This window comes from Streptomyces niphimycinicus (assembly GCF_018883605.1).
Taxonomy (GTDB): Bacteria; Actinomycetota; Actinomycetes; order Streptomycetales; family Streptomycetaceae; genus Streptomyces; species Streptomyces niphimycinicus.
In genome coordinates this window covers 1-57,671 of the sequence record NZ_JAHLEM010000001.1, presented here as the reverse complement: position 1 = coordinate 57,671, position 57,671 = coordinate 1, and the positions used below count along the sequence as shown (strand labels likewise).

Below are 57,671 nucleotides of genomic sequence, written 5' to 3'. Positions count from 1 at the left end.
GGAGGCCGCGGAGGCCGTCGAGGCAGCGGAATCCGCTCCGGTCGGCGCCCCGGCACCGGTGCTGCCCTGGGTGCTCTCCGCGAAGAGCGAAGCGGCGCTGAGCGCGCAGGCATCGCGGCTGCGCGAATCGGTCGCGGCCCGGCCGCACCTCGGCCTGAACGATGTCGGGGCGTCGCTGGTCACGACCCGCTCGTCGTTCGAGCATCGCGCCGCCGTGGTCGCCGGGGACCGGGACGGCTTCCTGCGCGGGCTGACGGCTCTGGGGTCCGGTGACGACACGGCGGCCGGTGTGGTCCGGGGCGTGGCCAGGAGCGGAAAGCTGGCGTTCCTCTTCTCCGGCCAGGGCTCCCAGCGGGTCGGTATGGGCCGGGAGCTGGCGGCGGGGTTCCCGGTGTTCGAGTCCGCGTTCGCCGAGGTGTGCGCCCGGTTCGACCGGTATCTGGAGCGGCCGCTGCGGGAGGCGATGTCGGACGCCGCTTCGCTGGATCAGACCGTCTGCGCCCAGGCGTCGCTGTTCGCGGTGGAGGTCGCGCTGTTCCGGCTGGCGCGGTCGTGGGGTCTGCGCCCCCACGCCCTGGCCGGGCACTCGATCGGCGAACTGGTCGCGGCCCATGTGTCCGGAGCGATGTCGTTGGACGACGCCGCCGCGCTGGTCGCGGCACGCGGGCGGCTGATGCAGGCACTGCCGGCCGGCGGGGCGATGGTCGCGATCGTCGCCCCGGAGGCCGACGTTACGCCGCTGCTGACCGAGCGCGTGTCGATCGCGGCGGTGAACGGCCGCTCGTCGGTGGTGATTTCGGGCGACGAGGAAGCCGTACTCGCCATCGCCTCGCGGTTCAAGCGGACGCGGCGGCTACCGGTGAGCCATGCGTTCCACTCGCCCCTGATGGAACCCATGCTCGACGAATTCCGCCGGGTGGCCCGGGCGTTGTCGTACGGCCCCCCGCGGATCCCGGTCGTCTCCAACGTAACCGGCGAGCTGGTAACGGAGTTCACGGCCGACCACTGGGTACGGCACGTGCGGGAGACGGTGCGCTTCGCCGACGGGCTGCGCACCTTGGAGGCGCGGGGCGTGACGACGTTCCTCGAACTCGGGCCCGACGCCGTGCTGACGGCGACGGCCGACGACGCCGCGACGATCCCGCTCCTGCGGAAGGACCGTCCGGAACCGGAGGCCGCGCTGACGGCACTGGCGCGACTGCACGTCCGCGGCGTCGACGTGGACTGGCCGGGCTTCTTCGCCGGGTCCGGCGCCCGGCGCGTCGACCTTCCCACCTACGCCTTCCAGCGCGAACGGTACTGGCTGCCCGCCGGCCTCGGCCGCTCCTCCGCAGAGCATCCGCTGCTGGAGACGTCGGTCGAACTCGCCGGGAGCGGCGGCGCGGTGTTCACCGGACGGCTCTCCACCGCCACCCATCCGTGGCTCGCCGACCACCAGGTGCTCGGCAGCGTCGTACTGCCGGGAGCCGCCATGGTGGAGTTCGCGCTGCACGCGGCCGACCGCACGGGCGGCGACGGAGTGGCGGACCTCACGCTCGAAGTGCCGCTCGTGCTGCCGGAGAAGGGGGGTGTGGAGCTGCAAGTGACCGCCGACGACGGTGCGTTCGTCATTCACTCACGCCCCGCCGGAGCGAGCGAATGGACACGGCACGCCAGTGGCGCCTTCGCCGAGGACCGGCCGGAACCAGAACCCGCCCTGGCCGAGTGGCCGCCGAAGGACGCCGAACCGGCCGACGTGTCCGAACTCTACGACCGCCTGCGCACGGCCGGTCTCGCCTACGGCAGGACGTTCCAGGGCGTGCGGGCGGTGTGGCGGCACGGCGACGACGTCCTCGCCGAAGTGGCCCTGCCCGACGACGTGACCGCGGACGCCGGCCGGTACGGGATGCATCCCGCGCTGCTGGACGCCGCCCTGCACGCGGCCGGGCTGACCCTCGCCGACGACGGCACACGGCTGCCCTTCTCCTGGCGGGGAGTGCGCCTGCACGCCGTACGGGCGACGTCCTTGCGGGTTCGCCTCTCGCCCGTCGGCCCGCAGGAGTTCACCGTGTCCGCGGCGGACGAGTCCGGGGCGGCAGTGCTCTCGATCGGCACCCTGGCCCTGCGGCCCGCGTCGGCGGGCCTGCTTCAGGCGGCCCGCGCCAAGGCGACGCTGTTCCGGGTGAGCTGGGAGAACACACCGGCGACCGGCGCGGCGTTCGCGGGAACACGCGTGGTGCTCGGCCCGGACGAACTGGGTCTCGCGGACGCGCTCGGCGCCCCACAGGTCGCCGAGCTCGCCTCGGCCGACGGCTCGGTGTCCGACCTGGTGGTGTCCTGCGCGACCGGCGGCTCGGACGTTCGCGCCCGGCTCGACCGGGTGCTGCGGCTGACACAGGCATGGCTGGCCGACGACCGGCCGGCGGCGTCGCGCCTGGTGGTGGTGACCCGGGAGGCCATGGGACCGGACGCCATGGACCCGGCCGGCGCGGCGGTGTGGGGCATGCTGCGCTCGGCACAGTTGGAGCACCCGGGCCGTATCGTCCTGGTGGACCTGGACGGCCAGGACGCGTCACTGCGCGCGCTGCCCGCGATCCTGTCCCGCGCCGAGCCCCAGGTGGCCGTCCGCGCCGGCCGGGCGTCGGTGCCGAGGCTGGAGCGGATGAGACAGTCCGAACCGGGCCCTTCACCCTTCCGCCCCGGCGGCACGGTACTCATCACCGGTGGGACCGGTGTGCTGGGCAAGGCGGTGGCGCGCCACCTGGCCACGGCACACGGGGTACGTCATCTGCTGCTGCTGAGCCGGGGCGGGCCGGCGGGCGCCCTCGACCTGTCCGACCTCTCCGGCCTCGGCGCCGAGGTCTCGGTCGTCGCGTGTGACGTGGGCGATCGTGCATCACTGGCAGGGGTTCTCGCGTCGATCCCGGCCGACCGTCCGCTGACCGGCGTGGTACACGCCGCCGGTGTCGTCGACGACGGCGTGGTGTCGTCGCTGTCGCCGGGGCAGGTGGACACGGTGCTGCGGGCCAAGGCGGACGGGGCGCGGCATCTGCACGAGCTGACCGGGGACCTGGACGCCTTCGTGCTGTTCTCGTCGGCGGCGGGAACGCTGGGCTCGGCCGGCCAGGCCAACTACGCGGCGGCCAACGCCTACGTGGACGCCCTGGCACAGCACCGGCGCGCCTCGGGACTGCCGGCGACCTCTGTGGCCTGGGGCCCGTGGGAGGAACTCAGCGGGATGACGCGGGGTATGAGGGCGGCGGACCGTGCGCGGCTGACGCGGTCGGGTATCGCCGCACTGCCCACGGAGGACGCCCTGTCGTCCTTCGACGCGGCGGTGACGGCGGACGAGGCGGTGGTCGTGGCCATGCGGCTGGACACCTCGGCGCTGGGGGATCACGTGCCCGCTGTGCTGAGCGGGTTGGCCTCGCGGCGGCCCCGGCGCGAGGCGGCGACGGTCGGGTTGCTGGAGCAGCTCGCCCCGCTCCCCGCGGACGAACAGGACCGGAGGGTGATCACAGCGGTCCGCACGCAGGTGGCCGCGGTCCTCGGATTCCCGGGCCCCGAGCGAGTGGACACCGAACAGGGCCTGGTGGACATGGGTTTCGACTCCCTGACGGCGGTCGAGCTGCGGAACCGGCTGAACACCGCCACGGGCCTGCGGCTGCCCGCCACCCTGGTCTTCGATTACCCGACCCCCACAGCGCTGGGCCGCCATGTCGCGGCGGAACTACGGCGCGGCCGCGGCGGCGACGATCCGGGCGAGCCGGCCGCGGCGCTCGCGGTCCTGAGCGAAGTGGACCGGCTGGAGGGGCTGCTGTCCGCATGCTCACCGGGCGAGGACGGATACGCGCGGATCAGCGGCCGACTGCGTGAACTGATGGCGACATGGGACGGCCTCGCGCACCGGGCGCACACGACGCAGGAGCCCGGCAGGGAGCCGGAGAAGGAGCCGGAGAGGGAGCCGGACCGGAGCACGGTCACGGCGAAGTTGCAGTCGGCGTCGGCGGACGAAGTCCTCGCCTTCATCCAGAAAGAGTTCGGCAGGTAATGGGCGCGATGAACGAAGACACCCTCCTCGATCACCTGAAATGGGTGACGGCCGAGCTGCACGAGAGCCGGGAGCGGCTGCGCGCGGCGGAGTCCGTCGAGCGGGAGCCGGTCGCGATCGTCGGGATGGCATGCCGCTATCCGGGCGGTGTGCGCACCCCGGAGCAGATGTGGAGACTCCTCGCAGGCGGCGAGGACGCCGTCTCCGGCTTCCCCGTCAATCGCGGGTGGGACCTCACCCGCCTGTACCACCCGGACCCGGACCACCGCGGCGCGTCGTACGCGCGGGAAGGCGGGTTCCTGCACGACGCCGACCTGTTCGACGCCGAGTTCTTCGGGATCTCGCCGCGCGAGGCGCTGGCGATGGATCCGCAGCAGCGGTTGCTGCTGGAGACCGCGTGGGAGGCATTCGAAGATGCCGGTATCGATCCCGCCGCGGTACGCGGCAGCCGGACCGGCGTGTTCGCGGGTGTGATGTACCACGACTACGGCGCCCTCCTCGAACAGTCGGCCCAGGATTTCGAGGGCCACGTGGGAAGCGCGAACGCCGGCAGCGTGGCGTCCGGCCGGATCGCCTACGAACTGGGCCTGGAGGGGCCCGCCGTCACCATCGACACCGCCTGCTCGTCGTCGCTGGTGGCCCTGCACCTGGCCTGCCAGGCCCTGCGGCGCGAGGAGTGCACGCTCGCCCTGGCCGGCGGCGTGACGGTCATGGCCGACCCCCGGCCGTTCATCGAGTTCAGCCGACAGCGTGGCTTGGCGGCGGACGGCCGGTGCAAGTCGTTCGCCGACGCGGCGGACGGCACGGGGTGGTCCGAAGGCGTCGGTCTCCTCCTGGTCGAACGGCTCTCGGACGCGCGCCGCAACCGGCACCCCGTGCTCGCGGTGGTACGCGGCAGCGCGGTCAATCAGGACGGTGCGAGCAGCGGCTTCTCCGCGCCCAACGGCCCTTCCCAGCAGCGGGTCATCCAGCAGGCCCTGGCCGACGCCGGGCTGGAACCGTCCGAGGTGGACGCCGTGGAGGCCCATGGCACGGGCACGCGGCTCGGTGATCCCATCGAGGCACAGGCGCTGCTGGCGACCTATGGCCGGCGCCGTGACCGGCCGCTGTTCCTGGGCTCGGTCAAGTCCAACATCGGTCACGCGCAGGCCGCCGCGGGTGTGGCCGGGGTGATCAAGATGGTGCTGGCGATGCGGCACGGAGTGCTGCCCACCACCCTGCACGTCGACCGGCCGAGCCATCTGGTCGACTGGTCGGCAGGAGCCGTGGAACTGCTGACCGAGGCCAGGGACTGGCCCCGGGGCGGGCGGCCGCGGCGGGCAGGGGTCTCCGGGTTCGGCGTGAGTGGCACCAATGCCCATGTGATCGTCGAAGAGCCGGAGGCCGTGCCCGGGTCCGAGTCCGGACCGGACGCCGGGTCCGGGGCCGGACCGGACGCATCGTCAACCGCCCATCCCGCGGTCGTCCCCTGGCCGCTGTCCGGGCACACCCCACAGGCCCTGCGCGCACAGGCCGGCCGCCTCCTGTCGCACCTCCAGGACGGCGACGGCCTCGGCCCGCGCCCCGTCGACGTGGCCCTCTCCCTCACCACCACCCGCTCGGTGTTCAACCACCGCGCGGTGGTGACCGGCGAGGACCGCGCGGAACTGCTGTCCGGCCTCGCCGCGCTCGCCGCGGGCGACACCACCCCGGGTACGAGCGTCGCGGCGGCCGCGTCCGATGGGCCCACGGCGTTCGCTTTCACCGGCCAGGGCTCGCAGCGCCTGGGCATGGGCCGGGAACTGTACGAGACCTTCCCGGTGTTCGCCGCGGCGTTCGACGAGGTGAGCGCCGAACTGGACCGGTATCTGTCCCGTCCGCTGCGCGAGGTGATCTGGGGCGACACCGCGCATCTGCTGGAGCAGACCGAGTTCGCCCAGACCGGACTGTTCGCCGTGGAGACGGCGCTGACCGCGCTGCTGCGGTCCCTGGGAGTACGGCCGGACGTGGTCCTCGGCCACTCCGTCGGCGAAGTCGCCGCCGCGCACACGGCCGGGGTGCTGTCCCTGCCCGACGCCGCCCGGCTGGTCGCCGCCAGGGCCCGGCTGATGCAGACGCTGCCCGCCGGCGGGGCGATGGTGTCGGTAAGGGCCGGGGAATCGGCGGTGCTGCCCTTCCTTAACGAGCAGGTCGCCCTCGCCGCGGTGAACGGACCGGACGCCGTGGTCCTCTCCGGCCCCGAGGAACCCGTCCTCGCGGCCGCCGCCCGACTGGCCGCCGACGGCATCCGCACGAGGCGCCTGGCGGTGAGCCACGCCTTCCACTCGCCCCTGGTCGCCGGAATGCTCACCCAGTTCCGGGCCGTGGCGCAGACCGTGGCCTTCGCCCCGCCGGCCATCCCGTTCGTGTCCGCCGTCACCGGCACACCCGTGACGGCGGCCGAGCTGTGCTCACCCGACTACTGGACCGCGAACATCCGTGAAACGGTCAGATTCGGCGACTGCGTGGACAGCCTCACCACCCAGGGAGTCGCACGCTGTGTGGAGATCGGGCCCGACGCCGTCCTCGCGCCCATGGCGCGGTCGGCCGTGCCATGGGTGCCCGTACTGCGGGGGCGCCTCGCCGAGCCGACGGCGTTGCTCACCGCGCTGAGCAGCCTGTACGTGCGGGGGGCGACGGTGGACTGGCCGGCCTGGCTGGCCGGTGCCGGACACCGCGTACCACTGCCCACGTACGCCTTCCAGCCCAAGCGGTACTGGCCCGCCGCGGCCGTACGCGACCGGCATACGCACCGCACCGCCGACGCTCTCGACCACGGCATCCTGCACCACATGGTCGAGTCGCCGGACTCCGGCCGACTGGTGGTGACCGGCCGGCTGGACCGGCACGCCCAGCCGTGGCTGGCCGATCACGCCTTCGGCGGCGTGGTCCTGTTCCCCGGCGCAGGCTTCGTGGACCTCGCGGTCACCGCCGGGGCGCTGGCCGGCTGCCCGGTGCTGGCGGAGCTGACCGTCCGGGCACCCTTGCCCGTGCCCGAGGAAGGCGAGGTCGACCTCCAGGTCGTCCTGGACCCGGCCGATACGCAGGGCGCCCGCCAGGTGTTGGTGTACGCCCGCACACCGACCCGCCCCGACTGGACCTGCCACGCGACAGGCGCCCTGTCGGCCCGGGAAACCACACCGAACCCGGGCCCGGCCCACTGGCCGCCGCCGGGCGCCACCGAGATCCCCCTCGCCGGCACCTACGAGAGCCTGTACGAGCAGGGCTACGACTACGGCCCGGCCTTCCAGGGGCTGCGCTCGGCATGGCGGACGGACGACGCCGTGTACGCCGAGGTGAGCGTCGACGACGGCGCTTCACACAGCCTGCACCCCGCGCTCCTGGACGTGGCCCTGCACGCGTCGGTGTTCCTGCGGGCGGCCGGCGACCGGGGCGGGCTGCCGTTCGCGTGGAGCGGGGTCTCGGTGCACGCCACCGGCTCCTCGGTGCTGCGCGTGCGGCTGGCCCGGGCGGGCCAGGACGCGCTGACCCTGGAGGCGAGCGATGAGACGGGCAGCCCGGTCGTCCGCGTCGAATCGCTGGCCGTACGGCCCGTGGCGCCCGGCGCGCTGGCCGCCGTACCACTGGCGGACCAGGCGATGTTCACGCTCGACTGGCGCCCGGCGACGACCTCCGGCGCCACCTCCGGCGACGCTCTCGTCGTACGCCGTTGCGGCGGGGGCCCGGAGCCGGCCGAGGCCGGCCGGGTGCTGGGGCTGCTGAAGGAGTGGCTGGCCGGCGATCGGCCCGCGCACGAGCGGCTGGTGATCATGACCGGCGCGGCGGTGGCGGTGACCCCGGGCGAGGACGTCACCGATCTGGCGGGCGCGGGAGTGTGGGGCCTGGTGCGCTCGGCGCAGTCCGAACACCCCGGCCGTTTCCTGCTCGTGGACACCGATGGCACGCACGACGACACGGCGCTGCTGGCCGCGGCCGCCGCCGGTGAGACCCAGATCGCGGTCCGCGCGGGCCGGATGCTGGCGCCGAGGCTGGTCCGGGCCGCGGCCGCCGCACCGCTCACCCCGCCCGAACCCCTGGCGGACCCGGACACGACGGTGGTGATCACCGGCGGCACGGGCGGACTCGGCGCTCTTGTGGCCCGCCACCTGGCGACCGCATGCGGTGTCCGGAACCTTCTGCTGCTCAGCCGCCGGGGAATGGCCGCCGAGGGAGCCGCGGACCTGGCCGCCGAACTGGGGGCGCGGGTGGCCGCCGTGGACGTCTCGGACCGTGACGCCCTGGCCCGGGCGCTGGCCGGCATCCGCGTCGGCGGTGTGATCCACGCGGCGGGCGTACTCGACGACGCGGTGCTCGAGTCGCTGACCCCGCAGCGTGTCGAGCGGGTGATGCGCTCCAAGTCGACCGCCGCGCTGGCCCTGCACGAGCTGACCGAGGACCAGCCCGTGTCCTTCTTCGTGATGTTCTCCTCGGCGGCCGGGATCCTGGGCAGCCCCGGCCAGGGCGCCTACGCCGCGGCGAACGCGGTGCTCGACGGCCTGGCGGCGCGACGCCGGGCGCAGGGCCTGCCGGGCCAGTCACTGGCCTGGGGCCCGTGGGGCGGTGCCGCCGGGATGACCGCCGCGATGAGCGAGACCGACCGGACCAGACTGGCCAGGGCGGGCGCCGCGGCCCTGTCGCCGCAGGAGGGGCTCGCGCTGTTTGACGCCGCGCTCAGCAGGGACGACGTACTGCTGGTGCCGGCACGTTTCGACCTGGCCGCCGCCGGAACCGTGCCCCCGCTGATGCGCGAGCTGGTCGTCCGGCGGGCAGCGCACCGTACGTCCGAACCGCAAAACGTGCTGCACCGGTTGACCGGGCTGTCGCAGGAGGAGCGCCGGCGCGCGCTGCTGGACGTGGTGCGCTCTCACGCGGCCGCGGTGCTGGGGCATCCCGAGCCGGAGTCGGTGAGCGCCGAACGGGCCTTCAGCGACCTGGGCTTCGACTCGCTGATGGCGATCGACCTGCGCAACCGGCTGAACGCCGCGACCGGGCTGCGGCTTTCGCCGACGCTGGTCTTCGACCAGCCCACCGCGGCCGAACTCGCCGCGCACCTCGACTCGCTGACCGAGCCCCCGACCCCCGTTCAGCCGGTCCTGGAGGCGCTGGACCGCCTGGAGTCCCTGATGCCCACGCTGGCACCGGACGACGAGACCACGGCGCAGGTCGGCGGCCGTCTGCGCCGTCTCCTGTCGAACCTGGGGCAACGCCCGGCGTCCGGCCTGGACCTCGCCGATGCGTCGGCGCAGGAGGTGCTCGACCTCATCGACAGCAAGTTCGCACTGCCCGACCGGCCATGATCCGAAGACTCTTCGTGCCGTCCGACGGTCCGCCGCCTGCCAAGCGGGGGCGTGGTCCGCGCGGCCGTGTCATGCTGGAGGTGGAGGGGAGACGGGGTGCTCGCCCTCCGCCAAGGTTTCTTGATCTTGAAGGGACCAGCCATGCCGAACATCACCCCGTACCTGGAGCGCAACCGCGCTTTCGCGGCCTCCGGCGCCCAGGCCGACGTCCCCGAGGTTCCCTTCGTCCCGTTCGGACAGCTATACCTGATCACCTGCATCGACCCGCGCGTGGAGCCCGCGGCCATCCTCGGCGTCCGGCTCGGGGAAGCGATCGTCGCGCGCAACGTCGGCGGCCGCGTGACCCCCGCGGTCATCAAGGACCTCGCCTGGATCGTGCACCTGCACGAGAACAAGACCCCCGACGCGGACTGGTTCGAGATCGCCGTCATCCACCACACCGACTGCGGCTCGGGCCTGCTCGCCGACGACGACCTGCGCGCCGGCTACGCCGCACGTGGCGGCTGGGACGAGCGGACGTCCCTGCGGATGGCCGTCCTGGAGCCGGCCGAAACGGTCCAGGAGGACGTCGCCAAGCTGCGCTCGGCACCCGAGCTCGCGCCGGGCATCGGCGACCTCGCGGTCGGCGGCTACGCCTACGATCTCGCCACGGGGGAGGTCACCACGGTCGTCCGGTGAGTGATCGCGGCAGCAGCGGCCCTCCGTAGGTCCAGCAGGGGCCGCCGCCGGACGCGGCGGCCCCGCCGACGGCGAGAACCGTGTTGGCAGCGGGCTACCCGGCCGGGGCCTCGTCTCCGGTCAGCATCGGCAGCAGCGACGCCGCCGACCAACTGAAGTGGGGCGAGTTGAGCGGCGCGCCGCTGACCGGGTCGTAGTTCTCCATGATCGGACCGTTGCCGGAGAGCCCGGACGCATGCGCGAGGAGCCGGTCGGTGAGGGCATCGGCGTCCTTGCCGTAGCCGTAGCGGCGCAGGCCGCCGAGGGCGAAGTACGCCTGGTCGAGCCAGACGGGGCCGCGCCAGTACGCGGTCGGCGAGAAGTACGGGGAGCTCTTGGCGACCGTGGGGAACGGCACCCCGGTCGCGAACTCGCCGGGGTCCGTCAGCCGGGCGCGCACCGTCCGGGCCTGCGCCGCGGACGCCGTGCCGGTCCACAGCGGGATGGCGCCCTCGATGCCGCGCCCGCGCGCGGTGAGCGGCTTGCCGGTGCCGAGCGCGGTGTCGTGGAACCAGCCGTCGGCCGGGTCGTACATCGTCTTCCGTACCAGGGCGTGGGTGGCGGCCGACTTCTCCTTCCACCGCCGGGCGTCGCGGCCGTGCCCCACGACGGCCGCGATCCGCGCCAAGTAGCCCTGGTCCGCAGCGAGATACGCGTTCAGGTCGACGGACTCCTGGGCGAGGGAGTAGCCGAGGAGGGTGCCGTCCGCGGCCCGGTTGGCGACGACGGACGTGCCGAGCGCGGCGTCGTAGCGGGGCGCGTTGTCCATGCCGCTCTCCCAGGCCGCGGCCAGGCGCCGCTGTTCGGGCGAGTCATTGGCGGGGTCGACGGTGGCGCCGTACTCGGCGAGGCCGTTGTGGTCGTGGTCCCGGTTGCGGTACCACCAGTCCTGGTAGGCGGCGAGTTTCGGGTACATCTCGCGCAGGAACGCCGTGTCGCCGCTTCTGCGGTAGACCTCCCATACGGCCCAGGCGGCCAGCGGGGGCTTGGAGTTGCGCTCGTTCCAGTTGCCGCCGCCGCGCGCGGGGTCGTTGTAGAAGATGGCGTCCGGGATCATTCCGGCGTCCTGCGGCCGGGTCCGGGAGTCCGGCCGGATCTGCCAGTCGAACATGGAGCGGATCTGGGACTGGGCGAGCCGGGGGTCGAAGCGGGCGGTGCCGACCGCCTGCTTCCAGGTGTCCCAGGCCCAGAGGCCGCCGGTGAACCACTTGTACGAGATCGACGGTGTGATGCCGTCGTGCTTGATCTTCCCGGCCGCACTGCGCCGGTTGGTGACGAGTGTCTCCAGCGACTTCACGGCCATCCGCCGCCGGTCCGCCGGCACCCCGCGGGTCACGTCGCGGACATAGCGGCGCCAGCGCTCGTCGGCGGCGGCGGCCTCGGCCGAGGGGGCGGCGAGGACCTGCCGCGCCCGGTGCGCCTCGCGGGTGCGTTCGGCGGCGGTGAAGGTGTAGGACTCGGTCCAGTCGAAGCGGTGGGAGCGCCCGGGGGCGAGGGTGACCGGGGCCGTGGCCGCCGTCCGGTAGGTGTCGCCGTCGAGGGTGGTGCGGACGGGTTCCTTGTGGGTGATCTCGAAGCGTTCGGTGCCGTCCGTGAGGTAGTCCCACTCCTTGCGGACTCTTGCGAAGTCGACGCCGACGCCGGTGGGTGTGGCGGTGAGCGAGGGCGCGTCGCGCATCGGCGCGTCCTTGGGGCGCAGCAGGCTGCCGGTCCAGCCGGCGTGCAGGGTGCGCGTCGCGGTACCGGTGTTGCGCAACTCGGCTCGTACGAGTGCGCTGCGGTCGGTGGCGAACCGCAGCTCCAGCGTGAGGCGCAGGCCGCGTCCGAGGTCGTAGGACTGGCGCAGCAGCCCGGGCAGCGAGGTGAACCGGGGTGTGCCGCCCGCGGCGAGGTCCAGGGTGTGCCCGCCCTCACTGAGGCGGATGCGGCTGAAGGAGGTGCTGAGCCACCACGGGTATTCCTGGGCTATGTAGAGCGGCCCGGTGAAGCCTCCGTACGCGGCGCGGTCGCCCTTCTCGGGCAGGGCGTAGGCGTGCCAGGCGCCGCGGTCGGCGAAGACGGTGACGGGGTTGTTGTCCTTGTCGTCGCCGGGCAGGGCGGCGGTCGGGGTGCCGTGCAGATCGAGGACGTCCGCGTAGCGGGACGGCGGCCGCGGATGGTCCGCGGCGGAGGCGGGGTGCGAGGCGGCTTGCGAGGCGGCCTGCGGGGCGGCGAGCGCGCCCGCGGCGAGCAGGAGCGCCGTCAGGGCGTACAGGGGCCGGTGTCCGGTCACTGGTCGGTTCCTCCGGGGGAGTCGGGGGTGGGGGAGTCGGGGGCGGTGGAGCCGGGGGCGGAGGCGACGCGGATGACCGCGGCGCCGAGCGGTTCGAGAGCTATGTGGCCGTGAACGGCCCCTCCGGTGAGCAGATCGGTGCCACCCGCGGCGTACGCACCGGTCAGCGCGGTCCGCGCCGGCCGGTCGCCGTGGTTGAGGAGGAAGAGATACGTGTCCCGCGCACCGGCGCGGACCGTCACCTCCACGCCTTCGGGAGCGTCCAGGACGGGCCGTACGCCCGCCGCGGTCAGGGCCCGGTCGAGTATGTCGCCGATGTCCTCGCCGAGATGGCAGCTCACATACCAGGCGGTTCCGGAGCCGTACGGGTGCCGGGTGACGGCGGGCCGGCCGGCGAGCGGGCCCGAGGCGTACCCGTCGGCGGTCTCGGCGCCCTCGGTCACGATCCACTCGGTCCACAGCGTGGCCTCGGCTCCGGAGGCCAGGGTGACCGTCTCCCCGTCGGGGACCGGCCAGAACTCGTCCACCGACAGACCCAGTACCTCCCGCAGCGGACCGGGCGCTCCTCCGTCGTGGATGTGGTCGTGTCCGTCGACGACGCCACTGAACGGTCCGCAGACGAGGTGGCCGCCGCCGCGTACGTAGTCGGCGATCCGGCGGGCGTGCTCCGGGCGCAGCAGGTGCAGGTTGGGCGCGAGGACGGCCCGGTAGCCGTCGAGGGCGGCATCCGGCGGGACGAAGGTGATCGTGATGGAGCGGGCGTGGAGAGCCGTGTACCAGGGACGCAGCAGATCGGGCCAGCGCATCCGGGCCGAGGGGTGGTCGTCGCCCTCCAGCGCCCACCAGGAGTCCCAGTCCAGGACGATCGCGACGTCGGCGGCGAGCCGGCTGCCCGCGATGTCGCCGAGGCGGGCGAGTTCGGCGCCGAAGCGCACCGTCTCGCGCCAGCCGCGCGAGGCGGTGCCGCGGTGCGGCAGCAGGGCGCTGTGGTACTTCTCCGCTCCGGCGCGGGAGGCCCGCCACTGGAAGTACATGATGCCGTCGGCGCCGCGGGCCAGGGCCTGGAGCGACCACAGCCGCTGGAGGCCCGGCTTTTTGGGGACGTTCACCGGGCGCCAGCTCACCGCCGAGGGGGCCTGTTCGAGGAGCAGCCAGGGGGTACCGCCGTTGAGGGAGCGCATCAGGTCGTAGTTGAGGGACGCGGTGATGTGGGCGTGCGGATCGGCGGGGTCCGGGTAGGCGTCGTCGGAGACGAAGTCCTCGGCCTGCGCCCACTTCCAGTAGTCGAGCGCCTTGAACATCGACATGAAGTTGGTCGTCGCGGGAGTGTCCGGGCCGAGTTCCGTCAGAATCTCGCGTTCGGCGCGGTGCAGGGCCAGGAGCGCGTCGGAGCAGAACCGCCGCCAGTCGAGAAGCTGGGTCGGGTTGACCGGTCCGGGCGCGGTGCGCGGCGGTTCGATCTCGTCGTACGTGGTGTAGCGCTGCGACCAGAAGGCCGTTCCCCAGGCGTGGTTGAGGGCGTCGATGGTGCCGTAGCGCTCGCCGAGCCAGGCCCTGAAGTGGGCGGCCGAGCGGGGGCAGAAACACTCCGTGACGTGGTCGCCGTACTCGTTGTGGATATGCCACAGGGCGAGCGCGGGATGGTTCGCGTACCGCTCGGCGAGGGCGCGCGTCAGCCGCAGTGCGGCGGCCCGGTACTGGGGCGAGGACGGGCAGTAGTGCTGGCGCGAGCCGAATTCGAGGCGTACGCCGTCCGCGGTGACGGGCAGGATCTCCGGGTGGGCGCGGACCAGCCACGCGGGCGGTGAGGCGGTGGCGGTGGCCAGGTCGACGGCGACGCCGTGGGCGTGCAGCAGGTCCAGGAGCCGGTCGAACCAGGCGAAGTCCCAGGTGTCCGGGCCCGGCTGGAGCCGGGCCCAGGAGAACACGCCGACGGTCACCATGGTGACCCCGGCCTCCCGCATCAGCCTGGCGTCCTCGGCCCAGACCTCCTCGGGCCACTGCTCGGGGTTGTAGTCGCCGCCGTACAGCAGGCCGGGGACGCGGGTGAGACGGGTCCGGCCGGGGCGGCTCATCCCTTCACCGCCCCGCCGAGCAGTCCGGCCACGAACTGCCGCTGGAAGAACAGGAAGAGCGCCATGAGCGGCAGCGTCGCGAGCAGCGAGCCGAGCATCAGTCCCGAGTAGTCGACCCGGGAGAGACCGGTGAGGGTGTTGAGTGCGACGGGCACGGTGTATTTGTCCTCCGTGTTGAGCATGAGCAGCGGCCAGATGAAGCTGTTCCACTGGGTCATGAAGGTGAAGATCACCAGGGCGCCCAGTTGGGGGCGTACACACGGCAGCACGACCTGGTAGAAGGTGCGCAGTTCCCCGGAGCCGTCGACCCGGGCCGATTCGAGGAGTTCGTCGGGGAAGTCGACGAAGCCCTGCCGCATCAGCAGGATGCCGAACGAGTTCGCGAGGAACGGCAGGATCACGGCCTGGTAGGAGTCGATCCAGCCGACGCTCGCCATCATCTGGAACAGCGGCACCAGCAGCACCTGGAACGGGATCATCATCGTCATGAGCACCGCGCCGAGCAGCAGACCGCGGCCGCGGAAACGGTACTTGGCGAGCCCGTAACCGCACATCGCGGAGATCAGCGAGCTGAGTGCCGTGTGCACGACGGCGATCCCGACGCTGTTGAGGAGCACCCGGCCGAATCCGATGGTGTCCTGGAGGCGTACGAGATTGTCGAGCAGCCGCCCGCCGGGCAGGAACGGCGGCGGCGAGCGGAAGAGTTCCGGTGTGGAGTGCGTGGCGGCGATCGCCATCCACAAGAACGGCACCAGGCTGACCACGGCCCCGAGGGCGAGCAGCAGCCGTACCAGACAGCGGCCGGCCCGGCGGGCCGGATGGACCCGTGCCGGGGCGGGGGTAAGGGGGGTCACCGGCGGCGCTCCCTTCCGAACACCAGGTACTGGAGGGCGGAGATCGCGGCGATGAGCGCGACGACGACCCAGGCGATCGCGGCGGCGTAGCCGAAGTCGAGCTGCTGGAAGCCGACCTTGTAGAGGTAGACGACGGGGGTGAGGGTCGCGTCGTCGGGGCCGCCGCGGGTGAGGACGTAGTTCTCGTCGAAGAGCTGGAGGGTGCCGATGGTGGAGGTGATGACGCAGAAGAGCACCACGGGCCGCAACTGCGGCAGGATCACCCGGAGGTAGGTGGTCACCGTCCCGGCACCGTCGATCGAGGCGGCCTCGTACTGTTCCTTGCCGATCGCCTGGAGTCCGGCGAGCAGGATGACGGCGTTGTATCCGGTCCAGCGCCAGGTGAGGGACGCGATGAGGGAGACGCGGGCCCAGGTGGGGCTGTTGAGCCAGTCGACCGGGCCGGCGCCGAGCGCGCCGAGGATCTGGTTCACCAGGCCGCCGTCCGTCTTGAGCAGGACCTGGAAGACGACTGCGTACGCGACGAGGGTGGTGACGGCGGGCAGGAAGTAGACCGCGCGCCAGGTGCCGCGGAAGCGGAGCCATGACTGGTTGAGCAGGACGGCGAGGGCCAGTCCGAGGCCGATCATCACCGGGACCTGTATGGCGAGGATGACGCCGGTGTTGAACAGCGACTTCAGGAACGCCGGGTCGTCGAACATCCGCCGGTACTGGTCGAGCCCGACCCAGCGGGTGGTGCCCGCGTCCTCGGAGGTGAAGCTCTGGAGCAGGCTGGCACCCAGCGGATAGGCGAAGAAGAGGGCGAAGAGGGCGGCCGCGGGGCCCGCGAAGATCCAGGCGGCCAGGCGCGGGCGCCGTCGTCCGCCGCGGGCCGCGGCGGGTTTGCGTACCGGGGCGGGGCCCCGGTCGAGGGCGGTGGGGGCGGTGGGGGCGGCCATCGCGCTACTCCGCCCTCTTGCGGCCGGTGGCCCTGGCGAGTTGCCCGGCGGCCGAGCCCAGGGCGCGGCGCGGGTCCCGGCCGTGCAGCATCACGCCGGTGACGGCGGAGATCATGATGTCCGCGGCCTTGGCGTCGTCCTTGTCGTACTCGACCGGAGGGATGTTGCGGGCGAGGCGGGCGAAGACATCGAGGGTGCGCTGACCGTCGAAGTAGTCCTGCCTTTCGCTCAGATGGGGGTCGTCGAGCGCGGGCAGATAGGCGGGGAAGAGACCTTCGCGTTTGAGCATGGAGATCTGGTTGTCCTTGCGGGTGAGCAGGAACTCGATGAAGGCCCAGGCCAGCCGCGGATTCTTGCTCTGCGCGGGCACAGCGAGGGTGGATCCGCCGACGTTGGAGGTGCGGATGGAGTCGGCGGTGAAGCCGGGCAGCGGCACCACCCCGAACCTGCCCTTCAGCTCGGGCATTTCGGAGGTGAGGGTGCCCGTCCACCAGGCGGCGGTGGGTGTCGTTGCGGCCTTGCCCTCCTTGGTGCCGGTGACCAGTCCGTCCCAGCCCCTCTCGTAGGCCACCAGGCCCTCGTCGCCGAGGGCCTTCATCAAGGTCAGGGCCTTGACGGCGGCCGGGGTGTCGACGGCGACGCGGCCGCCCTTGAAGTAGTGCTGGCCCTGCTGTTGCAGCAGCATCGGGAAGATCCCGGCGTCCTTGTCCGCGGGGTCCTGGATGATCAGCTTGTGGCCGGTGGCCTTCTTGATGCGGATACCGGCCTTGACGTAGTCGTCCCAGGTGAGCAGGGAGCGGGGGTCGACACCCGCGGCGCGGAAGTGGTCGGTGCGGTAGTAGAGAGCGCATGGGCCGATGTCCCAGGGCAGGGCGAACAGCTTGCCGCCGGGGCCGGTGACCGTGTGCCATGCCGCGCGCTCGAAGTCGCCGCCGTAGCGACCGCCGAGGCTCATCAGATCGTAGAAGCCGGCCGGGAAGTTGGCTATGTAACGCGGCATGTGGGTGCCCTCGACCGTGAGGACGTCCGCGAGGCCCGTGCCTCCGCGCAGCCCAATGGTGATCTTGTCGTAGGCGTTGTCGTAGCCGATGTCGACGACGTCGACGGTGGTGCCGGGGTGGCGCTGTTCGAAGTCGCCGGCGAGGCGCTTCATGGCCTTGGCGGCCACATCCCACGACCAGACGGTGATCTTGCCGCTGACCTTTCCTCCCTTGTCGTCCGCTTTCCCGTCGATCTCGGGAGCCCGTCCGCCGCCGCCCACGCCACCCATGGCACAGCCGCTGAGCAGGGGTGACGCCGTGGCCGCGAGGCCCGTGGCCAGAACGGCCCGCCGGGTGGGTCTCGTTGACACTCTTGCCTCCTGGTGCCTGAATGCATAATGCTGTATTCAGAACACTGAATGACGGAGTCCGCCGTCAAGAGGTGTACAAGCAAAGACTTTTGAGACCGGCCGCCCCCGGCCGGGCCAAGCTGCTTGCCTACGCGAAAGGCACGGCATGACGTCGTCCGAGAACTTTGTCCACCCCTACATCCCGAACTCCGTGCCGTCAGTGCGGCAGGCGATGCTCGAAGAGATCGGTGCGGCGAGCATCGAGGACTTCTACGCCGACATCCCGGCCGGGATCCGGCTGCACCGCCCCCTCGACCTGCCGGCCGCGCTGCGTTCGGAAGTCGAACTCACCCGGCATATGGAGGAACTGCTCGCCCGCAACACCTCAACACGGCAGGTCCTCAGCTTCCTCGGCTCGGGCTGCTACCCGCACCATGTGCCCGCGGTCGTGGACGAGGTGGTCAACCGCAGCGAGTTCCTCACCGCGTACGCGGGCGAGCCGTATGAGGACCACGGCCGCTTCCAGGCGCTGTGGGAGTACCAGTCGATGATGGCCGAGCTGCTCGACGTCGAGGTCGTCAACGTCCCGGTGTACGACGGCTTCCAGGCCGCCGGGACCGCCCTGCGCATGGCGGGCCGCGTCACCGGGCGCCGCCGCGTGCTCGTCGCCACCGCGATCGACGCGGACAAGCTGTCCCGCATACGGGACTACGTCCGTCCCGACCATGACATCACCGTGGTCCCGGTCGACCCCGAGACGGGCTCCGCCGACCTCGACGCGCTGCACCGGGAGCTGGCCGCCGGTGACACCGCGGCCGTCTACGCGGACGCCCCCTCGGCCCTCGGCATCGTCGACTCTGCACTGCCGCGCCTCGCCGAACTCGCCCACGACGCGGGCGCCTTGTACGTCGTCGGCTGCAATCCGCTCACCCTCGGCGTGCTCGCACCCCCCTCCGCGTACGGCGCGGACATCGCCTGTGGCGACATCCAGCCGCTCGGCATCCACCAGAGCTTCGGCGGCGGCAACGCCGGCTTCATCGCCACCCGCGACGAGGAGCGGCTGGTCGCCGAGTACCCCTCGCGCCTGTTCGGGCTCGCGCCCACCTCGGTCGAGGGCGAGTACGGCTTCGGCGACGTGGCACACGAGCGGACCTCCTTCGCCCTGCGCGAGGAGGGCAAGGAGTGGGTCGGCACGGCGGCCGCGCTGCACGGCATCGGCGCCGGTGTCTATCTCGCCCTGATGGGACCGCAGGGCATGCGCGAGATCGGCGACACGATCCTCGCCCACACCGCGTACGCCCGGCAGCGCCTGGCCCAGGTGCCCGGCATCGAGGTCCCGTACGGCGACGCCCTGCACTTCGCCGACTTCACCGTGCGCTACACCGGCGGCAGGACCGCCGCCGAGATCCGGGCCGACCTCAAGGAGCGCGGCATCTACGGCTCCGTGCCCACCGGCGAGCACGAGGCCGCCTTCTGCGTCACCGAAGTCCACTCCAAGGCCGACATCGACCGGCTCGCCGCCGCCCTCGAGGAGATCGTCAAGTGACCGCCCACCACGCCCCCGCACCCGTCTCGCCCGAGGACGCGCGGATCGCGCCCAAGCCGCGTCTGCGCCGCTTCCAGCAGGCATCCTGGGACGAGAAGCTGATCTTCGAACTCGGTTCGCCGGGCGAACGCGGTGTCCTTGTCCCGGCGCCGGACCCCGCCATCGCCCCGGTGGAGATTCCCCCGGCGCTGCGCCGCGCCGAGCCGCCCGCCCTGCCCGAGATGTCACAGCAGCAGGTCCTGCGCCACTATCTGCGTCTGTCGCAGGAGAACCTGGGCGCCGACCTCAACATCGACGTCGGCCAGGGCACCTGCACCATGAAGTACAGCCCCAAGGTCAACGACCAGTTCGTCCGTGACCCGCGCATCGCCGCGCTGCATCCGCTCCAGGACGAGGACACCGTCCAGGGCGTCCTCGGCATCATCCACAGCCTGGAACTGCTCCTGAAGGAGATCTCCGGCATGGACCGGGTCTCCCTCCAGCCGGCGGCCGGTTCGGCCGCGATCTACACCAACGTGGCCATGATCCGCGCGTACTTCGCCGCCCGCGGCGAGCTGGAGCAGCGCGACGAGGTCATCACGACGATCTTCTCCCACCCGTCCAACGCGGCCTGCGCGAAGACGGCCGGATTCAAGGTCATCACCCTCCACCCGGACGCGGACGGCTACCCGGACATCGAGGCGCTCAAGGCCGCGGTCGGACCGCGCACGGCCGCGCTGCTGATCACCAACCCCGAGGACACGGGCATCTACAACCCGCGCATCGAGGAGTTCGTACGGATCGTGCACGAGGCGGGCGGCCTGTGCTCGTACGACCAGGCCAACGCCAACGGCATCCTCGGCATCACCCGCGCCCGCGAGGCCGGGTTCGACCTGTGCCACTTCAATCTGCACAAGACGTTCTCGACACCGCACGCCTGCGGCGGACCGGCGGCCGGCGCGTCCGCGGTGACGGAGGAGCTGGCGCCGTATCTGCCGCGCCCCACCGTCGAGTTCGACGGCGAGCGCTACCGTCTGGACGACGACCGGCCCGAGTCCATCGGAAAGATGCGGCCGTTCTACGGGGTGGTGCCGAACCTCGTGCGCGCGTACGCATGGATCATGTCGCTCGGCGCGGAGGGGCTGCGCTCCGCCGCGGAGACCGCCGTCCTCAACAACAACTACCTGCTCCACAAGGTCCGCCGGATCCCGGGGGTCTCGGTGCCGTACGCCCAGGGGCGGCCGCGCGTCGAACAGGTCCGCTATAGCTGGCAGAAGCTGCACGAGGACACCGGGCTGCACTCCGAGGACATCGGGCTGCGCGCCGCGGACTTCGGCACCCACTACTGGACGAGCCACCACCCGTACCTCGTCCCCGAGCCGATGACGCTCGAACCGACCGAGTCGTACACCCGCGCCGACCTCGACGAGTACGTGGCGATCCTCACCGAGATCGCCCGCGAGGCGTACGAGTCGCCGGAGACGGTCCGCACGGCCCCGCACCGTTCGACCATCCACCGGATCCGCCCGGAGACCCTGGAGGACCCGGCCACCTGGGCGGTCTCCTGGCGCGCCTACCGCCGCAAGATCCTTGGTGAGGCCACCCGTTGACCAGGATCGGCCTGGTGGTCAACCCGGTCGCCGGACTCGGCGGCCGGGTGGGCCTGGGCGGCACCGACGGCCGGGAGCGCCGCCACCGCGCCCTCGCCCTGGGCGCGAGGGCCCTGGCGGGGGAACGGGCGGCCGCGGCACTGCGTGAGCTGCGTGAGCTGCGGGCGGGATCGGGCGTCGGTGCTGGTGCTGGTGCTGGTGCCGGTGCCGGTGCTGGTGCCGGTGCGCTGGGTGGCGCGGTCGCGGAACCGGAAGTCGTCACCGCCGCCGGAGCCATGGGGGCCGACTCCGTCGCCGCGGCCGGGCTGACAGCGCGGGTCGTGTACGTCCCGGGGGCCGGGGACGAGACCTCGGCCGAGGACACCCTCGCCGCCGTGCGCGCCGTCGTCGCCGAGGGAGTCGACCTGCTGCTCCTGGCCGGCGGCGACGGTACCGCCCGGGATGTGCTCACCGCGCTCGACGGGGTGCACTGCCCGGTGCTCGGGGTGCCGACCGGCGTCAAGATGCACTCGGCCGTGTTCGGCGTCAGCCCGCGCGCGGCGGGCCAGGTCGCCGCCGCGTGGCTCGCCCGCTCCGGCTCCGTACGCCTGCGCGACGCCGAAGTGATGGACCGGGACGAGGATGAACTGCGTGCCGGACGCGTCGCCTCCCGACTCTACGGCTGGCTCCCCGTGCCCGACGTGCCCGTGCGCGTCCAGCAGCGCAAGACCGGCAGCACGGCCGGTGCGCCGGAGGCGGTCGGCGGCATCGCGGCCGAGGTCGCCGAGCGTGTCGGCGACGGACTGCTGGCACTCGGCCCGGGCAGTACCACCCGCGCCGTCGCCGCCGCGCTGGGGGCCGATGTCTCCCTCACCGGCGTCGACGTGCTCGCGCTGCGGCCCGGTCACCCCACGGAGGTCGTTCTGCGCGACGGGGGAGAGGACGCCCTCCTCGCGGCGGGGCCGTGCTGGATCGGCCTCTCTCCCATCGGCGGCCAGGGCTTTCTCCTCGGCCGCGGCAACCAGCAGATCTCGCCGCGGGTCCTGCGCGCGGCGGGCGGCCGGGAACGGCTGCTCGTGCTGTGCACCGAACAGAAGCTGGCGTCCTTGGGCGGCCGCCCTCTCCTCCTCGACACGGGCGACGAGGCGCTGGATGCCGAACTGGCGGGCCATCTGCCCGTCATCACCGGCCGCCGCCGCACGTCGCTGTACCGCCTGACCACCTGAACCGCCCGAACCGCCCGACCCCCTGAAGTGCCCGACCGTCCGAGCGCCTGAACCGCGCCCCAACCCGGTAAAGGAACCCTCATGATCACTCTCAACGGCAAACGTGCCATCGTCACCGGCGGAGCCACCGGTATCGGCCGGGCCACCGCTCATGTCCTCGCCGAACTGGGCGCCCGCGTCGTCATCGCCGACATCGACACGGACGGCGGCGAGCAGACCGCCAAGGACACCGGCGGCGTCTTCGTCCGCTGCGACGTCTCGCGACGCGAGGACTGCGAGTCCGTGGCCGCCGCCGCGCGGGAGTACTTCGGCGACGCCGACGTGCTGTTCAACAACGCCGGCATCATCCGCCGCTCCACCGTCTGCGAGATCACCGAGGACGACTGGGACCTGGTGATGGCCGTGAACGTCCGCTCCATCATGCTGATGAGCCGCCTGGTGATACCGGGCATGGCCGCGCAGGGCGGCGGCTCGATCATCAACACCGGCTCCGGATGGGGCATTTCGGGCGGCCGACGCGCCGTCTCGTACTGCGCCTCCAAGAGCGCCGTCGTCAATATGACCCGCGCCATGGCCATCGACCACGGTCCCGACAACATCCGCGTCAACTGCGTGTGCCCCGGCGACACGGCCACCGGCATGCTCGCCGAGGAGGCCCGGCAGCTCGGCGAGAGTTCCGACGCGTTCTACGCCGACGCCGCCGACCGGCCCCTCGGCCGGATCGGGCAGCCGAGGGACATCGCACAGACCGTGGCCTTCCTCGCGTCCGACGCGTCGTCGTTCACGAGCGGGGCGATCATCCCGGTCGACGGAGCCGGTACCGCGTGACTCGCCGGTAACGGATAATCGACCGGACGGAAGAGGAGGGCTCCCCCACATGCCAATCGAGAACCGCCCGCTGCGCGAACAGGTCAAGGAGGAACTGATCAAGCGCCTCGGGCGCGGCACCATCGCGACCAACGAGCCGATCAACGAGGGACAGCTCGCCACCGAACTCGGAGTCAGCCGCACTCCGCTGCGCGAGGCACTGATCACGCTTGAGCGCGAGGGCGTCATCACCAGCGACCGTGGCAAGGGCTTCCGGTTCACGCCGCTGAGCGCGCAGGAGTTCCGCGATCTGACCGCGATCGTGGCGGCGCTGGAGGCACTGGCCCTGGAGTCCAGCGATCCGGAGCGGCTGCGGGCGACGGCTCCCCGTCTCCTCGAGGAGGCACGGGCCTTCTCCGCGCCGCAGGCGCCGCACGACGTCATAGAGCGTTACGACGACGCGTGGCACGACCTGCTCCTGTCGGGCTGCACCAACGACCGGCTGATGAAGCTGATCACCTCGATGAAGGTGACGATGCACCGCTACGAGCGGGTGGCCCTCGGCGACACGGACACCCTGGAGCGCTCCGCCGTGGAGCATGAGCGGATCGCGGAGTGCCTACAGCGCGGCGACATCGACGCGGCCGTGGCGGCGCTCAAGGAGAACTGGAACAGCGGGATGCACCGGATCCTGGAGCACTTCAAGGACTGAGAGCTACCCCGGGGGCGGCCCGTCGTCAGCCTGTGCGGTCCCCTCCCGGCCGGTGCTGGCCGAGTCTCGGCCAGCACCGTTTGCTAATACTGCGCGGGGCGCAAGCGGATCGCGGTGCCGCCGCCCGCGACGAGTCGCAGTGTGAGCACCGTGGACGATCGCACCGTTGTGGTCCGGACATCGATCGGCAGCGGGTTGTCGTGGTCGTCGAGGACCCGGACGACCAGGTCCAGCCGTATCCCACTCGCCGACTGCACGGTCCGCACCACGCACTCCCTGGCATGGTTGCGGACGAGCGCGTCCGGACCCCACACCGGACGCCACGACTCCTCGATCGTCCTGCGCTTGAAGGATTCCACCACCAGCCCACTGGTGAGCGACGGCCGCCCGCCCAGGTCGAGCCGGAGCCCGGAGGGCCCGACCAGCACCCGGCCATCACGCACGACCTGATACCGAAGACCCCCGCTCGCCGTCAGAACGGTCACCCGCAACCGGCCATTCGGCGAGTGGACCGTGACGTGCCCGGACGCCTCGGCGAATGAGGCGGCGCCGGCGGGGGCGCTGAACACCCCGGTGAGTGCGGCGCCGGCGGTGGCGCCAAGAACCGTACGACGGCCTGGCTTGCTGACCACTTCACCCTCCATCAAGGCTGACCGGGTCGTGCACAACAGACGGGATACGTCCTGTCGGATGCGGGGGCTTGTTCCATGGTGCGGGGTGCGATGACGACAGTGCCGTCGTCACCCTTCCCCGAGCCACCGCCGCGAACCGGATGTGCGTGCCTCGGGTGTCCGGCTCCGCGCCCCGCCAGTGCCAGCACGATCCGAACGGGACGTGCGCACTCCTCAGGCCGGCAGCGAGGCAGGCATGACCATGCGTGCGCGGTCGTTCAGGTCGCGGGCAGCATGATTCTTCAGATGCGGTTTGATCAGTTGCAGCATGCTCTGCATGTTCTGCATCCGCTGATCAGCCCTCCCTGATTGGACCAGCGGGTAATCGTCGAGTGCGCTGTGCCAGGTAGCGCATGCTGCTTCCAGATGCCCTACTGCGATTTTCGCCTCCACGGTACCCGGGCGTGGCTCGGCAATCCCATCAAAGCGGCAAGCGAATGGGAGGCCCAGGAGTGGACTGCCCTGGCCCCCGGCCGACAACGCGGCGAGGTGCCGTGCCAGGCGTCGCGGGCCCGCGAAGATCCGCCGGACAGGGCCTAGCGCCGGCGCGGCCAGCGGCGTGGTTCGGGGCGTCTGCCCGGTGGCTGGGCGGGTTCGGGCAGGGCGGTCGGTGGCTCGACGGGGCGGGTCTGGGGTGTGCCCTTGGACAGGGTGATGACCTCGCCGCCGTGGCTGATCCGGAGCGGCTCGCCGTCCCGCAAGGTGTAGGTGACCTGCGAGCCCGTGATGTCGACCCGCAGACAGCGCTGCCGGATCAGCACGGAGAACGCCAGCCGGTTGAGGCTTTCGGGAAGCCTGGGCGCGAAGTACAGGACGTCCCCGTGGTCGCGCATACCGCCGAAGCCGGCGACCAGCCCTACCCAGGTGCCTGCCAGGGAGGCGATGTGCAGGCCGTCGCGGGTGTTCTTCTCCAGATCCGCGAGGTCCATCAGCGCGGCCTCGCCCAGGTAGTCGAAGGCGAGCCGCACATGGCCCACTTCGGCGGCCATCACACACTGGACACAGGCCGACAGCGAGGAGTCCCGGACGGTCAGCGGCTCGTAGTAGGCGAAGTTGCGCGCCTTCTGGTCGGCTTCGAAGGCATCGCCGCACAGATACATCGCCAGTACCAGGTCCGCCTGTTTGACCACCTGCTTCCGGTACAAGTCGAAGTACGGGAAGTGCAGCATCAGCGGGTACAGCTCGGGCGGCGTGTTCTTGAAATCCCATACGTCGAGGGCGGTGTAGCCCGCCGACTGCTCGTGCAGGCCCAGCGCACTCACATACGGCACGGACATCGCCTTGGCCGCGTCACGCCATCCGGCGGTCTCCTCCTTGTCGACACCGAGCGCCGCGGCCCGCTCCGTATGGCGCTCGGCCACATCGGCGGCGGCCAGCAGATTCGCCCGGGCCATGAGGTTGGTGTAGGCGTTGTCGTGTCCGAGCGCGCTGTACTCGTCGGGGCCGGTGACACCATCGATGTGAAAGCGGCCCCCGGAGTCGTGATGGCCGAGGGAACGCCATAGCCGGGCCGTCTCCACCAGCAGTTCCACACCGGTGCGCCGTTCGAAGTCGGTGTCGCCGCTGGCCCAGATGTAGCGCACGACGGCGGCGGCGATATCCGCGTTGATATGGAAGGCCGCGGTTCCGGCCGGCCAGTACCCGGAGCATTCCGCACCGTCGATCGTGCGCCACGGGAAGACCGCACCCCGCAGTCCTAGCTGCTGGGCACGCACCCGCGCCGCGGGCAGGGTGTTCTGCCGCCAGTGCAGGGCCTCGGCGACGCAGTTCGGCGAGGCGTAGGTGAGCAGTGGCAGAACGAATGTCTCGGTGTCCCAGAAGGCGTGTCCGTCGTATCCGGAGCCGGTCAGGCCCTTGGCCGGGATCGACCGCTGTTCGGCCCGGCTGCCCGCCTGAAGCACATGGAAGAGGGCGAAGCGGACGGCCTGCTGGATTTCCGCGTCGCCGTCGACCTCGATATCGGCATGGCGCCAGAAGCCGTCGAGATACTCGCGCTGCTGGTCGACCAGGCCCTGCCAGCCGGTGTCGCGCGCACCGGTGAGCGCGGCCTCGACCTGGTCCCGGATGGCCGGCAGCGAGCGGATCCCGGACCAGCCGTAGGAGACGAACTTCTCGATGCGCAGCGTCTCGCCGGGGTCCAGGACCGCGGTGACGGTGAAGCGGCTCACGTCATTCGCGCTCTCGCTGGAACTGCGGGTGGAGCCGGGGCCCCGCACCACATGGTCGGCCGCGGCCCCGATCCGCTGATCGCTCGCCGCCGTGTGGTGCACCAGGCGCAACCGCGTATCGACCGCGGCGTGCTCCTCGGGCCGAAGGCACGACTTCAGGGCTGCGGCGACCCGGGGATCGCCGCTGAGCGCGGGCAGTTGCTCATTGGCGACCAGCTCCGACTGGACGACCACGTTCGTCCGGGCGTCCACCGGCTCCACTTCGTAGGCGACCGCGGCGATGGCGCGCTGGGTGAAGGAGACCAGCCGGGTGGAGCGCACCCGTACCGTCCTGCCGACCGGCGATGTCCACTCGCAGACGCGGTGGAGCAGGCCGGTGCGCAGATCGAGCACGCGCTCATGCGAACGCAACCGCCCGTAGCGCAAGTCGAACGGTTCGTCGTCGACCAGCAGCCGGATGAGCTTGCCGTTGGTCACGTTGATCACGGTCTGGCCGGACTCGGGGAACCCGTAGCCGCCTTCCGCGTACGGCAGCGGATGCTGCTCGTGCACACCGTTGAGATAGCTGCCGGGGAGGGCGTGCGGCTCGCCCTCGTCGAGGTTGCCGCGCCAGCCGACATGCCCGTTGGACACGGAGAACACGGATTCACTCTGCGCGAGGACGTCCAGGTTGAGCTCGGTCTCGCGCAGACACCACGGCTCGACGGCGTAGGCATGGTGGCTGATCACTTTCGACCCTCCAACAGCTCAGCTCGTAGAGGTCCGACGCCACGACGCTCAATTTGTCCGGGAGGCCCAACTTCGCCGTATTCACGATTCTACCGGCGACATCACTGGCGTCCACCGGCGACATCCGCCGCGTCCACCGGCGACCTCACCCGCGCGCGGCGGCAGGCTCGCCTATGCCACCGAGTTCATCCCTGCTCCGGTCGACACACTGGGCGAGGCAACGCGTATGGGACAGCCCGAAAATTCCGTACAGCAGCACACTCAGCCCCAGCAGTGCCGGTACGAGCCAGAATCCGGCGCGCGGCTGCTCCCCGTAGAGCGTCACACCGAGAAAGAAGCTCACCGTGGCATCGCCGAGCGTCAAGGCGGGCTGCGAGCCGATCAGCGGGCCCCCTTGCATGGCGACCCCCAGCAGGAACAGGGAAAACGCGCCGACGGCCGCGAAGCTGTACGTCTGCCACGCGGCGAAGAAGGCGACCGCGCCCTGATCGGTGAGAATGTTCATGGCCGACTTGACCAGCGCCGCGGTGACGGCGTTTCCGATGGCCGCCGCTGCCGCGAGGAAGGCCGCTCGCATCAGACCGGTGGGGCGCCGCAGACCGGCCAGAACGAGGGTGGCGCCGATCCCTCCGGTGACCGCGAGCCCCGGCACCCACCAGATCCCGGGCACCTGGTCGCGCCCTCCGGTGGGGGCCAGCGAGAAGAGCACCAGCGCCAGCCCACCGACGATGCAGGCCACGCAGATCCATGCCTTGCGCGACACACCGACACGGAAGACCAGCCCTCCGATCACCAGAGCCAGCGGAAGTTCGAGAATGAAGATGGGCTGGACGGTGGCGAGCGATCCGGTGGCCAGCGCGAGGGCCTGAAAAAGGGCGGCGAAGACGACGCCGAGCATCCCGCCGAACCAGACCGGAGTGTGCAGCAGGTCGCGGATCAGCCCGAGGCGCAATGATCGTGACGCGGGAACAGTGAGCGCGGCGCGGCGCTGCAACACCGTCCCGAGCGCATTGCTGCCGGCCGCGAGCAGGGCGAACACGACGGACAGCACGATCGTCGTCGTCACCATGGGCACCACTCCCGGGCTCGCGTCCTTCTCTCCTGGTTCTCCTGATGCGCTCCCCGGGCCCTTCCGCCAGGCTACACAGCTCGGGCGCGGCGATGGCCTCCGCCGATCGCGGGCGGAGGCCATCGGAAGCCGGTACGGGCGGTGCCGCGGCTTCCCGTCCTCATGCGTCGGCCGGCACCGCCCCGATGCCGTGGAGCCGCCGGTGGTCGGCGAGGGCCGGGAGCGAGGTGAGTACCGGGGGAGCGGGGGACTCGACTTCCAGGTCGGAGACGTAGTCGAGGAGGACGCCCTCGCGCAGGCCCCAGGGGCAGGTGGTGAGCCGTTCCACCGCCATGACCTCCATGGCGGCCTCCGCGACGATCGCACCGGCGAGGGACTGATGCGCCCTGGAGGCGGAGATGCCGCGCAGCCTCGCCCGCTGCTCGTCCGTTTTGGCCGCGAGTTGGGGCACCCAGGGCCCCAGGTCCTTGCGGCTGAGACTGTGGAGCGCGGGCAGGCCATTGCGGGGGTGTGGCTTTCCGGCGAGGCGGGCCAGTTGTGTGAAGGTCCGGGAGGTGGCGACGCAGGAGAGGGGCGCCGGCTGGGCGCGCAGTTCGGCCGTGCACTGGCCGAGCACGGAGCGTACATGCCGGCGCAGCGCACTGACGTCCCGCTTCTTCACCGGTGTGGCATCGGGCAGATGGTGGCGGGTGAGCCGGTCGGCGCCCAGGGGCAGGGAGACGGCGAAGTCGGGGTATCTGCCGCTGCCACAGGCGATTTCCAGCGAGCCACCGCCGATGTCGAGGAGCAGGATCCGCCCCGCCGACCAGCCGAGCCAGCCGCGCGCCGCCCTGAACGTCAGCCGTGCCTCCTCCTCGCCGGTCATGAACCCCACGCGGATCCCGGTGGCGGCCTCGATCTCGCCGAGCACGGCGTCCCGGTTGGTCGCGTCCCGCACCGCCGAGGTGACGAAGGGGATCAGCCGGTCGACATGGTGGGCGAGCGCGGCCGCGGCACTCGCCGTGACGGCGCGGACCAGGGACCGGATCGTGTCAGGCCGGATCACCCCCTGGCGATCGGTCGCCTCGGCCACGCGGACCGGCTGTTTCCACGATGCCACCGGCTCCGGGGGCCTGTCCGGACCCAGGTCGGCGATCATGAGGTGGACCGTACGGGATCCGATGTCGATCACTCCACAGCGCATATGCCCTGAGTGCCCCACTCACCACAGGTTCAGACCTCCGTTGATCGCACTTCACCTGGAGAACACCTGGACAGGGGGTGCGCGGGGCTCGGGCGGGGGCGGCGACGACTTTGCGGCGACGACCTTGCGGCGACGGCTGTCTGCCGGGACGGCGGGGCGGGGGCCGGGGAGAGCTGTTACGGGGTGGTGGGCTCGTTTACGCTGTCGCTCGCTCGAGCGGTGAGAGACGGGGTGACGGGGAGCATGTCCCGATCGGAGCATGGTCGACCGGCGATACCGCCTGTTGACGCGGGGGGACGACCGGGGTGGCCGGCAGCTCCGCCACCCAACAGCCCACTGGGGCATGCCGATCCTGCCCAGGCCGGTCCGTACCGGCTGGAGGCGATATTGGGCGCGGGCGGGATGGGCCGCGGCTGCCTGGGGCGTACGCCGGCCGGCAGCGCGGTTGCGGTCAAGGTCGTACACCGCGAATACGCGGGCGACGCGACGTTCCGTAAGCGCTTCGAGCCGGAGGTGGCGGCGGCCCGGCGGGTCCAGGGGCTGTACACCGTGCCGGGCTGTTGCTGTGGAACGTGGCCACCCGCAAACCACGCGCCATCCTGCTGACCGGCGCGAAGGGGCCGGAGAGCACGGTCCGGGACGTGGCCTTCAGCCCGGACGGCCGCCTCGTCGCGGGCAACGACACCAAGCACCACAAGGTGTACCTGTGGAAGAACCCCGAATAGAGCGCGGTGAGAGTTCGCTGATGCGGGTTGCCCCTGACGCAGGGGCAACCTCGCAGCATGGGCGGCATGACGACGACGCGCCACTTCACAGTCCACCACGACGGCGTCACCATCCCGGTGTCCCGCGGCGGCCGGGGACAGCCACTTGTCCTGTGCCCCGGCCTCAGCTCCACCCAGGCCGATCTGCGCGAGCTGACCGAACTCCTCCGACGCGACCACGACGTGGTGACCTTCGACCTCAGGGGCCATGGCCTCGCCTCGGCCGCCGACCGGTATTCCTTCGACGCGTTCCTGAGCGATCTCTTCGCCACGCTGGCGGAACCAGAACGCCTCGACGTGCCCTCGCCGCCCGTCCTCGTGGGCTACTCGCTGGGCGCGGACCTGGCCGTGCACTACGCGGCCGAGCGTCCTGACGCCGTGGCCGGGCTCGTCCTCATCGACGGGGCGAACCCGCTGCCCGAACCGTTCATCACCGACGCCGACCTGCCGGAGTTCCGCGCCATGGCGGAGGATCCGGCGACCCGGCGGGAGATCGAGCAGGCCATGGGCACGGCCCGGCAGGTGCTGCTCACCGCCCGGGAGGTCCTCGACCTCCAGCTCGAGATGGATGTGGTGCGGTCCGGAATCCTCGACCGGTACCGAAAGATCGACTGCCCCATCCATATGATCATGTCGACGTCGATCGCCGGTGACAGCACGGAAGGGCGTGCGCCGCGGCACAACCGGCTCTGGCGCGCCGGTATCGATCGCCTCGTCCGCGAGCGCCCGCATATCTCCACGTCCTGGCTCGACGCCGACCACCGGCTGGTCTTCACCCACACCCCCGAGATCGCGGAGATCATCCGAGGCGCACACCCTCGTCCGACAGGCTGACTTCGCGAGCGACTCCGAGGAGACTGGGACCGATGCTGACCATCGGCGAGCTGGCGTCGTACGCCGGAGTGACGGTGCGCGCGGTGCGGCACTACCACGCCAAGGGGCTGCTGCCGGAGCCGGAGCGGGACCACTCCGGCTATCGGAGGTACGGCGCCGACGCCGTCGTCGATCTGATCAGGATCCGGATCCTCGCCGAGGCCGGGGTACCGCTGGCGCGCGTACGGGACTTGCTAGGGGCCGACGAGGAGGAGTTCGCCACGGCGGTCGCGGACATCGACAAGCGGCTACGGGCGGAGATCCGGGAGCGGCAGCGGCACCGCGAGCGCGTCGCCCGCCTCACCTCCGGGGACAGCCTGGCGCTGCCCCCGGAGGTGGTCGAGTTCCTCGACCGGCTGCGGGCCCTCGGGGTCGACGAGCGGATCGTCCAGGTCGAACGCGACGGCTGGATCCCGCTGGCCGCGCACGCACCCGAGCGGGTCCCGGAGTGGATGGCACGCAAGCGGGAGCAGATCGCCGACCCGCGGTTCATCGCCTTCTATCTCACCCTGGGCCAGGCACTCGACCGCACGGACGACGACCCACGGCTGGTCGAACTGGCCGACCAACTGGCCGCCTACCTCACGCAGATGGCCGAGGAACGGGGCGAGGACTACATCGACGACGCCGACATCGCGCCACCGCTCGCCAAGGTGATGGACACCCTCGCCTTCGACACCATGCCATCGGCCCGTCGGCTGAACGAGCTGCTGAAGCAGCGGGGCTGGACCGGCTGGACCAAGCTCGAGCGCGTGGCCGCGACCCGCGACCGCGGTCAGGCAGCAAGCGGCCCGCCACGAATATCCGGTGGCGGGCTCGGCCGCCGATGATGAGGATCGCGGGATGCATGTGTTTCTGGAGACCGAACGGCTTGTGCTGCGCCCGCTCGCCGAGGCCGACGCCGACCACCTCTTCGCGCTGGACAACGACCCCGACGTCATGCGCTTCCTCACCGGCGGCAAGCCGACGAGCCGCGAGACGCTCCACGCCCGGATCCTGCCGCGTCTTCTCCACGACCATCCGTGCTTCGGCACCCGCGGCTACTGGGCCGCCGAGGAGAAGGCCACCGGCACCTTCCTGGGCTGGTTCGAGTTCCGCCCCCTGGACGACCACAGCCCCGCCGTGGTGGAACTCGGCTACCGGCTGAACAAGGCCGCCTGGGGCAAGGGTTACGCCTCGGAAGGAGCGCGGGCCCTGATCGACAAGGGCTTCACGGACCTCGGGGTGGAGCGGGTCACCGCGGACACCATGGCGGTGAACACCCGCTCGCGACGGGTGATGGAGAAGGCGGGCCTGTCGTTCCTCCGGAACTTCACCGGGGACTGGCCGGACGCGATCGAGGGATCCGAGCACGGCGAAGTGGAGTACGAACTCACCCGGGCCGCCTGGGAGCAACGCCGATAGCCGCACCCGCGGTCGGCCGATCGGCGCGTGGGCCGGATCAGCCGTGCGTGGTGGCCGGTGGGCCGACGACGGTGGTGAGCTGGAGTTTGGTCTCGTCCTCACTGCCCGGCGCGGCGGTCATGATGACAATCTTGAGCTCCGTGTCGCCGTCGGTCAGGACATCGCAGTCCACCGTGACCGGGCCCACCGACGGGTGATCGACCCTCTTGTGGACCTCGCGGTTCGCGGTCACCTCTCCCGTCGCCCACAGCTCGGCGAACCTCTCGTTGCCTGCGTTCAGGTCGCGGACCAGCGCGGCCAGGCGGCTGTCCCGGGGGAAGCGGCCGGTGGCGCGGCGCAGATCGGAGACGAGGGCGGCGTCGGCGGTGTCGGGGTCCGTCTCGGTGACCGGCCACAGCGCGAGGGGGGTGTGATCGACGTCCACCGGGAACCTGTCGCGGGCGAAGTTGCGCATCCGCGGCGGCGCGGCCAAGGGGTCTCCCAGCAGGGCGGCCCACCCGTGGTTCCACCACACCAGTTGCCAGTCCGCCGCGAACACGGCCACCGGTACGTCTCCGAGGCGGACGAGTACCCGTTGCATACCGGGCGGGAGATGGTCGCAGATCGTGCCGTCCGCCGGCGGCACGATCCGGGCCAGCCGGTAGAGATGGTCCCGCTCGGCGGTGGACAGTTGGAGAGCGCGCGCCAGGGACGCCACCACCGACGCCGAGGGTGTCGTGGCCCGCCCCTGCTCCAGGCGCACGACGTAGTCGACCGACACTCCGGCCAGGTCGGCCAGTTCCTCGCGGCGCAGCCCGACAGCCCGGCGCTTGCGGACGACCGGCAGCCCAGCGGCTGACGGGGGCAGCCGGTTCCGCCACGTGCGGATCATCGCGCCCAGTCCAGCTCCGGGGGGTGTCGTCGTCATGCTCTCCATCCTCCCGCGTCCCCGATCACATGCGGGGGCGCGAGGGTGGTACTGGTCTTCCCACCGTCGAAGCGCCCCTGGTCCGGCTCCCTCGTCAAGGCAACTATCGAAGGCATGACGATCACTTTCATCACCGGAGCCAACAAGGGCATCGGCCGCGAGACCGCCCGCCGCCTCATCGCGTGCGGTCACACCGTTCTCCTGGGGGCCCGCGACCGTGAGCGGGGTGAGGAGGCAGCCGCCGCGCTGGGCGCACGCTTCGTCCCCGTCGACGTGACCGACGACGCGTCCGTGGCCGCCGCCGCCGCGGACGTCGCCGAGCACGAGGGCAGGATCGATGTCCTGATCAACAACGCGGGGGTCCAGGGTCCCTTCGGTGATCCCGGCGACCTCACCGCCGCCGACGCCCGCGCCGTCCTCGACGTCAACGTCATCGGCGTGGTCCGCACCACCACCGCGTTCCTGCCGCTGCTGCGCCGTTCGGACGACCCCGTGATCATCAACGTCAGCAGCGGCATGGGCTCCCTCGCCTTCACCCACGACCCCGGCCGGTCCGAGTCGCACGTCGTCGTGCCGCTGTACGCCTCCTCGAAGGCGGCGCTGACGATGTTGACCACGCAGTACGCCAAGGGGCTCACGGGCATCCGGGTCAACGCCGCCGACCCCGGCTACACCGCGACCGACATAAACGGTCACAGCGGCTCCCAGACCGTCACCGAGGGCACGGACGCGATCGTCGCCCTCGCCACCGAGGGGCCCGGCGCCGGCACCGGACGCTTCATCGACCGCCACGGCGAGATCGCCTGGTCCTGAAACAGCCATAACCGTGTGCCCGACCGCCGGGTGGCGACGGAATTCGTTGTGGATGCCCCCGTCCACGGGTCATATCCGCAGTGCCGAGCGGCTGGTGCTTACGTGTTTAATCACCGAGGCTGGCGGGTCATTACCTCATCACACTCAGGGAGTGAGCATGGGCTTTGACCTGGCCCGCCGTCGTTTTCTGTCGGCCGCGGGGGCAGCGGGTGTCGCGGGTGCCCTCGGACTGGGCGGCTCCGACGCGTTCGCGGCCTCCGGCCGTGGCTCGTCCGGACCCCGCGGCTCGTCGGGATCCCGCCGTTCGGCCGCGACGATCATCCACGGTGGGCGGGTGCTGACCGGTCTGCCGCATGTGCCGCAGCAGGAGGCCATCGCCGTGGGGAGGGACGGGAAGATCCTGGCGGTCGGCCCGGCGGCCCTGGTGCGGCGGCTGGCCGGGAGGGACACGGACTTCGTCGACGCGCGCGGTGGCACCGTCATGGCGGGGATCATCGATGCGCACGCACACTGCCTGGACGCCGGGTCGCGCTCCCTGAACCCCTCGCTCGGCGATGAGACGTACACCGTTGCCAAGCTCCAGGCGAAGCTCACCGAGTTCCTGAACGCGAGCAAGGACCAGGAGCCGGACGGCTGGCTGGTGGTGGAGGACTGGAACCCGGTCGGCCTGCCCGCCGGGACCGAGACCCACCACCGCATCCTGGACGCGCTGCCGACCCACCGGCCGATCGTGCTCAGGGGCTCGGACGCCCACAACACCTGGATCAACAAGCGCGCCCTGGAGCTGGCGAAGATCACGTCGAGTACCCCGGACCCGGCCGGTGGCCGCATCGTCCACGACTCGGCCGGAGCGCCGTCCGGACTGCTGAAGGACACCGCGCAGGACATCGTCGAGGCGGTGATTCCGCCGCCGGACAAGGACAAGCTGCTCGCCGCCGAGGCGAAGGCCCTCCGCCACGCGGCGTCCAGCGGCATCACCACGTACATGGACGCGGCCACCGAGGCCGAAGGACTCGGCACCTATGCGGGCCTGGCCGACTCGGGCCGGCTGCTCCAGCGGGTCATCCCGGCGCTGCGCCTGGACCTCGACCTCATCCGCGACCCGAAGGCCGCGCTGGCCTACGTCGAGGAGCAGCGCAAGAAGTACGCGGAGGTGCCGGGCCTGTGCTTCGGGACCGCGAAGGTCTTCCTCGACGGAGTGATCGAGTACCCCGCGCAGTCCGCCGCGCTGCTGGAGCCGTACCTCGACGGCCACGGCAAGCCCACCGACAACCGCGGCGATCTGTACGTCAGCTCCACCGAGTACGGGCGCCTGTCGGCCGTACTGGACCGGGCCGGCTGGCAGATGCACGCGCACGCCATCGGTGACCGCGCGGTGCGCACCGCGCTGGACGGCTACGAGGCGGCGATACGGGCCAACGGCCGCCGTGGCAACCGGCACACCATCGCCCATCTCCAGTTGGTACACCCGGACGACTTCCGGCGCTTCGCGCCGCTGGGCGTGGTCGCCTGCATGCAGTTGCAGTGGGCGATTCGCGATGTGTGGACGGTGGATTCCCTCCTGCCCTACATCGGCCCGGAGCGCCACCGGCTGATGTATCCGGCGCGCAGCCTGGAGCGGCACGGCGCGGCGCTGTCCGGGGGATCGGACTGGCCGGTGGACCCGCTCGACTCCTTCAACCAGATCCGCACCGCCATCGACCGGAAGGGCGACGACGGGGCGCTGTACCCGGAGCGGGAGAGCATCAGCCGGACCACCAGCCTGCGCATGCACACGGCGGGCTCGGCCCATCAGCTCCGTATCGACGGCGAGACCGGTGTGCTCACCCCGGGCCGGGCCGCCGATGTGATCGTGCTGGACCGGGATGTGACCCGGGTGCCGGTCAAGGACATCACCGGTACGAAGGTGCGGCTGACACTGGCGGGCGGCAGGCGGATCTGGGACGCGGATCAGCCGGACGCGCGGACCTCCGCCACCTCGTTCGGGGCCCGGCCCGCCTCCCTCGCCTCCGTGCACGGCCGCCATGCCGCCTGCGGCTGCCAGGGCTGACGGCCTGGCCACCTGACCACCCGCCGTACCCGCCCTGGCCACGCCGCGCCTCATGGCCGACGGTGAAGTGTTCGTCCTCGCTCGGGCTCTCGAGCTCGTCGAGGACGGCCACGGCGGGTGCGCGGCGGAAGCTGTCCCGCGACGATCGCGGCCGGTGAGAGCGCGAAGCCCACGAGTTGGACCGGGCCGAGTGTCTGGCCGAGCAGGACGGCGCCGGGAACGGCGGCGACCAGCGGCGAGAGCAGGGCGAGAACCACGACCGAGGAGACGGGCAGGGCGGCGACGCCCTGGACCCACAGGGCGTAGGTGATGCCCTGGAACCACAGGGTGTAGGTGATCAGGCCGCCGACCAGCCCCAGCCACAGGCAGCCGAGGGCGGCGGCCGGGTCGATCGCGGGCGGCGATCCCTCGACGAGGAAGGCGAGCGGCAGCAGAAACAGCCCTCCCGCGGTGAGTTGCCAGCCCGCGAACAGTGGGTGGCCGTGTCGTCGGCTTCGAAGTGACCAGCGCGGACTTCATCGCCCGGCTCGTCCGGCCGGGCTTCGGCGTGGCCATGCTGCCCGCCGCCTACGTGCCCCATCTCGCCGGTGTCGTCACCATCGAGGTGGCCGACGCCCCGGCCCGCGTCGAGTACGTCATCTGGAGCCGCTTCGGCCGCACCCCGGCGGCGACCGCCTCCTCGCCGCGCTCGACATCCCGGCAGCGGATGGCTGACCCGCGTGGCGCGGCGCATCCGTCATGACGCGTCCCGGCGGGACCGGCGCATCGAGGAGGACCGGACCTCCAGACGGGTCTCGATCACCACGGGCGGCGGTGTGTGCGGCGGGTTCTCCACCAGGCTCACCAGTGCGTCGACGGCCGCCGCACCGGCCTGCTCCGGGGCCAGCGACACCGTGGACACGGGCGGGTCGGTGCGCCCGTAGGCCGGGTCCTCGCTGCTGCACACCACCATCAGGTCGTCCGGCACCGCGAGACCGCACCGCGCGGCCGCCGCCAGGACCTGGCGGCCACAGGGGTCGTACAGGGCGAACACCGCGTCCGGCCTGCCGACCCGCCCGCCGTCCCCGGTCAGCAGGGCGTCCAGCAGCGGTTCCTCGGAACCGTCCTCGGCGAACGGGACCACACACGGCCGCACACCGGTGCCCGAGCACCACCGCCGGTAGGCCGTCACGCTCGCGCGGGTGTAGTACTCCTGGGTGGGCCCGGCGATCAGTGCGATCCGCTCCGCGCCCTGTCCGGCCAGATGTTCCAGGACACGGCGGGTCATGGCCTCGTGGTCGGTGTCGACCCAGGTCTCCCGCGCCCGCAGCTCGCCGGGACGGCCGTCGAACACCAACGGCAGGCCGCGAGCGCGCAGCAGCCGCACCACGGGGTCGCTGGGCGGACTGTCCACCAGCACCACCCCGGCGGCCGGCAGGGTGCGCCACATGTGCTCGGCGGGCCCCGAGGGCATCGCCATCAGCGCGTAGCCATGGCGATGGGCGGCGATGGTGGCCGCGCTGATGGCCTGGGCGAAGTACGGCACGCTCGCGAAGTCCCACGCACTCTCACCATGAGCGGTCACCGCGAGCCCCAGGGTGCGCCCGCCGCCGCCCGCCGGGCCGTAGCCGAGCGCACCGGCCACCGCCTTCACCCGGGCCCGCGTCGGCTCCGAGACCCGGCCCGTGCCGTTGAGCACGTTGGACACCGTCGCGGTCGACACCTCCGCCGCCCGTGCCACATCCGCGATCGTCACCTTGGACACGCCCGGCAGAATACGCTCCCGCGCCACCCCCGACCGACCCCGGCGCAAGGGGACCGCCGACCTGCGGGTGGGTGCGGCGCACCCACTTACGGTTCCCTTGTCCTGATCAGCCTGGCCGTCGTGGAAAGCGAACCCCAGCTCACCCATGGCGAACCGGCCCAGGCGGCGGACCCGCTGGACCAGGACCCGGCCGCGCTGCGCACCCTCGGCGTCCCGGCCGTGGTGGGCGTCGGCGAGCGCGACATGCCCGACTTCTTCGAGGGCGGCGGGAGTCTGGCGCATGAGCTGGGCGCGGATGGCGTGGTGGTCATCCCGGGCGCGGGAGATCTGGCACCGCTGGAACAGCCCGCGGCCTTCTGCGACCTGGTCGTGAACGTCATGAAGGGTGAGTAGCCCCGCGGCCCAGACCGGGACCGCGCCCGGTGTCCCGGCGGCTCACACCTGGGTTTCGGAGGTCGGCGCGAGCTGGTGACGGCCGGTCAGCCAGTCGCGGCGCAGGAGCAGCAGGGTGCTCTCCACGTCCCGGACATCGGTGGCCGGCAGCCGTACCTCGAAGCGGGTGCCGGGCCGCCCGTCGGGCCGGTCCAGTACGGCGATCCGGCCGCGGTGCAGGTCGATCTGCTGGGCGACCAGCGTCAGGCCGAGGCCCGAGCCGGGGCTGTCCGAGCCCCGCCGGAACCGCTGGAAGACCTCCTCGCGGCGCTCGGGAGGGATGCCGGGGCCGTGGTCGTCCACCGTGAGCACCGCGACCGGCTCACGCGGGTCGCGGGACGCGCGCAGGGTGACCTCGATACGGGCCGTGCCGTCGGCGGCGCGGCCATGGGTCCAGGCGTTGGTCAGCAGGTTGTCCACCGCCGAGCGCAACCCCTCCTCCCAGCCGTGCACCAGCAGCCCCGTGGTGGTGCCTACGGACACCTCGGCGCCCGCGTGGGTGCGCCGCAGATCGGAGACCGACGCGTCCACCACCTCCGCCAGGTCCAGCGACGCGAACGCGTCCGCCTCGACCAGATCGCCCTGCGCGAGGGCCCTGAGCATCACCAGCAACCCGAGCAGCCGGGCATGCTCGCGCCCCAGGTCCTCCAGCACCTCCGCCCGGTCGCCGGGATCCAGACCGGGGTGGTCGGTGAGGATGTCGATGCTGGTGCGCATGCTCATCAGCGGGGTGCGCAGCTCATGGGACGCGGTCGCGGCGAACGCGCGGGCGGTGGCCAGCGCCTCCCCGGTGCGTCCGACCTGCTCGTCGTAGCGGGCGAGCACCGTCTGCACGGTGTACGCAAGGTCGTCGACCTCGGCGATCCGGGTCGCGGTGTGCTCCAGGCGCGCGGCGCTGGTCCTGGGGTCCAGGCCGCTGGTACGCCGCTGCAACCGCCGCAGCGGCAGGACCGCCCGGGTGGCGATGGCCCAGGTGGTGGCCCCGGCCAGGGGCGCGGCCAGCAGCGCCCCGAGCACCACCCGCCGGCGCACCAGCGCCAGTTCCTCCTCGGCGGTGTCCGGCGAGAACAGCCACAGATTCGGCGGCGCGTTGCCCTTCTTCGCGGCACCGACCCGCAGCGACAGGGCCAGCCAGTCCGTGTCGCCCGAGGTCACGGTGACCGGCTTCGGCGCGCTGCGGGGCAGCGAGGGAAACGGATCGGGCTGCGCACCGGCCGTGATCACGCCCCCGGGGCCCCGGGCACGGTCAGCCGGACGCCCACGTCCCGCGCGGAGTTGACCAGCCGCCGCTGCCGGGCCTGCTCCATGACCGGGCGGTCGGCCCCGGCCACCTCCAGGTACGCCTTGGCGTTCTTGGCCAGGACCGTCGCGCGGGCGCGCAACTGGGAGTCCTGGCGCGCCCGCAGATCATCGGTGACCAGACGCAGCAGCAGCCAGCCGGAGGCCAGCACCAGCAGGGGCACGCTCAGGCCGACCGCGAGGGCGATACGGGTGGACAGCTTCACGGCGCCTCCCCGGCAGGCAGACGCTCGCCGTCCGTGTGCCGCGGCCACCGCCGTATGGCCGCGTCGTCGTCCACCCTGGGCACTCGCCCGTCCCTGCCCGCCATGCTCACCCCTGTCTCGCGGCGTCCCTGTCTCGCGGCGTCCCTGTCTCGCGGCGTCCGAACGAGTCCGTCCGAGGAGACCGATCAAATCATCGTCATGACCCGTGTCTCCATACCGAGCGGACCGCCCGGAGGGACGTAGGCGGAGCACCCGCCCGCGCGACCATCCGCCCGCGCGACCACCACGCCGCGCCCTCACCCGGGCGCGGCCATCCCCGTCCGATCGGCGGAGCAGCGGCTGAGCCGGGGGCGAGGGTCGGCGGTCGGCCCGCTCGTTCCCGGCTCAGATGTGCGGGAACGGTTCGGTCAGCGAGGTGAGCACATGGTCGGCCTCGGCGGCCCGTAGCTCCTCGGCGGTGTAGTGGCCGCTGGCGACCCCGACCGCGGTCGCGTTCGCCGCCCGCGCGGCCTCGATGTCACGAGGGGTGTCCCCGATCACGTAGACGTCGGAACGGGCCAGATCGTGTCCGTGCAGCCGGGCGGCCTTGGCCATCGCCAGCCGGGTGATCTCGGCCCGGTCCGGGGAGTCCGAGCCGTAGGCGCCGAAGACGAAATAGCGGCCCAGTTGACCCGGTTCCATCTTGATCCTGGCCGCACCCTCCATCGCGCCGGAGATCAGCCCGAGGATGATCCCCGCGTCCGTGATCCGCCGCAGGGTGTCCTCGACGCCGTCCAGGACGCGATACCCCTCCGACATCCGGATGTCCTCCGACAGATGCCAGAGATACGCGGCGTAGAGGCGGGCCATCTCATCGTGACTGGGCTCGCGGCCGAGCACGGCCCGGAAGGTCTTCCGGCCGACCTGTGGATCGGTCTCCCCGGCCGAGGTGTGGTCCCCGATATCGGCGGCCACACCGTGCAGCCGGTCGAACGCCCAGGCCCAACTCCGTTTTCCCGAGCCTCCGGTGTGCACCAGCGTTTCATCGATGTCGAAGAGCGCTGCTATCGGTCCGGCCATGGCATTCTCCTCCGGCTCCGCCTGCTTCCAGGGTGCGTGATGGCGCCGGGGGCGGCCAGTTGCGTCGCCGCGGTGTTGGTGGTGCGGTTGACGTGACGGAGGTAGCGCCCCCGAACCGATTCCAGCTCCATGGCGAGGAGATTCCGCCTCGAGATTCCATCTCCATGGCGAGCTCCATGGCGAGAAGGGGAGCGAACATGGGCACCACGAACCGAAACCTGCGAGCCGACGTGCTCGTGCTCGGTTTTGGCAAGGGCGGCAAGACGGTGGCCGCGACGCTGGGCAAGCTCGGCCGGCGCGTGGTGATGGTCGAGCGGTCGGCGAGGATGTACGGCGGCACCTGCCCGAATGTCGGCTGTGTGCCGAGCAAGGCACTGGTCCACCACTCCCACAAGCGCCGTCCGCAGGACGTGCCACAGGAGTGGTACGAGCGCTCCGTCGCCGAGGTACAGGCCCTGACCAAGTTGTTCCGCGGCGAGAACTACGACGCGCTGGACGGCCTGGACACCGTCACGGTGCTCACCGGAGCCGCGGCGTTCACCGATCCGCACACCGTGCGGGTCGGATGCGCCGACGGACCCCTCACGATCACCGCCGAGACGATCCTGATCAACACCGGATCGGAGCCGATCGTCCTCGACATCCCCGGCCTGCGGTCCAGCCAGTACACCGTGACCAGCACCGATCTGATCGACACCACCATCCTTCCGGGACGGCTGGCGATCATCGGCGGAGGCTATCTCGGCATGGAATTCGCCTCCATCTACCGGCGGTTCGGATCCCAGGTCACCGTCATCGAGGCGGCCCCGAAGGTCTTCGGCCTGGTGGACGACGACGTTGCCGCCGTCGCCGAGGGCATCCTGGTGGACGAGGGCATCGAGATCGTCACCGGTGCGCACACCACGGAAGTCCGGGACGGCGAAAGCTCGGCGACCGTCGGCTACGAAAAGGACGGCCGACAGCACACGGTGGAGGCCGACGCGGTCCTGGCCGCCACCGGCCGCGCACCGGTCATCGGCGATCTGGCGCTGGAGGCCGCCGGTGTGCGCGTCACCGAGCGCGGGGCGGTCGAGGTCGATGAGCATCTGCGCACCAGCAGGCCGCATATCTTCGCCCTCGGCGACGTCAACGGGGGGCCGGAGTTCACCTATGTCTCCCTCGACGACAGCCGTATCGTCCTCGATCAGCTTCTCGGCGAGGGCAAGCGCTCCACCGACGACCGGGTCGCCATCCCGCACACCGTGTTCATCACCCCGCCACTGGCCTCCGTCGGGCTCACCGAGAAACAGGCCCGGGCCGCGGGGCACCAGGTGAGGATCGCGAGCCAGCCGGTCGCCGAGATCGCAGCGATGCCGCGTGCGTACATCGTCGAGGACACCCGGGGGATGATGAAGTTCGTGCTCGACGCCGAGACCGACGAGATCCTGGGCGCCGCCCTGCTCAGCGTGGACGCACAGGAGATGATCAACACCGTCGCGCTCGCCATGCGGCACGGCATCAGGGCGGCCGAACTCCGCAACGCCGTCTACACCCACCCCAGCTCCACCGAAGCCTTCAACGACGTCCTCGCGACCATCGTCCGATCCGACATCTGACCAGGCTGCCGACGCCTACCGGCGTGCGGCCGTCCCGGGGACGTGAGCGTGCGCGGCCGCTGGTGGAGGGGGCGCGACGGCGGCCATGCGGCACTGCGGCGAGCGGGCCGGACGGCGGTCGTGGTGGCCGCCCGCAGGCGCGGCTGGTGGCAACGTCTCCTGGGCCACCACCCGGGCACGATGGGGCCACCGCTCGCCGCCGCGCGGGCACGCCTCGGCGCACACGCCGAGCGGCATTCGGTATGGACTGGTACGAGCGGACGGCGCGAGCGCTCGCGGGGGACGCGGATGGCATCGCGGCGGACGCGAGCGGAGCCGCGGCGGACCCAGGCGGAGCCTCGGCGGCGCTCGGAATGTGCTGAACCTCCGACCACATCGACGCCGTCCAGCGCCGCCAAGCCGTGCTCCCGGAGCCCGCACGAGCGGCCGTGGAGCAGCACCGCCCCGGTCGTGGCGCACCGGACACGTCTCCGGACACGTCTCCGGACACGTCTCCGGACGTGCCTCCGGACACACGGGAGCCCCGGCGGCCGAAGTTGAGGGTGGATACGGGCGAGCCTACGCTGGTGGAAGCGGGCGAACGAGATGGCCCACACTCGGCCGAACGCCCCACCATCGTGTCTGGCACGGCGGTCCCTCCCCAACCGGACCCGCCCCATCACACGGCCGCCGCTCAGCTCCGGCCCTTATGGCCAGGCCCGTGGACGCAGTGCACAAGCGCAGAGAGCCATCGAGCGCGCAGACATCCATCGAGCGCACGGAGGGCGGCGTAGCCATGACCGACCTGGACACGCTGTCGGTGAACACGATCCGCGGACTGTGCATGGACGCGGTGCAGAAGGCGAATTCGGGGCACCCGGGCACGCCGATGGGGATGGCGCCCCTCGCGTACACCCTGTGGCAGCGGTTCCTTCGCTTCGACCCCGCCGATCCGATCTGGCCGAACCGCGACCGTTTCGTGCTCTCCGAGGGCCACGCCTCCGCCCTGCTCTGGTCGCTCCTCTATCTGACCGGCGTGCGTACGGTCGACCCCGAGTACGAGGTGCTGGGCCGTCCGGCGGTGACCCTCGACGATCTCAAGTCCTTCCGGCAGCTCGACTCGCGCTGCCCCGGCCACCCCGAGTACCGGTGGACGAGCGGCGTCGAGACCACCACCGGCCCGCTCGGCCAGGGAGTCGCCACCTCCGTGGGCATGGCCATCGCAGGCCGGTGGCTGGCGGCGCGGTTCAACCGCCCGGACTTCCCGCTCTTCGACTTCGATGTGTACGCCCTCGCCGGGGACGGCTGCATGATGGAGGGCGTCTCCTCCGAGGCGGCCTCGCTGGCCGGACATCTGCGGCTGTCCAACCTGTGCTGGATCTACGATTCCAACCGGGTCACCATCGAGGGCCACACCGACATCACCTTCACCGAGGATGTCGCCGCCCGCTTCCTGGCCTACGGCTGGAACGTGACCACCGTCGCCGACGCCAACGACCTCGACCGGATCGGCCGGGCCTTCCACACCTTCCACGCCGAGGCGGCCCGCCCGACCCTGATTCTCGTCCACAGCCACATCGGCTACGGCTCACCGGTCGAGGACTCGCCGAAGGCACATGGAGCGCCGTTCGGGCCGGAGGGGGTCAGAGCCACCAAGCGCGTCCTCGGTATTCCGCCGGATGCCGACTTCCACGTACCCGACGGTGTGCCCGACTGGTTCGCCCGGGGCATCGGCGCCCGGGGCGCCGAACTGCGCACCGGCTGGGAGAAGATGTTCGACGCCTACCGCGGTGCGTACCCCGATTTCGCCGACGAGCTGGAGCGCATCCAGCGCCGTGAGCTCCCGGACGGCTGGGACACCGCGCTGCCCACCTTCCCGGCCGACCCGAAGGGCCTGGCCAGCCGCGACTCATCGGGCCAGGTGCTGAACGCGGTGGCCAAGGCGGTGCCCTGGGTCCTCGGCGGGTCCGCCGACCTGACGCCGTCGACCAAGACCCGGCTGACCTTCGGGGGAACGGGCGACTTCCAGCCCGGGGCCCGGTCCGGGCGCAATCTGCACTTCGGTGTCCGGGAACACGCGTCCGCCGCCATCGCCAACGGAATGGCGCTCACGAAGCTCCGCCCGTACTGGTCCGGTTTCCTGATCTTCTCCGACTACGCCAAGGCGGCCATCCGCCTCTCCGCGCTGATGGAGATCCCCACCGTGCACATCTTCACCCACGACTCCATCGGGGTCGGCGAGGACGGCCCCACCCACCAGCCCGTCGAGCAGCTCGCGGGGCTGCGCGCCACGCCCGGGCTGCTGGTCTTCCGCCCGGCCGACGCCAACGAGGTCGTCGAGACCTGGCGGGTGGTCGCCGCCCTCCGCCGGGAACCGGCCGCGCTGGTCCTCTCCCGCCAGCCCCTGCCCACCCTGGACCGCGATCGGCTCGCGGCGGCCAGTGGTGTCGCGTGGGGTGCCTATGTGCTGGCGGACACGGACCGGGGCGAGCCCGAGGTGATCCTGCTCGCCACCGGCTCCGAGGTGGCGCTGGCCCTGGCCGCGCACGAGGAACTCACCGCCGAGGGCATCGCCGCCCGGGTGGTGAGCATGCCGTGCTGGGAGCTGTTCGACCGTCAGCCGAGGGAGTACCGCGACCAGGTGCTGCCACCCGCGGTGACCCGGAGGGTCGCGGTGGAAGAGGGCTCCACCTTCGGCTGGGACCGGTATGTCGGCCCCGGCGGGGCCATCGTCGGAATGCACACCTTCGGCGCCTCCGCACCCCTCAGACAACTGCTCACGAAGTTCGGATTCACCCCCGAGCGCGTCGCGCAGGTGGCGCGCGAGCTGGTGGCCTCGGGCTGAGCGGGCCATGACGTGACAGGAGAGCACATGGCTACCGACACCCCCATGCAGCTCGGCATGATCGGGCTCGGCCGGATGGGCGCGAACCTCGTACGCCGGCTGACGCGCGACGGCCACCACTGTGTGGTCTATGACGTCAACGAGAGCGCGGTCAGGGAGCTGGAGGGCGAGGGCGCCGTCGCCGCCCGCTCACTCGGCGACCTGGTGGCGAAGCTGGAGCGGCCACGTGCCGTCTGGCTGATGCTGCCCGCCGCCGTCGTACAGTCCACCCTCGATCAGCTCACCGACCTCCTCGACCCGGACGACGCCGTCATCGACGGTGGCAACTCCTACTACCGCGACGACATCACCCGCGCGGCCCAGCTCGCGCCGCACCGGCTGCACTATCTGGACTGCGGAACATCGGGCGGTGTCTGGGGACTTGACCGCGGCTACTGCCTCATGATCGGCGGTGAGCAGGAGCCCGTCTCGCGGCTCGACCCCATCTTCCGCACCATCGCGCCCGGCACCGGCACCGCCGAGCCGACACCGAGCAGACACGCCGACGGGTCGGCGCCGGAGGGCTATCTGCACTGCGGTCCGAGCGGGGCCGGCCACTTCGTGAAGATGGTCCACAACGGGGTCGAGTACGGAATGATGGCCGCGATCGCCGAGGGGCTCAGCATCATCGAGCACGCGGACGCCGGGCTGCGCAAGCGTTCCGCGGACGCGGAGACCACCCCGCTGCGCGAGCCGGAGGCGTATCAGTACGAGATCGATGTCGGCGAGGTCGCCGAGGTGTGGCGGCGCGGCTCGGTCGTGGGCTCCTGGCTCGTCGACCTCACCGCGGACGCGCTGGCCCGGTCACCGAAGCTGGACGAGTTCACCGGGCGCGTCTCGGACTCCGGTGAAGGGCGATGGACGGTACGGGCCGCGGTCGACGAGGGCGTACCCGCCGCCGTGATCACCACGGCGCTCACCGACCGGTTCGCGTCCCGGGGCCTCGGCGAGTTCGCCGGCCGGGTGCTGTCCGCCATGCGCAGCGAGTTCGGCGGACACGCCGAGAAGCGGGGCGGGCGATGAGCGGCCCGGACGACCATGTGATCGTGCTCTTCGGCGCCACGGGGGACCTCGCCAAGCGCAAACTCCTGCCCGGGCTGTTCCACCTCGCCACGGCGGGCCTCCTGCCCGACAACTACCGCATCGTGGGCTCGACACCGGCCCGCTCGGCCATGAGCGACGACGCGTTCCGCACCCTCGCGCATGACGCGGTCGCCACCTTCGGCCGGTCCAAGCCGACCGGGCCGGTGTGGAAGACCTTCGAGGAGTCGCTGTCCTTCGGCGCCGCCGACCCGCAGGACCCGGGCCCGCTGCTCGCCGCCGTACGGGCCGCCGAGGACTCCCTCGGCGGGCCGTCACGCCGACTGTTCCACCTGGCCATTCCGCCCTCGGCGTTCGCGTCCATCATCGGCATGCTCGGCGACACGGACCTGGCAAAGGACGCGAAGGTGATCGTGGAGAAGCCCTTCGGCACCGATCTCGCGTCGGCACAAGCGCTCAACGAGACGATCCACACCGTGTTCGACGAAACCCGGGTCTTCCGCATCGATCACTTCCTCGGCAAGGAGTCGGTGGACAACATCCTCGCCCTCCGCTTCGCCAATGGGATGTTCGAACCCATCTGGAACCGGGACCACATCAGCTATGTGCAGATCGACGTGCCCGAGACGCTCGGCCTCGAAGGCCGTGCCCACTTCTACGAAGGCACCGGGGCCTTCCGGGACATGATCGTCACGCATCTGATCCAGGTGCTCGGCATTGTGGCGATGGACCCACCGGTCTCGCTCGCCGCCCAGCCGCTGCGCGACGAGAAGGACAAGGTCTTCGAGGCGCTGCGCCCCATCGAACCCGCGCATGTCGTGCGCGGCCAGTACGAGGGCTACCGCGACGAACCGGGGGTCGCCCCCGACTCGTCGACCGAGACGTTCGCCGCGCTGCGGATGGAGGTGGACAACTGGCGGTGGGCCGGAGTCCCGTTCCATCTGCGCTCCGGCAAGAACCTCGCCCAGCGCCGCCAGGTGATCACCCTCGGACTGCGCGAACCGCCCCTGCGGATGTTCGCCACCGACCTCGCCGCTTAGCGGCAGGACCGCGGTAACAAGATCGTGATCGACTTCGGGGACCCCGGGTGGATCGCCGTCGCCTTCCTCGCCAAGGAGCCCGGCCCCGCCATGCGGCTCGAACCGGCGACGATGTCCTTCGGCTACGCCGGCTCCTTCTGCGAGGAGAACGGACTCGAAGGCTATGAACGCCTGATCCTGGACGCCATGCTGGGCGACCAGTCGCTGTTCACCCGTTCCGACGGCATCGAACACATCTGGCGTGCGTCCACGCCCCTCCTCGAGAACCCACCGCCGGTCCAGCCGTACGCCCCCGGCTCATGGGGCCCGGAATCGGCCATCACCGACCTGATCGCACCACACCCGTGGCATCTGCCGGAAGCCGTCCAGATGTTCCCCGGCACCGGCACTGGCACGGGCACCGGCACTGGCACGGGCACCGGAACCGGCACATGACCGACCGCCGCGGCGCAAGGGTGCGCCACCGCGCCCAGTTTCGTCCGATCGCGAGCGGCCATCCGCGGGGCTACGGTGAAACGGGGGTCCCGCCGACACCCGGAGCCGCATGGTGCGTGCCATCGTGATCGAGAAGTTCGGTGGACCGGACAGCCTCGTCTACACGGAGCTACCGGATCCTGAGCCCGAGGCCGGTCATGTCGTGATCGACATCAAGTCGTTCGGCCGCCGTCAACCTCGCGGTGAACGCCGGTGCCCGCGTCATCGGCACCTCGCGCAACCGTGAGCGCTTCGCCCTGCTGGAGGAACTCGGCGTGGAGCGGGCCGAGTTGGAGGAACCGCGCCTCTCCGAGCGGATCCCCGAGGCCAAGCGGCTCGACGCCGTGCTCGACCTGGTGGGCAACACCACCATCCTCGACTCCCTGGCCATGCTGCGCCGAGGCGGCCGCGCCTGCCTGGCGGGCCGGCTCGGCGGGCTCGAGCACCTTTCCGCCGAGCCGAGCCGGTCGCCGCTGCGCCCGCTGGTTCGACGGTTGTCGCCGGAGGACCGGGACCCACCTCCTCGAGGCGACTCCCGGGTGGCGAGAATCGGGAGCTATTTGGCATTCTCGCCGCTGTTTGACTCGACGGCGCAATTCATAGGCTCTCGGCATCAACCGCTGACGAGAAAGCTCCTCACATGACCGACGAGAACAAGAGCACAAAGAAATTCGCCCGGCGCACGGTGCTGCAACACGGCGCCGGTATCGCCGCGGTGGGAGCGATATCCGCGCTCGCCACCGCGGCATCCGCCACGCCAGCCGCCGCACGCACCACGGGGAGGAAGTCGACAGCGGGCACCCTGCCCTCGACCGTGGCCGGAGTCCGCATCCCCGACAGCGGACTGGCCCGGGAAGCCGTGACCTACGCACAAGGCGTGTGCTCCGAGACAATCTTCAACCATTCCCTGCGGACATATCTCTTCGCCTCTTTGATATTCGACCGACGCGGCGTCACCTATGACCGGGAACTCGTATTCCTCGCCGCGGTATTGCATGACCTCGGACTGATCGAGGCGTTCCAGACCCCGACCGAGCGCTTCGAGGTCGACGGCGCCGACGCCGCGCGGAAGTTCCTGACGGAACGGCATGTGTCCGCCGAACGAGCGGAAGTGGTCTGGGACGCCATCGCCCTGCACACCAGCGTCGGCATCGCGACGCGGAAGAGGCCGGAGATCGCCATGATCTCCGTCGGCTCCGGTATGGATTTCGCCGGAAACGACCTGAAGCAGATCCCGTCCGACGCTCTTGCGGACGTGCTCACCACCTTCCCCAGGAAGGGCTTCAAGAAGGACGCGGTCGACAAGATGATCTCGCTGTGCCGCACCAAGCCCATGGCGGAGCTGATGCATCCCTTCGCCGAGGTCGGCCGCCGTCATATCCCCGATTTCGCGGTGCCCACCGTGGAGGATCTGGTGCTCGCCGCGCCCTTCACGGAGTGATGGAGCCGTCCCGGTACGCCGTACGGGCAACCGCGCGCCGTGGTCCGGCTCGCGTGTACGACGGTGGCGGACGCCCTCGCCCGGACCACGGGCGAGGGCGCCGCGCGAGGTTGGCGCGGCGCCCCCTGCGCCTGGGTCCACCAGCCGGATGAGGGTCGGGCGCTACGCGTACGCGTACGCCGTGCCGCGACCGTTCGGCTGCTACGCCGCGATGACGGCCGCCGTGGTGCGACCGCCGTCGACGTCCAGCACGATGCCGTGGACGAACGCGGCCTCGTCACCGGCGAGGTAGACCGCGGCGTGCGCGATGGCCTCAGGACTTCCGACGCCCCCGGCCGGGGTGCCGTTCATCATGACGTCGCCCGGGTGCACCTCGCCGGGTACGGGGGTGTGGACCACTCCGGGAGAGATCGCGTTCACCCGCACCCCGCGCGGGCCGAACTCGGCGGCCCAGGCGCGCGTCAGGGTCTCCATCGCACCCTTGGAGGAGCTGTAGAGCGCGCCGACGGGGATGCCCAGCCGGGCGACCCAGGACCCCAGATTGATGATCGCCCCGCCACCGGCCCCGGCCATGGCCGGGGCGACCGCGGCCGTTAGGAGGAACGGCGCCTTCACATTCACCGCGTAGACGCGGTCGAAGGTCTGCTCATCGGTGTCCGCGGTGCTCTCACCGGGGTAGACGCCGGCGTTGTTGACCAGGATGTCGATGCCCCCGCCCAAGGCGGACGTCGCCGCCTCGGCCAGGGCGCGGGACGCCTCGGCGCTTCCGTCCAGATCCGCCTGTACGAAGTCGGCCCGGCCGCCCCGCGCGCGAATGGCGCCGACGACCTCGGCGCCGCGCTCGGCGCTGCGCCCGGACACGATCACATGCGCGCCCTCCGCGGCGAACATCTCCGCGATCGCCCGTCCGATGTTGCTGGTCGCACCGGTGACCAGCGCCCTCTTGTCCTTCAGCCGTCCACTCATCACGCGCTCCTGCCGCTCGTTACCCGCACCATCGGTATCCCGCGGGGCACGACCTCGATCTCGGTCACGCCGGGTGCGCGGGCACCGCCCGGATCCGCCCGGGGGCCATGCCACTGTGCGAAGAAAAAAATGGACTTGCAAGTCCATTCGCCGCCGTCGCGACCGGACCGACCTGCCCGCCCGCCGCCACCCCGGTCAGGCCGCGGCGCGCCGCAGATCCCCGATGCCCTGATCGAGCGCGGCCCGCAGATGCTCGGCCCGGCCGGTCGACTGGAGAATCGCCACGCCGCCCTGGATACCCGCCAGCAGGGCGGCCGCGCGGTGCTCGACGTCCAGATCGGCGGGCAGGTGTCCGGCCGTCTGGAGGGCCCGGATGCCGGTGGCAAGGCTCTCCTGCCACTGGCGCATCAACGCCACCACCACATCCCGGGCGCCCGGGGTGGAACGGCCCAGATGCAGGACCAGCGAGCCCAGCGGACACTCCTCGCCCTGCTCCTCGTAGCGCTCGACCACCACATCGCGCCAGCGCTGCCACGCCTCCCAGGAGTCCAGGCATCCGAGATACGGCTGCTGGTCCGCCAGGACCTGGTCGGCCTCGTGATGCGCGACCGCCAGCAGCAGCTCGTCCTTCCCGGTGGGGAAGTAGTGGAACAACTGGCTCTTGCTGGTGCGGGTGCGCGCCATGACGTCATCGAGGGTGGCGATCGACACGTCCTTCTCGCGCAGCACCGCGGCCGCGCCCTCGATGATCCGGTTCCGGGTGGCCTTCCCCTTTGCCGTCAGCTCCTTGCGCATGACGTCCCCTCTCGACTGGACTGGCTGGTCCAGCCTACTGAGCGAGGTTCCTGGTCAGGGCCGCGCCGGGCCCCTCATCGGTGGTCGGCCAGTGCGGCATTGAGCTGGACGACGTTCACCCGCCGCTCGCCCAGGAAGCCGAGGACGCGGTCCTCGACATGGGCGGTGACCAGCGCGTGCACGGTTGCCGGTCGCAGACCGCGGGTCTTGGCGACCCGGTTCACCTGCTCATAGGCGTACCCCGGGGAGATATGCGGATCGAGGCCGGAGCCGGAGGCGGTGACCGCGTCGGCCGGGACGTCCCTGGGGGCGACACCGTCGAACCTCGCGACCGCGGCCCGCCGCGCCTCGACCGACCGCACCAGGACCGGGTTGTTGGGGCCGAGGTTGGAGGCGCCGGTGGCCAGGGGGTCGTAGCCGCCGGCGGACGGGCGGGGCTGGAACCAGGCGGGATCGGGCCTGAGCGGCTCGCCCGGATCCCCCGGGTGTGCCTTGGGGAGGGCGAAGTTCTGGCCGATCAGGCTGGAGCCCATGACCGTGCCGTGCCGGGTGATCCGTGATCCGTTGGCCTCGTGCGGGAAGGCGCCCTGGGCCACTCCGGTGACGGCGAGCGGATAGAGGACGCCGGTGACGACGGTGAACACGAGCAGGATCCGCAGCGCGGACAGGTGGGTACGGACCGCGGTGGGAAGCGAGCGGGTCATGGCGTTGCCTTCTTCCGGGTCGTCCTGGCGGGGCGTCCTGACGGGTCGTCCTGGCGGGCAGTCGGTCAGCGGAGTCCGGGAATGAACTGGACGACCAGGTCGATGAGTTTGATGCCGAGGAAGGGCAGTACGAGCCCGCCGAGGCCGTAGACCCCGATGTTGCGGCCGAGCAGGACCGCCGCCGAGGAAGGCCGGTAGCGGACACCGCGCAGGGCGAGCGGGATCAGCGCGACGATGATCAGCGCGTTGAAGATGATCGCGGAGGCGATGGCCGACGTCGGGCTGTGCAGCCGCATGACGTTGAGCTTCTCCAGGCCCGGATAGACCACGGTGAACATCGCGGGGATGATGGCGAAGTACTTCGCCACGTCGTTGGCGATGGAGAAGGTGGTCAACGCACCGCGTGTGATGAGCAGTTGCTTGCCGATCTCCACGATCTCGATGAGCTTGGTGGGGTCGGAGTCCAGGTCGACCATGTTCCCGGCCTCCTTGGCGGCCGATGTACCGGTGTTCATCGCCACCCCGACGTCCGCCTGCGCCAGCGCCGGGGCGTCGTTGGTGCCGTCGCCGGTCATCGCCACCAGCTTGCCGCCCGCCTGCTCCCGCCGGATGAGCGCCATCTTGTCCTCGGGCGCGGCCTCCGCCAGGAAGTCGTCCACCCCGGCCTCCTCCGCGATGGCCCGAGCGGTCAGCGGATTGTCGCCGGTGATCATGATCGTGCGGATGCCCATCCGCCGCAGCTCATCGAACCGCTCCCGCATCCCGTGTTTGACCACGTCCTTGAGGTGGATGACGCCGAGCACCCGGGCGGCCGCGCCGTCGGCGCGTTCGGCCACCACCAGCGGGGTGCCGCCCTCCTGCGAGATCCGGTCCACGACCGCCTGGACATCGGCGCCGGACCGGCCACCGTGCCCGGCCACCCAGCCGGCGACGGCCGAGGCGGCGCCCTTGCGCACCTGACGGCCGCCGATGTCCACCCCGCTCATCCGGGTCTGGGCGGTGAAGGGCACGAACCGGGCCTCGCCCAGCTCACCCTCGTCCCGTGCCCGCAGCCCGGACGTCTCCTTCGCCAGGACCACGACCGAACGGCCCTCCGGCGTCTCATCGGACAGCGACGACAACTGGGCGGCGTCCGCCAGCTCTTCGACCGCCGTTCCGCCCACCGGCAGGAACTCGGCGGCCTGCCGGTTGCCGAAGGTGACGGTGCCGGTCTTGTCCAGCAGCAGGGTGTTGACGTCCCCGGCGGCCTCGACGGCGCGGCCGGACAGGGCGAGGACATTGCGCTGGACGAGGCGGTCCATACCGGCGATGCCGATCGCGGACAGCAGTGCGCCGATGGTGGTGGGGATGAGCGCGACCACCAGCGCGACCAGGACCACGATGGACTGCTCGGCCCGGGCGTAGATCGCGAACGGCTGAAGGGTGACCACGGCGAGCAGGAAGACGATGGTGAGCGAGGCGAGGAGGATGTTCAGCGCGATCTCGTTCGGCGTCTTCTGCCGCGCCGCGCCCTCCACCAGCGCGATCATCCGGTCGATGAAGGTCTCGCCGGGCTTGGAGGTGATCTTCACGACGATCCGGTCCGACAGCACCTTCGTACCGCCGGTGACCGCCGAACGGTCGCCGCCGGACTCGCGGATGACCGGCGCCGACTCGCCGGTGATCGCCGACTCGTCGACCGAGGCGACGCCCTCGACCACATCCCCGTCCCCGGGGATGAGCTGCCCCGCCTCGACCAGCACATGGTCGCCCAGCCGCAGTTCGGCGGCCGGTACCTCCTCCTCCGCCGCATCCGTCGCCCCCGGCCGCCAGTCCACGAGCCGGCGGGCGACCGTGGCGGTCTTCGTCCGCCGCAGCGTCTCCGCCTGGGCCTTGCCCCGCCCCTCGGCGACGGCCTCCGACAGCGTGGCGAAGAGGACGGTCAGCCAGAGCCATACGGTGATGACCCAGGCGAAGACGCCGGGACTGCGGCAGGCCAGCGCGGTGGTGAGCAGCGCGCCGACCTCCACCACGAACATCACCGGGTTTCTGACCATGCCCCGCGGGTCCAGCTTCCTGGCGGCGTCGGGGAGGGAGGCGATGAGCTGTTTCGGGTCGAGCAGACCGCCGGAGACGGGGCGGGACGGTGAGGACACTACTGGAGCCCTTCCGCGAGCGGTCCCAGCGAGAGTGCGGGGAAGTAGGTGAGGCCGACGACGATGAGGACCACGGCGGTCAGCAGACCGACGAACTGCGGCCGGTGGGTGGGCAGCGTCCCGGCCGTGACCGGCACCGGGGCCTGCCCGGCGAGCGACCCGGCCAGCGCCAGCACGAACACCATCGGCAGGAAGCGGCCGAAGAGCATGACGAGGCCGAGCGCGGTGTTGTACCAGACGGTGTCGACGCCGAGTCCGGCGAAGGCGGAGCCGTTGTTGTTGGCGGCCGAGGTGAAGGCGTACAGCACCTCGGAGAAGCCGTGCGGCCCGGGGTTGAGCATCCCCGCACGCTCACCGGGCAGCGCCATCGCCAGGCCCGCACCGACCAGCACGACCGCGGGGGTGGTCAGGATGTACAGCGAGGCGAACTTCATCTCCCGCCCGCGCAGCTTCTTGCCCAGATACTCGGGTGTACGTCCCACCATGAGCCCGGCCACGAAGACCGCGACGACCGCCAGGATGAGGATGCCGTAGAGGCCGGATCCGGTGCCGCCGGGCGCGATCTCGCCCAGCATCATGTTGAAGATCGTCATCCCGCCGCCGAACGGCGCGTACGAGTCGTGGGCGGAGTCGACCGCGCCGGTGGAGGTGAGGGTGGTCGAGGCGGCGAAGAGGGCCGAGGCCCAGATGCCGAATCGCCGCTCCTTGCCCTCCGTCATACCGCCCGCCGCGTGACCCGCCTGGCTGCTGACGCTGTGCAGTTCGGTGACGGTGACGACGGCGACCGAGGCGGCCCAGATCAGCGCCATGACCGCCACGATCGCGTAGCCCTGGCGGTGGTCCCCGGCCATCCGGCCGAAGGTGCGCGGCAGCGCGGCGGAGATCACCAGCAGGAGGTAGATCTCCAGCCAGTTGGTGAAGGCGTTGGGGTTCTCGAAGGGGTGGGCGGAGTTGGCGTTGTAGAAGCCGCCGCCGTTGGTGCCCAGCTCCTTGATGACCTCCTGGGAGGCCACCGGGCCCCCGGTGACGCTCTGGTGGCCCCCGGCGACGGCCGGGATGGATTCGGCGCCGTGGAAGTTCTGGATCACACCGCCCGCCGCCAGCACGATCGCGAAGACGAACGCGAGGGGGAGCAGGACCCGCAGCACGATCCGCGTCAGATCCACCCAGAAGTTGCCGACCCGGTCGGTCTCCTTACGGGTGAAGCCGCGGATCAGGGCGGCGACGACGGCGATGCCCACCGCCGCCGACACGAAGTTCTGCACCGCGAGCCCGGCCATCTGCACCAGATGCCCCAGGGCCGCCTCGCCGGAGTACGACTGCCAGTTGGTGTTGGTGACGAAGGAGGCGGCGGTGTTGAAGGACTGGGCCGGAGGCATCGGCGGCCTGCCGAGCGACAGCAGCAGATGGTTCTGGAGCCGCAGGAATCCGTACAGGAACAGCACCGAGACCGCGGAGAACGCGAGTACCCCGCGCAGATAGGCGCTCCACCGCTGATCCGCGTCCCCGTCCACCCCCGCCAGCCGGTGGACCAGCCGCTCGGCGCGCAGATGCCGGGGCGCGGTGAGGACGTGGGCGATGTAGTCGCCCAGCGGCCGGTAGGAGAGGGCCAGCGCCGCCACCAGCGCCAGCACCTGGAGCCAGCCCGCGAGGGTGCCGCTCACTAGAACCTCTCCGGGAAGATCAGGGCCAGCACCAGATAGCCGAGCAGGGCCGCGGCCACGATCAGCCCCACGAGGTTGTCGGCGCTCACAGCCGGCCCGCCCCCTTCGCGACCGCGCCGATGACGGCGAACACGGCGATGGTCAGGACGATGAACACCACATCTGACATGCGGACGACTCCCCGGCGGGTCGGGTCGTAAGGGCCGCCGTGACCGCGTACCACCTCGGCCACCGACGCCCCTTGTTAGCGCGCCCCCGACGCCCCGCCCGACGACGTCGACGGTGTTTTGGCGCAAATCGGGCCGATGGAGTGAACGGGCGGTGCCGGATCCCGGTCATCGGGCGACGTGGTCCTGACGTTCTCCTGACGGCGGCCACACGGTCCATCAGGGCCGCGTCAAACCCCGAGGGCATGGCGTCAGGGTGGCGACAAGGCCCATGGATCGCCCCTCCGCGCCGTGCGAGGTTGAGGTCCGGCGGCGGAGAGAGCCGCGGAACGGCCGCTCAGCGGTGTGTCGGTATCAGCGCGATGCCCAGCACCGTCGCCGCTGACACCGCGGGCCGGCGCGTACACGGTGCACGGCACCGTTACCTGAGTGGGCGTCGGTTCCCGTGGGGGCACCGCCTTCCGCCCTCCCCGCTCTCTCCGCCGCATGCCAAGGCCCCGAGGGGATGGCGCGATCGCCGCCCCCGCGGGGCCCTTGGTGCGGGGCGGTGGCCGCTCCGGGCGGTCACCGCCCCCCGTGGCTACAACCCGACGTCGCGGCTGCGGATGTCGTCCAGCGACTCGCGCCGTACCAGCAGCCGCGCCCTCCCGTCGGCCACGGCGACCACCGGCGGGCGGCCGACCAGGTTGTAGCCGGAGGCCATGGACAGGTGGTACGCGCCCGCCACCGGCACCGCGAGCAGGTCGCCGGGGCGGATGTCGCCGGGCAGCTCCGCCTCGCCCGCCAGTACGTCCCCGGCCTCGCAGTGGCGTCCGGCCACGGTGGCGGTGGCGAGCGGCGCCGTGCTGGTGCGGCCCACGAGCCGGGGCGCGTAGCGCACTCCGTACAGCGCCGGGCGGGGGTTGTCGCTCATCCCGCCGTCCACCGCGACGAAGGTGCGGTGCCCGGTGCGCTTGACGGCCAGGACCCGGTACAGCGCGATCCCGGCCGGTCCTACGACGGCGCGGCCGGGTTCGACGATCAGCCGGGGCACGGGCAGTCCGGCCGCCGCGCAACTGTCGGCCAGTTCGGCGCGCACCCGGGGCCCGAGCGCCGCGATGTCCAGGGCGGGCTCGCCGGGGCGGTAGGCGATGCCGTAGCCGCCGCCCAGATCCAGCTCGGGGAGGGTGATCCCGTGCTGGTCACGGACCCGGGCCAGCAGGCCGACCATGCGCCGTACGGCCGCCAGATAGGGCTTGGCGGAGGTGATCTGGGAGCCCAGATGGCAGTGGAGGCCGACCAGTTCCAGATGTGGCTGGTCCAGGATGCGGGCGATGGCGTGGTGTGCCGAGCCATCGGCCAGCGACAGGCCGAACTTCTGGTCGTCGGTGCCGGTACGGATCTTGGCGTGGCCGCCCGCGGCGATGCCCGGGGCGACCCGGGCCATCACCTTCTGGCGGCTGCCCTCGGGCACCGCGACGGCCAGCCGGGCGATCTCCGAGGGGCTGTCGATGACGATGCGCCCGATCCCGAAGCGCAGGGCGGCCTGGAGGTCGTACGGGCTCTTGGCGTTGCCATGCAGCACGATGTGCTCGGGCGGGAAACCGGTGGTGACGGCGAGCTCCAGCTCGCCGGCCGAGCACACGTCCAGACCCATGCCCTCCTCCTCCACCCAGTGCGCCATGGCGCGGCACAGGAACGCCTTGGCGGCGTAGAGGACGGCGGCCTCGGGGAAGGCGTCGTGGTAGGCGCGGCAGCGGGCCCGGACCTCGCCCTCGTCGAGGAGGTACACGGGGGTGCCGAAGCGGTCCGCGACCTCGGTGAGCGACACTCCGCCGACGGCCAGGTCCCCGTGGGCGAGCGGGGTGGTCGAGGCGGGCCAGACGGACAGCGCGCCGTCCAGGGCCGGCGGGGTGTGGGGCGGGCGGGGCCCGGTGCCGGCGATCAGTGGAGTGATCATGGCGTCCTCCCTCAACCGAGCCATCCGCCGAGGAACCCGACGAGGGCCGCGGCCCCCGCCACCCGCAGGGCGCCGACGGTCCGCGG

41 protein-coding genes and 5 pseudogenes (1 of these 46 running past the window's edge) are annotated in these 57,671 nt (G+C 71.5%); 23 read left to right on the top strand and 23 right to left on the bottom strand.

The window, feature by feature from the left end; translation table 11 throughout:
* From KN815_RS00220 to KN815_RS00210, 3 genes are all read left to right on the top strand, one after another.
* A protein-coding gene (locus tag KN815_RS00220; protein ID WP_372458214.1) for an SDR family NAD(P)-dependent oxidoreductase crosses the window boundary here: on the top strand, window positions 1-4,030 show its 3' portion. The gene continues 1,322 nt to the left of window position 1, outside the view; 4,030 of the gene's 5,352 nt are visible here — the last part of the coding sequence; its start codon lies beyond the left edge, outside the window; its stop codon occupies window positions 4,028-4,030.
* A complete protein-coding gene (locus tag KN815_RS00215; RefSeq protein ID WP_216338923.1) occupies window positions 4,030-9,345 on the top strand; it encodes a type I polyketide synthase in 5,316 nt (1,771 codons plus the stop codon). The genes KN815_RS00220 and KN815_RS00215 overlap by 1 nt, the downstream gene beginning before the upstream one ends.
* 141 nt (window positions 9,346-9,486) lie before the next feature.
* Complete coding sequence (locus KN815_RS00210; protein WP_216338920.1) at window positions 9,487-10,023, top strand: carbonic anhydrase; 537 nt, start codon at window positions 9,487-9,489, stop codon at window positions 10,021-10,023.
* 94 nt (window positions 10,024-10,117) lie between these two features.
* On the opposite strand, the gene KN815_RS00205 is transcribed toward KN815_RS00210, so the two are convergent.
* Genes KN815_RS00205 through KN815_RS00185 form a run of 5 tightly spaced genes read right to left on the bottom strand, consistent with a single transcriptional unit; the run spans window position 10,118 to window position 17,552 of the window.
* A complete protein-coding gene (locus tag KN815_RS00205; RefSeq protein ID WP_253208641.1) occupies window positions 10,118-12,334 on the bottom strand; it encodes an MGH1-like glycoside hydrolase domain-containing protein in 2,217 nt (738 codons plus the stop codon).
* Window positions 12,331-14,409, bottom strand: coding sequence for a beta-galactosidase (locus tag KN815_RS00200; RefSeq protein WP_216338919.1), 2,079 nt, complete (start codon window positions 14,407-14,409; stop codon window positions 12,331-12,333). The genes KN815_RS00205 and KN815_RS00200 overlap by 4 nt, the downstream gene beginning before the upstream one ends.
* Window positions 14,406-15,263, bottom strand: a complete 858-nt coding sequence (locus tag KN815_RS00195) for a carbohydrate ABC transporter permease (RefSeq protein ID WP_253208640.1) — start codon at window positions 15,261-15,263, stop codon at window positions 14,406-14,408. The genes KN815_RS00200 and KN815_RS00195 overlap by 4 nt, the downstream gene beginning before the upstream one ends.
* Window positions 15,260-16,201, bottom strand: coding sequence for a carbohydrate ABC transporter permease (locus KN815_RS00190; RefSeq protein WP_216338917.1), 942 nt, complete (start codon window positions 16,199-16,201; stop codon window positions 15,260-15,262). Before KN815_RS00190 ends, KN815_RS00195 begins: the two co-directional genes overlap by 4 nt.
* A gap of 4 nt (window positions 16,202-16,205) precedes the next feature.
* On the bottom strand, window positions 16,206-17,552 hold the full coding sequence (locus KN815_RS00185) for an ABC transporter substrate-binding protein (protein WP_216338915.1): 1,347 nt from the start codon (window positions 17,550-17,552) through the stop codon (window positions 16,206-16,208).
* A 145-nt stretch (window positions 17,553-17,697) separates the two neighbouring features.
* On the opposite strand from KN815_RS00185, the gene gcvPA reads away from it, so the two are divergent.
* The 5 genes from gcvPA to KN815_RS00160 all read left to right on the top strand — a co-directional run bounded on the left by gcvPA (window position 17,698) and on the right by KN815_RS00160 (window position 23,390).
* Window positions 17,698-19,077 (top strand): aminomethyl-transferring glycine dehydrogenase subunit GcvPA, encoded by a 1,380-nt coding sequence (gene gcvPA, locus KN815_RS00180; RefSeq protein WP_216338913.1) that lies wholly within the window; start codon window positions 17,698-17,700, stop codon window positions 19,075-19,077.
* The gene (gene gcvPB, locus KN815_RS00175; protein ID WP_216338911.1) at window positions 19,074-20,666 is read left to right on the top strand and encodes an aminomethyl-transferring glycine dehydrogenase subunit GcvPB; all 1,593 of its coding nucleotides are present in this window, start codon (window positions 19,074-19,076) and stop codon (window positions 20,664-20,666) included. The genes gcvPA and gcvPB overlap by 4 nt, the downstream gene beginning before the upstream one ends.
* On the top strand, window positions 20,663-21,871 hold the full coding sequence (locus tag KN815_RS00170) for an ATP-NAD kinase family protein (RefSeq protein WP_216338909.1): 1,209 nt from the start codon (window positions 20,663-20,665) through the stop codon (window positions 21,869-21,871). The genes gcvPB and KN815_RS00170 overlap by 4 nt, the downstream gene beginning before the upstream one ends.
* Before the next feature lie 81 nt (window positions 21,872-21,952).
* On the top strand, window positions 21,953-22,699 hold the full coding sequence (locus tag KN815_RS00165) for an SDR family NAD(P)-dependent oxidoreductase (RefSeq protein ID WP_216338907.1): 747 nt from the start codon (window positions 21,953-21,955) through the stop codon (window positions 22,697-22,699).
* A 49-nt stretch (window positions 22,700-22,748) separates the two neighbouring features.
* Window positions 22,749-23,390: a GntR family transcriptional regulator gene (locus tag KN815_RS00160; RefSeq protein WP_216338905.1), complete on the top strand. Its 642-nt coding sequence runs from the start codon at window positions 22,749-22,751 to the stop codon at window positions 23,388-23,390.
* 83 nt (window positions 23,391-23,473) lie between these two features.
* Here KN815_RS00160 and KN815_RS00155 read toward each other — a convergent pair whose 3' ends face one another.
* From KN815_RS00155 to KN815_RS00140, 4 genes are all read right to left on the bottom strand, one after another.
* Window positions 23,474-24,022: a glycoside hydrolase family 97 N-terminal domain-containing protein gene (locus KN815_RS00155; RefSeq protein WP_216338903.1), complete on the bottom strand. Its 549-nt coding sequence runs from the start codon at window positions 24,020-24,022 to the stop codon at window positions 23,474-23,476.
* Between the two features lie 575 nt (window positions 24,023-24,597).
* Window positions 24,598-26,958 carry a glycoside hydrolase family 65 protein gene (locus KN815_RS00150; RefSeq protein WP_216338901.1) on the bottom strand — a complete coding sequence of 787 codons (2,361 nt, stop codon included), beginning with the start codon at window positions 26,956-26,958 and terminating at the stop codon, window positions 24,598-24,600.
* Between the two features lie 145 nt (window positions 26,959-27,103).
* Window positions 27,104-28,027 (bottom strand): DMT family transporter, encoded by a 924-nt coding sequence (locus KN815_RS00145; RefSeq protein WP_216338899.1) that lies wholly within the window; start codon window positions 28,025-28,027, stop codon window positions 27,104-27,106.
* Window positions 28,028-28,187: 160 nt separating this feature from the next.
* The gene (locus KN815_RS00140; RefSeq protein ID WP_216338897.1) at window positions 28,188-29,210 is read right to left on the bottom strand and encodes a Ppx/GppA family phosphatase; all 1,023 of its coding nucleotides are present in this window, start codon (window positions 29,208-29,210) and stop codon (window positions 28,188-28,190) included.
* Window positions 29,211-29,453: 243 nt separating this feature from the next.
* Here KN815_RS00140 and KN815_RS49825 point away from each other — a divergent pair.
* From KN815_RS49825 to KN815_RS00120, 5 genes and pseudogenes are all read left to right on the top strand, one after another.
* Window positions 29,454-29,765, top strand: a pseudogene (locus KN815_RS49825) (protein kinase); the annotation flags it as partial.
* Between the two features lie 17 nt (window positions 29,766-29,782).
* Entirely contained in the window at window positions 29,783-29,935 is a 153-nt protein-coding gene (locus KN815_RS00135) for a hypothetical protein (protein WP_216338895.1), read from the top strand.
* 57 nt (window positions 29,936-29,992) lie between these two features.
* On the top strand, window positions 29,993-30,808 hold the full coding sequence (locus KN815_RS00130; RefSeq protein ID WP_216338893.1) for an alpha/beta fold hydrolase: 816 nt from the start codon (window positions 29,993-29,995) through the stop codon (window positions 30,806-30,808).
* A 32-nt stretch (window positions 30,809-30,840) separates the two neighbouring features.
* Entirely contained in the window at window positions 30,841-31,677 is an 837-nt protein-coding gene (locus KN815_RS00125; protein WP_216338891.1) for a MerR family transcriptional regulator, read from the top strand.
* A 13-nt stretch (window positions 31,678-31,690) separates the two neighbouring features.
* Entirely contained in the window at window positions 31,691-32,251 is a 561-nt protein-coding gene (locus KN815_RS00120; protein WP_216338889.1) for a GNAT family N-acetyltransferase, read from the top strand.
* Window positions 32,252-32,288: 37 nt separating this feature from the next.
* Here KN815_RS00120 and KN815_RS00115 read toward each other — a convergent pair whose 3' ends face one another.
* The gene (locus tag KN815_RS00115; protein WP_216338887.1) at window positions 32,289-33,167 is read right to left on the bottom strand and encodes a helix-turn-helix transcriptional regulator; all 879 of its coding nucleotides are present in this window, start codon (window positions 33,165-33,167) and stop codon (window positions 32,289-32,291) included.
* A 105-nt stretch (window positions 33,168-33,272) separates the two neighbouring features.
* Between KN815_RS00115 and KN815_RS00110 the strand changes: the two genes are divergently transcribed.
* A complete protein-coding gene (locus tag KN815_RS00110) occupies window positions 33,273-33,971 on the top strand; it encodes an SDR family NAD(P)-dependent oxidoreductase (RefSeq protein ID WP_216338885.1) in 699 nt (232 codons plus the stop codon).
* A gap of 157 nt (window positions 33,972-34,128) precedes the next feature.
* Window positions 34,129-36,021 (top strand): amidohydrolase, encoded by a 1,893-nt coding sequence (locus KN815_RS00105; RefSeq protein WP_216338883.1) that lies wholly within the window; start codon window positions 34,129-34,131, stop codon window positions 36,019-36,021.
* Window positions 36,022-36,071: 50 nt separating this feature from the next.
* Here the strand turns inward: KN815_RS00105 and KN815_RS00100 are convergent.
* Window positions 36,072-36,530 (bottom strand): annotated as a pseudogene (locus tag KN815_RS00100) (EamA family transporter); the annotation flags it as partial.
* Here KN815_RS00100 and KN815_RS00095 point away from each other — a divergent pair.
* Window positions 36,503-36,735: pseudogene (locus KN815_RS00095) on the top strand (LysR substrate-binding domain-containing protein); the annotation flags it as partial. The pseudogenes KN815_RS00100 and KN815_RS00095 overlap by 28 nt on opposite strands.
* Window positions 36,736-36,757: 22 nt before the next feature.
* On the opposite strand, the gene KN815_RS00090 reads toward KN815_RS00095, so the two are convergent.
* On the bottom strand, window positions 36,758-37,765 hold the full coding sequence (locus KN815_RS00090; protein ID WP_253208639.1) for a LacI family DNA-binding transcriptional regulator: 1,008 nt from the start codon (window positions 37,763-37,765) through the stop codon (window positions 36,758-36,760).
* A 120-nt stretch (window positions 37,766-37,885) separates the two neighbouring features.
* Between KN815_RS00090 and KN815_RS00085 the strand changes: the two genes are divergently transcribed.
* Window positions 37,886-38,158, top strand: coding sequence for an alpha/beta fold hydrolase (locus KN815_RS00085; protein ID WP_216338881.1), 273 nt, complete (start codon window positions 37,886-37,888; stop codon window positions 38,156-38,158).
* A 42-nt stretch (window positions 38,159-38,200) separates the two neighbouring features.
* Here KN815_RS00085 and KN815_RS00080 read toward each other — a convergent pair whose 3' ends face one another.
* The 3 genes from KN815_RS00080 to KN815_RS00075 all read right to left on the bottom strand — a co-directional run bounded on the left by KN815_RS00080 (window position 38,201) and on the right by KN815_RS00075 (window position 40,761).
* Window positions 38,201-39,421, bottom strand: coding sequence for a sensor histidine kinase (locus KN815_RS00080; protein WP_253208638.1), 1,221 nt, complete (start codon window positions 39,419-39,421; stop codon window positions 38,201-38,203).
* Complete coding sequence (locus KN815_RS49820; RefSeq protein ID WP_253208637.1) at window positions 39,418-39,702, bottom strand: hypothetical protein; 285 nt, start codon at window positions 39,700-39,702, stop codon at window positions 39,418-39,420. Before KN815_RS49820 ends, KN815_RS00080 begins: the two co-directional genes overlap by 4 nt.
* Before the next feature lie 384 nt (window positions 39,703-40,086).
* Window positions 40,087-40,761 carry an HAD family hydrolase gene (locus tag KN815_RS00075; protein ID WP_216338880.1) on the bottom strand — a complete coding sequence of 225 codons (675 nt, stop codon included), beginning with the start codon at window positions 40,759-40,761 and terminating at the stop codon, window positions 40,087-40,089.
* Between the two features lie 197 nt (window positions 40,762-40,958).
* On the opposite strand from KN815_RS00075, the gene KN815_RS00070 reads away from it, so the two are divergent.
* From KN815_RS00070 to KN815_RS00045, 6 genes and pseudogenes are all read left to right on the top strand, one after another.
* Window positions 40,959-42,356 (top strand): FAD-dependent oxidoreductase, encoded by a 1,398-nt coding sequence (locus tag KN815_RS00070; RefSeq protein WP_216338879.1) that lies wholly within the window; start codon window positions 40,959-40,961, stop codon window positions 42,354-42,356.
* A gap of 775 nt (window positions 42,357-43,131) precedes the next feature.
* Window positions 43,132-45,180 carry a transketolase gene (tkt, locus tag KN815_RS00065; protein ID WP_216338878.1) on the top strand — a complete coding sequence of 683 codons (2,049 nt, stop codon included), beginning with the start codon at window positions 43,132-43,134 and terminating at the stop codon, window positions 45,178-45,180.
* Window positions 45,181-45,225: 45 nt separating this feature from the next.
* Entirely contained in the window at window positions 45,226-46,242 is a 1,017-nt protein-coding gene (gene gnd / locus KN815_RS00060; protein WP_216338930.1) for a phosphogluconate dehydrogenase (NAD(+)-dependent, decarboxylating), read from the top strand.
* Window positions 46,239-47,735, top strand: a pseudogene (gene zwf, locus KN815_RS00055) (glucose-6-phosphate dehydrogenase). Before gnd ends, zwf begins: the two are co-directional and overlap by 4 nt.
* Window positions 47,736-47,941: 206 nt before the next feature.
* Window positions 47,942-48,250: pseudogene (locus KN815_RS51985) on the top strand (zinc-binding dehydrogenase); the annotation flags it as partial.
* Window positions 48,251-48,414: 164 nt separating this feature from the next.
* A complete protein-coding gene (locus KN815_RS00045) occupies window positions 48,415-49,215 on the top strand; it encodes an HD domain-containing protein (protein ID WP_216338877.1) in 801 nt (266 codons plus the stop codon).
* Between the two features lie 201 nt (window positions 49,216-49,416).
* On the opposite strand, the gene KN815_RS00040 is transcribed toward KN815_RS00045, so the two are convergent.
* From KN815_RS00040 to lysA, 8 genes are all read right to left on the bottom strand, one after another.
* Entirely contained in the window at window positions 49,417-50,181 is a 765-nt protein-coding gene (locus tag KN815_RS00040; protein ID WP_216338876.1) for an SDR family NAD(P)-dependent oxidoreductase, read from the bottom strand.
* 195 nt (window positions 50,182-50,376) lie between these two features.
* The gene (locus KN815_RS00035) at window positions 50,377-50,976 is read right to left on the bottom strand and encodes a TetR/AcrR family transcriptional regulator (protein ID WP_216338875.1); all 600 of its coding nucleotides are present in this window, start codon (window positions 50,974-50,976) and stop codon (window positions 50,377-50,379) included.
* 74 nt (window positions 50,977-51,050) lie between these two features.
* On the bottom strand, window positions 51,051-51,680 hold the full coding sequence (gene kdpC, locus KN815_RS00030; RefSeq protein ID WP_216338874.1) for a potassium-transporting ATPase subunit KdpC: 630 nt from the start codon (window positions 51,678-51,680) through the stop codon (window positions 51,051-51,053).
* A 65-nt stretch (window positions 51,681-51,745) separates the two neighbouring features.
* Entirely contained in the window at window positions 51,746-53,815 is a 2,070-nt protein-coding gene (gene kdpB, locus KN815_RS00025) for a potassium-transporting ATPase subunit KdpB (protein WP_216338873.1), read from the bottom strand.
* Window positions 53,815-55,479, bottom strand: a complete 1,665-nt coding sequence (gene kdpA, locus KN815_RS00020; protein WP_216338872.1) for a potassium-transporting ATPase subunit KdpA — start codon at window positions 55,477-55,479, stop codon at window positions 53,815-53,817. The genes kdpB and kdpA overlap by 1 nt, the downstream gene beginning before the upstream one ends.
* Window positions 55,479-55,568: a K(+)-transporting ATPase subunit F gene (gene kdpF, locus KN815_RS00015; protein ID WP_078640107.1), complete on the bottom strand. Its 90-nt coding sequence runs from the start codon at window positions 55,566-55,568 to the stop codon at window positions 55,479-55,481. The genes kdpA and kdpF overlap by 1 nt, the downstream gene beginning before the upstream one ends.
* Entirely contained in the window at window positions 55,565-55,711 is a 147-nt protein-coding gene (locus tag KN815_RS00010; protein ID WP_216338871.1) for a hypothetical protein, read from the bottom strand. The genes kdpF and KN815_RS00010 overlap by 4 nt, the downstream gene beginning before the upstream one ends.
* A gap of 515 nt (window positions 55,712-56,226) precedes the next feature.
* Window positions 56,227-57,585, bottom strand: a complete 1,359-nt coding sequence (gene lysA, locus KN815_RS00005; RefSeq protein WP_216338870.1) for a diaminopimelate decarboxylase — start codon at window positions 57,583-57,585, stop codon at window positions 56,227-56,229.
* Window positions 57,586-57,671: the final 86 nt, after the last annotated feature.

What these genes read in the sequence shown, in the direction of transcription:
- KN815_RS00145 (WP_216338899.1), bottom strand. Translation starts at nt 28,027, where the DNA reads ATGGTGACGACGACGATCGTGCTGTCCGTCGTGTTCGCCCTGCTCGCG.
- KN815_RS00105 (WP_216338883.1), top strand. Translation starts at nt 34,129, where the DNA reads ATGGGCTTTGACCTGGCCCGCCGTCGTTTTCTGTCGGCCGCGGGGGCA.
- KN815_RS00130 (WP_216338893.1), top strand. Translation starts at nt 29,993, where the DNA reads ATGGGCGGCATGACGACGACGCGCCACTTCACAGTCCACCACGACGGC.
- KN815_RS00160 (WP_216338905.1), top strand. Translation starts at nt 22,749, where the DNA reads ATGCCAATCGAGAACCGCCCGCTGCGCGAACAGGTCAAGGAGGAACTG.
- KN815_RS00140 (WP_216338897.1), bottom strand. Translation starts at nt 29,210, where the DNA reads ATGCGCTGTGGAGTGATCGACATCGGATCCCGTACGGTCCACCTCATG.
- KN815_RS00165 (WP_216338907.1), top strand. Translation starts at nt 21,953, where the DNA reads ATGATCACTCTCAACGGCAAACGTGCCATCGTCACCGGCGGAGCCACC.
- lysA (WP_216338870.1), bottom strand. Translation starts at nt 57,585, where the DNA reads ATGATCACTCCACTGATCGCCGGCACCGGGCCCCGCCCGCCCCACACC.
- KN815_RS00070 (WP_216338879.1), top strand. Translation starts at nt 40,959, where the DNA reads ATGGGCACCACGAACCGAAACCTGCGAGCCGACGTGCTCGTGCTCGGT.
- KN815_RS00200 (WP_216338919.1), bottom strand. Translation starts at nt 14,409, where the DNA reads ATGAGCCGCCCCGGCCGGACCCGTCTCACCCGCGTCCCCGGCCTGCTG.
- gnd (WP_216338930.1), top strand. Translation starts at nt 45,226, where the DNA reads ATGCAGCTCGGCATGATCGGGCTCGGCCGGATGGGCGCGAACCTCGTA.
- KN815_RS00110 (WP_216338885.1), top strand. Translation starts at nt 33,273, where the DNA reads ATGACGATCACTTTCATCACCGGAGCCAACAAGGGCATCGGCCGCGAG.
- KN815_RS00210 (WP_216338920.1), top strand. Translation starts at nt 9,487, where the DNA reads ATGCCGAACATCACCCCGTACCTGGAGCGCAACCGCGCTTTCGCGGCC.
- KN815_RS00045 (WP_216338877.1), top strand. Translation starts at nt 48,415, where the DNA reads ATGACCGACGAGAACAAGAGCACAAAGAAATTCGCCCGGCGCACGGTG.
- KN815_RS00215 (WP_216338923.1), top strand. Translation starts at nt 4,030, where the DNA reads ATGGGCGCGATGAACGAAGACACCCTCCTCGATCACCTGAAATGGGTG.
- KN815_RS00120 (WP_216338889.1), top strand. Translation starts at nt 31,691, where the DNA reads ATGCATGTGTTTCTGGAGACCGAACGGCTTGTGCTGCGCCCGCTCGCC.
- KN815_RS00125 (WP_216338891.1), top strand. Translation starts at nt 30,841, where the DNA reads ATGCTGACCATCGGCGAGCTGGCGTCGTACGCCGGAGTGACGGTGCGC.
- KN815_RS00190 (WP_216338917.1), bottom strand. Translation starts at nt 16,201, where the DNA reads ATGGCCGCCCCCACCGCCCCCACCGCCCTCGACCGGGGCCCCGCCCCG.
- gcvPA (WP_216338913.1), top strand. Translation starts at nt 17,698, where the DNA reads ATGACGTCGTCCGAGAACTTTGTCCACCCCTACATCCCGAACTCCGTG.
- KN815_RS00035 (WP_216338875.1), bottom strand. Translation starts at nt 50,976, where the DNA reads ATGCGCAAGGAGCTGACGGCAAAGGGGAAGGCCACCCGGAACCGGATC.
- kdpC (WP_216338874.1), bottom strand. Translation starts at nt 51,680, where the DNA reads ATGACCCGCTCGCTTCCCACCGCGGTCCGTACCCACCTGTCCGCGCTG.
- KN815_RS00115 (WP_216338887.1), bottom strand. Translation starts at nt 33,167, where the DNA reads ATGGAGAGCATGACGACGACACCCCCCGGAGCTGGACTGGGCGCGATG.
- KN815_RS00040 (WP_216338876.1), bottom strand. Translation starts at nt 50,181, where the DNA reads ATGAGTGGACGGCTGAAGGACAAGAGGGCGCTGGTCACCGGTGCGACC.
- KN815_RS00075 (WP_216338880.1), bottom strand. Translation starts at nt 40,761, where the DNA reads ATGGCCGGACCGATAGCAGCGCTCTTCGACATCGATGAAACGCTGGTG.
- tkt (WP_216338878.1), top strand. Translation starts at nt 43,132, where the DNA reads ATGACCGACCTGGACACGCTGTCGGTGAACACGATCCGCGGACTGTGC.